This is a genomic window from Ruegeria sp. YTSC325, from assembly GCF_059609525.1.
In genome coordinates this window covers 170,151-225,069 of the sequence record NZ_JBXWLY010000002.1, presented here as the reverse complement: position 1 = coordinate 225,069, position 54,919 = coordinate 170,151, and the positions used below count along the sequence as shown (strand labels likewise).

The window sequence follows — 54,919 nt, the reverse complement described above, 5'->3', positions numbered from 1 at the left end:
CCTACGGTCATTGCAGCATCCCCCTGTTTTGCTGCCGAAACTTATACGGAAGGACTGCACCAACTGCGAGACCGAATCCGCCAATTCCTCGGCGAACCAATGCCAAACTACGCGTTTCCTATGGGAAACGTCGCAATCGAGACTTTCGGGAATTGATGTACGGTATAGATAGGTTTCATGGACACGCGATATCGCCTTCACTACGCCCCTGACAACGCCTCGCTGGTGATCCGGCTGGTGCTGGAGGAGATGCGCCTGCCCTACGATACCGTATTGGTTGACCGCGCCCGAAATCAGCAAGCCAGCAGCGCATATCTTGCGCTTAATCCCAACGGGTTGATCCCTGTTCTTGAAACGCCCCAAGGGCCGGTTTTTGAAACCGCCGCCATTCTGCTTTGGTTAACTGACACACACCAGCAGATGGCTCCCGCCGCCGACAATCCGGACCGCGCCGCGTTTCTGAAATGGCTATTCTTCGCTTCGAACACCTTGCATGCCGACATGCGGATTCTGTTCTACGCGGACAAGTACATTGATGCAGTTCAGGCCGGAACACTGAGCGACGGCATCCGCCCTCGCCTGCGCCATCACCTGAAACTGCTTGAATCCGTGGCCGCAGGCGCGCCCGACTGGTTTCGGGCAGACGCACCATCTGCTTTGACCTATTACATTGCGTGTATGATGAGATGGATGGCGCTTTATCCTACGGGCTCGGATCACAGTTGGTACCAACTGGCAGATACACCGCACCTGCAACACATCCTGATGAACTTGGAAACCCGCCCTGCAACGCGCGCCGCAATCGCGGCCGAGGGGTTGGGGGTCACACCCTTTACCTCACCCACATACGCTAACCCTCCGGAAGGCTCTGCTATCTGATATGTTCCTGTCAGTCTTCGATATGTTCAAAGTGGGCATCGGCCCGTCTTCATCGCACACAATGGGACCGATGGTCGCCGCTGCGCGGTTTCTAGACCAGATGCGGGCGTCGCCCTTCGAATTTACGGGGCTGCGTGGGTCTTTGCATGGTTCGTTGGCGTTCACTGGCGTCGGACACGCAACTGACCGGGCAACCATTCTGGGCCTCGCTGGATTTGTGCCCGATACCTACGACCACGACATGGCCGAGGCTGCGCTGGCCGAGATCCATGAGACGCATAGTGTTTCCCCCGAGGGGCTGCCCACGCTTGAGTTCAATCCTAAGACTGACTTGATCTTTGACTATGAACATCACCTTTCGGGCCATGCAAACGGCATGATCCTGATGGCCACCGATGCACAAGGCGACGTCATCCTGCGCCAGGTCTTCTACTCGATCGGTGGCGGCTTTGTTCTGACCGAAGAAGAACTGGCCGAGGGCAAAGCGACAGACGAAGGTGCTCCTGTGCCCTTCCCGTTCAAGTCGGCGGTCGAGATGCTGGACATGGCCAAGGCCAGCGGCAAAAGCATCGCCGAAATGAAGCGCGCCAACGAAATCTCGCGCGGCTGTGCAGACAGTTTTGCCAAAGGCACTGCGCGGCTGTGGCAAGTGATGAATGACTGCATCGAGCGCGGCCTGACCACCGACGGCATTTTGCCCGGCGGTCTTCATGTGCGTCGCCGGGCCAAGGGTATCCACGATGCGCTGCAGGCCGAACGCGGCATGAACCTGAACGCGCCTCATACAATCAACGATTGGATGAGCGTTTACGCCATGGCCGTGAACGAGGAAAACGCCGCCGGAGGTCAGGTGGTCACCGCCCCAACCAACGGCGCTGCCGGTGTTCTACCTGCCGTATTGCGGTATTACCTGGACCACGTGCCGGGCGCCTCGGAAAGCCGTATCGAAGACTTTCTTCTGACTGCTGCGGCCATCGGAGGGCTGGTTAAGTTCAACGCTTCGATTTCTGGGGCTGAAGCCGGATGCCAGGCCGAGGTGGGCAGTGCGTCCGCCATGGCCGCTGCAGGGTTGTGCGCGGTTATGGGCGGAACGCCCGAACAGGTAGAAAACGCCGCCGAGATCGCACTGGAGCACCATTTGGGAATGACCTGTGACCCGGTTGCAGGATTGGTGCAGGTGCCGTGCATCGAACGCAATGGGCTTGGGGCGATCAAGGCCGTCTCGGCAGCTTCACTGGCGCTGCGCGGGGATGGTCATCACTTTGTGCCCTTGGATGCGGTGATCGAGACCATGCGCCAAACCGGCCATGACATGCACGAGAAATACAAAGAGACCTCGTTGGGCGGTCTTGCTGTGAACGTACCGAACTGCTGACGCTTCGGCTTTCATCGGCCGTTTAAACGGCTTAGCGTAATCGATATGACAGTCGATCGCCCCGTTCTTGGCATCATGCTGATGCTTGGCTTTTGCATCCTCGCCCCCGCAGGCGACGCGATGGCCAAACTGCTGGGAGAGACAACGCCGGTCGCGATGCTGGTCTTCGTCCGGTTTGCCGTTCAGGCGTTGGTGCTGGCACCTCTGGTTGCGTTGACTGGACGTGCTTGGAAGATGCAAGGCCGCGCGCTGCGGCTGACGGTTGTGCGGACAATTCTGCACATCATCGGCATCAGCGCGATGTTTACGTCTCTGCAATACCTGCCTTTGGCGGACGCGGTCGCCATTGTCTTTGTTATGCCTTTCATCATGCTTTTGCTGGGTAAATACGTGCTGGGAGAGGAAGTGGGCCTGCGCCGCCTGATCGCGTGTATCGTAGGGTTCATTGGTACTTTGCTTGTCATCCAGCCAAGCTTTGCGCAAGTCGGCGCAGCGGCATTGCTACCGCTTGTGGTTGCTGTTGTTTTCGCCTTGTTCATGCTGGTCACCCGGCAAATCGCCAAACAGACCGATCCGATTTCCCTACAAGCGGTGTCTGGCGTAATGGCCTCGGTGATCATGTTACCGTTTCTTCTGATCGGAACCGCCGCGGGTGCATGGGAACTGTCTTTGATCGTACCGACCGGCAACACGTATGTGTTGCTTTGGGCCATTGGACTGCTGGGTACGGTGGCACATCTGTTCATGACTTGGTCACTGCGCTATGCGCCCTCGGCCACACTTGCCCCAATGCAATATCTTGAGATACCGGTGGCCACCCTGTTCGGCTGGTTTATCTTCCGTGACCTGCCCAACGGCATCGCCGCCGTTGGCATCTCCATAACGATCGCTTCGGGGCTTTACGTCATTCTAAGAGAGCGGGCCAGCGCCCGGTCTGCCCCGACAGAAACGCCTGCATGACCTGATCCAAAGCGTCGCGCGGCAACATCACAAGCATACCCGGCCCGTCCATCTGCAACTCCACATCAGACACCGCACGATTGGACGTCCCAATCTGCCCATTCGGAGCAAACTGCAAACCATCTATGGGCCATTCCAACCCCTGACTCCGCCCCGTTACATGCCGAAATGGAAACAATGAAACCACATCGCCCGATCCTAAATTGAGCGAGATCTGAGGCGGCGCATGAAATACGACTTCATGCGATCCAATCAAGATACAAGGCCGATCTTGCCTAACAGACAGAGTGTTAAGCACTGCTAACTGATGATCCAGTCGCCCTCCCAGAAAGCCGACGCCCAGCGCCAATGGCGTATCTATGCTGCGCAGGGCCTTATCGAAATCCGTGCTATCCTGTTCACAAATCCGAAACAGTCGATCTGGTGGAATCTGAGCCTCTGCAACGGCCTCAAGCGAATCAAAATCCCCAACTACGGCATCGGGAACCAGTCCAAATCGCATCAAATGATTTGCCCCACCATCAGCAGCGACGACGCATTTGGCGCGAATCAGCGTCTGATTCAGATCCTCCGGCCCGATTTGTCCACCGCCGACCAACAAAACTGGCTCGTTTGTACGCACAATCGGTATATTTTTTCCTAGATTGATCATTTTTCCCGGATTTGGACACATTGAGACCACAAAATGATAGGTTCATGGGCATAGTTCTGGGTCAACAGCTATACCTTCTGACGGGTGGGTTGGCTCTCGTAGTTTGTAAAGGACGTGCGTCTGATGGTACAGAATAACAAGGTATTGACCGTTTCCTACGGCACCTTCTCATGCACATTGGAAGGCTTCGACGACTCTTTCGAGACGATGAAGGCGATTGCAGAGTACTTCCGCGATCTGGCTGCGGAAGATCGCTATTTCGGATCGGAGCCCCCTCAGCCGGATGCGGAAATGCTGGCGCGTATTGCGCAGCGTGATGCCGCGCGGCGGATCGAAGCCAGCCATGACGATCACGGGCTGGTATTACGCTCGACAGATCAGCCCGCGCCCGCACCCATCGCTTCTGCCCCGCTCCCAACGCCCACGGCACAGGCGCAAGAACCAACTTTGCCCGAAACTGACCCGTTATCAAATGCAGAACCACTCGCAGCGGACAGTATTGCTGCCAAGCTTCAGCGCATTCGGGCCGTGGTTTCTCATACCGACGAAAACACAGTCATCTACGCCGAGGACGAAGAAACGTCGCTGATGAATGCCGATGCCGGCCCCAGCGACGCCGTCGCGGCCGCGTTTGCGGCTGGAATCCTAAGCTCTTCGGATTTCGAAGAAGAGGTTCAAGACACCCCGAATCTTGAGACTGAAACCCCTGATTTTCAAGGTGCCGATTTCGAGGAAACCCTGGAGGAACCCAAACAGGAAGAGCCCACCGCTTTCCAACAAGAACCGGCCTTCGAAGACCATGCAGAACCAGATCAGAAACCTGCGATCGATGAACCCGCGAGGGTGAACGAACCGCCCGTAGCGCAGGAACCGCTGGAGGCACAAGAAGAGACCGAACTAGCCGCCGGATTCGAACAAACTGATCTTCAGGACGAACCGTCCTCTCAAGACAATGCGCCTGAGGAAGACGAAGAAATCGTGAACATCCTCAGCGATTACGCCATGGAGGACGAGGCCGCGACCGAGGATGAAGACGAAGAGGTACTTCCCGAAGGTTTCCTGACGGCAAACGACGAAGAAGACCTGCTGAGCGAGATTTCGAACGTTGAAGAGTTCCTGGCACGGCGCGCTGCAGACTCTGGCGCAGACGTATCCGGCATGGACCAGGACGTGTCGCGGTTGATGGACAAAGCCGACGTCCAAATGGACGACCCCGCAGCCAGCGACCAGCGCGAGACCTATTCGCATTTGCGCGCTGCCGTCGCGGCCACTGAGGCCGAACGCAGTGGCAAAGCACCTAAAAGAACTCTGGCGGACTCCGATGAGGACGAGTACCGGGATATGACCTCGTCCATCAGCCCCCGCCGCCCTGAGGTTGAAGCGACAACCACGCGTCCGCAGCCCGAGGCACTGGCCCCACTGAAACTGGTCGCTGAACAGCGCGTTGATACACAAGCATCTTCTGACGACCCTGTAACCCCACGCCGCGTCCGAGCGCAGGAACAAGACAACGCGACCGAAGAAGGCGGATTTGCTCTTTATGCTCAGGAACAGGGTGCCCAATCCCTGCCGGACCTTCTAGAGGCCGCAGCGTCCTACTTGTCCTTTGTCGAAGGTCAGGAACAATTCTCGCGTCCGCAGCTTATGAACAAAATCCGCTCATTGAAGCAGGATGAGTTCAATCGAGAAGAGAGCCTACGCTCGTTTGGGCAGCTTTTGCGCGACGGCAAAATCGAAAAAGCCGGGGGTGGTCGGTTCGCGGCCTCTACTCAGATCGGGTTCCGACCCGATGATGACGAGCGCGCTGCGGGCTGACGGCCAGTAAACACAAAGATGGAAGAGGTCCGAGTTTTCTCGGGCCTCTTTTTTATGCCTTTTCCAATCCTCGGCGGATTAATGCGGGAATGACGAAACGTCAGCTATGCTGCAGCGCAGAAAAATGATAGTATCGAAACTGTAGAAACTAGTCCTATAGACACTGTTCAAGCAGAGGCTAAGCCATGTATGAACTACCAATTCGACGACTAAGAATTTACGATACGCCGAAAGTTACAAGCCATTTCAACAGCCTGGACACCGATGCACTCGCATCGCGATTTGGTGCTCCGGTTAGCCGCACCTTCCTGGACGCTTACCTAAGCCGGATCTTTGATGACGGTGCTTTGGTGTACGGTGCGTTTCCCGATTCCTGTTTGCGCGGCGTTGGGGAATTGCGAACAGTACCAGACCGCCAAAATCAGGTGGCTGAGCTAGCCTTTACCGTAGAAACCGCCTGGCAGGACCGAGGCATCGGCGACGCGCTTTTATCCCGGATCATTGCCGCCGCCCGAAATCGCGGGTTTCGAGAAGTTCACATGATGTGTTTGGCGACCAACCAAAGAATGCGCCGCTTGGCGTCTAAACACAAAGCCGATCTGAAACTGGTCACGGGTCAGGTCGAGGCGACCCTGACCCCCCCATGGCCCACGCCTTTCAGCCTGGTCGAAGAAATCTCGGGCGAATACCACGCCCTCGCTCGGGCCATCCTGACCTGGCCGAGAATTGAGGTCAGGGGCGGCCGTTAGAACCGCCCTATTCAGACGGATTATCCGGATCCTCTTTTCCGACGCCCTTAAATACGAATTTGAATGGCAACGCCCAAAGAATACCGAGCACCACGTAGATCAGGAATTCCAGCCAAATCGGTGGGCGGTCCAACCAGTTGACCACAGTCACAACTGCGACGATGTACAGTGGCAGCCCAACCAGCAAAAGCACCAGCGACCACCGCCGCCGGGCTTTATAGCTAAGGCCGGTTTTCTCGTTATCGCTCATCAGTCGGCAAACGGGTCGGTCACCAGAATGGTGTCATCCCGCTCCGGGCTGGTGGACAAAAGGGCAACCGGGCATTCGATCAGTTCTTCGACCCGACGCACATATTTGATCGCGTTTGCTGGCAGGTCGGCCCAGCTGCGCGCGCCTTCGGTGGATTCGCTCCAACCCGGCATTTCTTCGTAAATCGGTGTGCAGCGTGCCTGCTGATCCGCGGCGGTGGGTAGATAGTCCAGACGTTCGCCATCCAAATCGTAACCGACGCAGATTTTCAGTGTCTCGAACCCGTCGAGAACATCCAGCTTGGTCAGCGAGATACCGTTCACACCGCTGGTCGCGCAGGTCTGGCGGACCAGACAGGCGTCAAACCAGCCGCACCGGCGCTTACGCCCGGTGGTGGTGCCGAACTCATGTCCACGCTCACCCAGACGCTGCCCATCTGCATCGTCCAACTCGGTCGGGAACGGACCCTCGCCCACGCGGGTTGTATAGGCTTTAACGATGCCCAGAACAAAGTCGATCGAACCCGGGCCGATACCAACACCCGTGGCGGCCTGCCCTGCAATCACGTTGGAAGAGGTCACAAACGGATAGGTGCCAAAGTCGATATCCAGCAGGGCTCCCTGCGCACCTTCGAACAGAATGCGCTTACCGGCTTTGCGCTTTTCATTCAGCACTTTCCAGACCGGAGCCGCAAAGGGCAGAATTTCCGCCGCGATCTCTTTCAACTGCGCAATCAGCGCGTCACGGTCCACAGGTTCGATACCCAGTCCTTTGCGCAACGGATCATGATGCTGTAGCGCACGATCTACTCGGGCCTCCAGCGTCGCCTCATCGACCAGATCAGCAACACGGACAGAGCGGCGACCCACTTTGTCTTCATAAGCTGGGCCGATACCACGGCCGGTGGTGCCGATCTTGGTACCTTTGCTGGCGGCTTCTTCGCGCGCCCGGTCCAGCTCGCCATGAATCGGCAGGATCAGCGGAGTATTTTCGGCAATCATCAGAGTGTCGGGCGAAATCTCGACACCTTGCGCGCGAATGGTGCCAATTTCCTTGAGCAGATGCCACGGGTCCAGCACCACGCCATTACCGATCACGCTCAGCTTGCCGCCCCGCACAACGCCCGATGGTAGTGCGTGCAGCTTATAGACCTCGCCTTCGATGACCAGAGTATGCCCGGCATTGTGCCCGCCCTGAAAACGCGCGATTACGTCTGCCCGCTCGCTTAGCCAGTCGACGATCTTGCCTTTTCCTTCGTCACCCCACTGGGCGCCGACAACAACCACATTGGCCATACCCGGTCCTTTTGCGCTGAATTATCAAACCTCGCTCGTATAGCGAGGAGAACGCGGCAGGGAAACCGATAATTCGCCGCAGTTTTGAACCGCGCTGCGCGCGCTGCCTCCGGCGGAGGTATTTTTAGCCAGATGAAGAGCGGATCCCCTGCTTCATCTGGCCGCAAATACCTCGGGGGAGTCGCCCGGAACGGGCGGCGGGGGCAGAGCCCCCTACCCGCTTTGCCGTAAATGCACAGGTTGCCCGTGCGGCGTTGTCAGATACGCTTCTTCCCATGCTGACTGCAGGTTCGATATCTCATCAAATGCCGCTGTGCCCTGATCGGCAAGCAAGTTCTCAAGCGTCTCCAGCCACGCGTTGAAATAGTCATCGCCCCCGTCAAGCTCTCGTTCAAGACCGTGTTGTTTGAGGGTGCGTGAGAACATACTTGCCCAATCGGGCCAGTCGAGTCGCCCGGCCTCGTTCAGGGCTACGGTCACGGCAAAAACCTGTGCGTGCCAAGGCTCAGAGAAGACAGGTTCAGGGGCGCTGAGGTTTGGGCAATTGGTCATGCCGCCTCCAGATAGCTTTGCCATAGGTCCAGTACGACCTCATCCCTTTGGTTCTCCGGGTCCGCCCACAATTCTGACGCCGAGAAAACCACCGCATAGAGAGGTTCCGGCGCTTCGCCCAAACCATGCGCGCTGGAATCCGGCAGAACATGGGTGCCATGCAGACGCAGAATGCGCCCTGTTGCGCCAGAGGCGTAAATCGGTAGGCGCGTGTGCCCGCCATCGACCTTGCGATTGGCCGCAGGATGGGCGGTGCGCACCTGTTGCCCGATCTCGAACGCGACCGGCACGTCCGACGGGCGATCTGCCGGACCGCCCTTAGCAAGCGCGGTAGCCACCGCCTCAGCCTTCAGCATCCGTGCGGCCAGAGGGTGCGGATCGTTTGAGCCCGCCTCTGACAAATCCTCGCGAGTCAGAACGGCCTTTTCCACCAACAGATCGGCAAGGCCGGAAATCCACTTTTCGTAGTAGGAGAACCGAGCATAATCCTTGGGCGACAATCTCTCGCGCGCGTGCCGAGAAGTATCGATGTTCCATTGACCCAGAAACCCGGCGGCCAGCGTCACCGCCAGCGCGCGGCCGTGCCAATCCTCGGCAAAGACCGGGGCATCGTTAGGCTCGGGGTTGATCGGACCATCTCCAAAGCGGCCCCCCATGTCGTGCACGCGGGTCATGCGGACACCTTGGGTAAGCCGGTGCCGATCATGCTGTCACGGGTCACGAGCGCGGCAAGGGCATCCTCGTCCAGCCGTTCGGTGCCGTCGGGGCGCATCGGCAGGACCAGATAGCGAATCTCGGCCGTTGAATCCCAAACCCGCACGGCTGTCTCAGCCGACAGGGTAACGCCAAACTCGGCCAACACCTTACGCGGTTCGCGCACAGCGCGGGCACGGTAAGCGTCAGACTTGTACCAGCCCGGAGGGATTCCCAGCAGCGGCCAAGGGTAGCAACTGCAAAGCGTGCAAACGACCATGTTGTGCTGTTTGGGCGTGTTTTCGACCACCACGATATGCTCGCCCTGACGGCCATAGAACCCAAGATCGGCGACAACGGGCGTGGCGTCTTCAATCAAAGCACGTTTGAAATCCGGGTCCAGCCAAGCCTTTGCAACAACCCGTGCCCCGTTCTGAGGGCCAATCTTACTCTGGTAGGTATCAATGATCTCATCCAGCGCCTCCGGATCAATCAACCCTTTGCGGGTCAGAATCGTCTCCAGCGCCTTGACGCGCAGAGCGGGTTCGGGTGGCAAAAGGGCGTGCGGGTGGTCGTGATCGTCATGAAGCATGGCGGCAGGGTGCGCCAGCTTTCGCCGATCTGTCCAGTCCCTTTGCTGTGATAGGACACATCATGGGGTGTGATGCAAAGTCCTGACTTGCCCCCGGAACCAAACTTGCATAAGTACCACGCGATACACGCCACGCTGTACAGGACCACCATGGAAAACGTCGTTCTCATCATCCATCTTCTTCTGGCTCTGGGCCTGATCGCCGTTGTTCTGATGCAGCGGTCCGAAGGCGGTGGCCTGGGTATGGGTGGCGGCGGTGGCGGCGCCATGACCGGCCGCGCAGCAGCAACCGCGTTGGGCAAGGTCACATGGATTCTGGCAGCGTGTTTTATCGTCACCTCGATCACGCTGACCATTCTCGCCGCGCAAAAATCCTCGGGCAGCTCGGTCATCGACCGTCTGGGCGTTCCGGCGCCTGCCCCGGTCGAGGAAAGCACACCGGCGGTTCCGTCGGCAGATGATCTGCTGCCTCCGGCGCAGGGCGACAACGCGCCGCTGATCCCGCAAGCGAACTGATCCACAAAACCTAGAAATCTGAAAGAGAACTGCAACAGCATCTTGCGGTTCTCTTGCGCTTTGGGCGCGAATCCTTTATGTGTGAAGTCCCGTGATGCAGCGGTTTTTCGTAAACCGTCGGGCAGCTGATTTTGACGTCTCACGGGAGCTAGCCGAACAACATGGCGCGTTTTATTTTCATCACCGGTGGTGTGGTTTCGTCCTTGGGCAAGGGGCTGGCTTCGGCGGCTTTGGGCGCTTTGTTGCAGGCGCGAGGCTATTCGGTTCGCCTGCGCAAGCTGGACCCCTATCTGAACGTTGACCCCGGCACGATGTCGCCCTTTGAACATGGCGAAGTGTTCGTCACCGATGACGGGGCCGAGACCGATCTGGACCTTGGCCACTATGAACGTTTCACAGGTGTTGCTGCTCGCAAGACCGACTCGGTCAGCTCGGGTCGGATTTATTCGAATGTGCTCGAGAAAGAACGCCGCGGAGACTACCTAGGCAAGACCATTCAGGTGATCCCGCACGTCACCAATGAGATCAAGGATTTCATTGCCATTGGCGAGGATGAGGTCGATTTCATGCTTTGTGAAATCGGCGGCACCGTGGGCGATATCGAGGGTCTGCCCTTCTTTGAGGCCATCCGTCAGTTCAGTCAGGACAAGCCGCGCGGTCAGTGCATGTTTATGCACCTGACGCTGCTGCCCTACATCAAGGCCTCGGGCGAGTTGAAAACCAAACCGACCCAGCACTCGGTCAAGGAACTGCGTTCGATCGGTCTGGCCCCCGACATTCTAGTTTGCCGCTCGGAAGGCCCGATTCCGAAGAAAGAACGTGAAAAGCTGGCGCTTTTCTGCAACGTGCGCTCCGACAGCGTGATTGCAGCGCAGGATCTGTCGACCATTTATGATGCGCCGCTGGCCTATCACCGCGAAGGTCTGGATCAGGCGGTTCTTGATGCATTCCAGATCAGCCCGGCCCCCAAGCCCGATCTGGCCAAATGGGAGGATGTCAGCGACCGCATCCACAACGCCGAGGGCGAGGTCAAGGTCGCCATCGTCGGCAAATACACTCAGTTGGAAGACGCCTATAAGTCGATCGCCGAGGCGCTGACCCACGGCGGCATGGCCAACCGCGTCAAGGTCAAGGTCGAATGGGTCGATGCCGAGGTCTTCGATACTGAAGACGCCGCCCCGCATCTTGAGGGCTTCCACGCCATCCTCGTGCCCGGTGGTTTTGGCGAACGTGGAACCGAGGGCAAGATCAAAGCGGCGCAATATGCCCGCGAGCATAAAGTCCCCTATCTGGGTATCTGTCTGGGAATGCAGATGGCCGTGATCGAAGCCGCCCGCAACGCTGCGGGCATCACCGAAGCCGGGTCCGAGGAATTCGACCATGAGGCCGGGAAAAAGCGTTTTGAGCCAGTTGTCTATCACCTGAAAGAATGGGTGCAGGGCAACCACAAGGTCGAACGCAAAGTGGGTGACGACAAGGGCGGCACCATGCGTCTGGGCGCTTATGATGCGGTTCTGGCCGAGGGGTCAAAGGTAGCAGAAGTCTACGGCGGCACAAATATCGAGGAGCGCCACCGTCACCGCTATGAGGTCGACATCAAATATCGCGAACAACTTGAAAAAGCGGGCTTGAACTTCTCGGGCATGTCGCCCGATGGCCGTCTGCCCGAGATTGTCGAGTGGTCCGATCACCCGTGGTTCATCGGCGTTCAGTATCACCCCGAGCTCAAGTCGAAGCCGTTTGATCCGCACCCTTTGTTTCGCGATTTCGTCCGCGCGGCCAAGGACACTTCTCGCTTGGTTTAAGTCACCTTAACGTGACGGGTGTTTCGGATTTTTCTGTTCGAAACACCTGTTTACAGGGTTAACTGTCCGTGGAACACGAGACAGGAGACCGGCCATGACCGATCAGATCAAACAAGCGGAACGTTTCGCTGCCCTGCACCAAAAAGGCACACCGGTGATCCTTTACAATATCTGGGACGCTGGTAGCGCCGGTGCCGTGCGCGATGCCGGTGCCAAGGCAATTGCGACAGGCAGTGCACCGGTCGCAATGGCTCAAGGGTTCGGCGATGGTCAGAATATCCCGATGGACTTTGCGCTGGACAATGTCAGTCGCATCGTCTCAGCTGTCGATTTGCCTGTGACCTTGGACTTCGAAGGTGCCTATGCCGAAAGCCCTGTAGCAATTGCGGCCAACGTCCAGCGTGCATTGGAGACTGGGATTGTCGGCTTTAACTTCGAAGATCAAATTGTTGGAACCAATGATCTTTATGACATTGAAACCCAGGCCGCGCGGGTGGCTGCGATGCGTGAAGGAAGCGACGTGGCAGGCGTTCCGGCTTTCATCAACGCCCGCACAGATTTGTTTTTGAAGGCCAAGCCAGAAGAGCATGACAATGCGATGTTGGATGAAGCCATGGCACGGGCCAGTGCCTTCGCAGATGCAGGGGCAAGCGGGTTCTTCGCACCGGGTCTTAAGGACGAAGGATTGATCGCTCGGCTTTGCGAATCGACCGAACTGCCGGTGAACATTATCGCATTGCCCGGAACGCCTGATACGGCGACTCTGTCCTCGCTTGGTGTGGCACGTATCAGCTATGGCCCCGTGCCCTATCGCCAAATGCTGGGATGGTTGCAGGAACAAGCAAGCGCGGCATTACAGCAAGGCGGCTGAAAACCGAGCTTTGTTGGCGCTTTTTCGCGTATTGTGATCGTCAATGGTGGTCTGATGATCACGGATGGCTATGACAGGTAGTCCGTGCTTGGCGGGCTACCAAATATGGAATAACCTCGCGATATGTTGAAAAAGTTTTTTCAGGCGTTCCGACCGCCACAACACGACAATTTGCCTGACCCTGATGCAGAGCTTGCGCTAGGGGCGCTGATGGTGCGCGTGGCGCAGGCGGATAGGGACTATAAGCTGGAAGAAATCAGCCTGATCGACCGCATTCTGGCGCGGTTATATCAGCACAACGCGATCGAGGCCGCCAAGGTTCGCGCAACCTGCGAGAAACTGCACGCCGCCGCTCCTGAGACGGACACATTCGGCAAGCTGATCCGTGAGACCACCGATCTGCATGAACGTCTCGCCGCCTTAGACGCACTATGGGAAGTCGTTTTGGCCGATGGCAGCTCGGACGAAGGCGAAATGAAAATCGTCGAAGAGGCCCGGATTGCGATGGGTCTAAGCTATAATGACAGCCAAGCCGCCCGTGGCCGCGTGCAAAGACGCTTGGAAGAGACCTGACGGCGCTTTATATCTGGCGCATGTTTAGTGATTTTCTGTCCCGCCTGACAAACCCGCAGCCCGATCCGCTGCCCGATCATGATGCGCGCCTGGCGCTTACGGCCCTTTTGGTGCGGATCGCACGTTCTGACAATGACTATGCCGATAGCGAGATGTCCCGCATCGACCGGATATCCATGGAACGCTATGGCCTGTCCCCTTTCGAGGCCGCCGGTTTGCGCGCCCGTGCCGAAGATCTTGAAGCCGAGGCACCGGACACTGTGCGTTTTACACGTGCCATTAAAGAAGCCGTTGCCTATGATGACCGGCTCGCGGTCGTTCAGGCCCTGTGGTCGGTTGCTTTGGCGGATGGACACCGGACGGGTGAAGAAGATTCACTCTTACGGCTCGTGGTAAGTCTTTTGGGCGTCAGTGACGTAGACTCGGCACTGGCCCGACAGAAGGCCGCTAAGTCGTGATCGCTGCGCTGGGCATGTATGACTTGCCCAGCCTGCGGCCGGCCAACGATCGCTACTGGTCGTTGATTCGCTCAGCTTTGGGTTACGGCCCGGTTGAACTTACGCGCGATGCGGAACCCTGGGATATCTGGCTAAACCCTGACTTGTTGTTCGCGCAGGCCTGCGGTATGCCTTTTCGCACGCGGCTATATGGTCACGTTCAGTTGGTTGGTACGCCCGATTATGGTCTGTCTGGCTGTCCACCGGGTCATTATCGATCGGTATTTGTGGCACGCGCACGGGATTCACGCGGGCTTGCTGACCTTTCCCGAGGTACCTTTGCCTATAACGAGACGACGTCTCAGTCTGGTTGGGCAGGCCCCTTGGTTCATCTTGAAAAAATGGGATTGTGTCCTCTGTCCGGTCTGGAAACCGGATCTCACGCCATGTCGGCCCGCGCTGTGGCTGAAGGCGAAGCCGATTTTGCGGCACTGGATGCGCTCACGTGGTTGATGCTGAAAGAACACACAAAACTGGGAACGGAACTGCGCGATGTCGACGCGACAGAACCAACCCCTGCCTTGCCCTATGTCACCTCGGGCACACAGGACGCGACCGCTGTCGCCAAAGCTGTCCGACACGCAATCAACGCTCTGCCGCCCCGCGACCGCAATGCTCTGCATCTGCTGGACCTGATCACCATACCTGCGCAAGACTATCTTGCTATTCCAAACCCCTCTCCGAACATGGTCAAGCAGCTTATTCCCTGACCGATTTGACCAGAACGTCTGGTCAATTTGACGGCTTCGCCCCCCAATCGTGTCATTTGCGCATTGCATTGAGCTGAAATTTAAGCCCTAGTACCGCACCAACACCAACAACACTCAGGTCGCCCGTGACAGATTCCACTCCGGTCATCGAGATCAAAAACCTACACAAGAGTTTCGGCAATCTTGAGGTGCTGAAAGGGGTGGATATTACGGCAAGACGGGGCGACGTCGTATCGCTTATCGGTTCGTCCGGGTCCGGGAAGTCCACTTTGCTGCGCTGCTGCAACCTGTTGGAAGACAGTCAGCAGGGTGAGATTCTGTTCAAGGGCGAACCCGTGCGCTGGACAGGTAGCGACCATCACCGCCGACCCGCAGACCCTAAGCAGGTTCTGCGTATCCGCACGAACCTGTCGATGGTTTTCCAGCAGTTCAACCTGTGGTCTCACATGACCATTCTGCAAAACGTGATGGAAGCCCCTGTTACCGTTTTGGGGCGTGACAAGGCCGAGGTTGAGGACAGCGCCCGCAAGTATCTGGAAAAAGTGGGCATCGGCGACAAGTGCGACGTTTACCCGGCCCAGCTTTCTGGCGGCCAACAACAGCGCGCTGCTATCGCGCGCGGGCTATGCATGGAGCCTGAAGCCCTGTTGTTTGACGAACCGACATCGGCGCTGGACCCCGAGTTGGAGCAAGAAGTAATTAAGGTGATCAAGGATCTGGCCGCCGAGGGGCGTACTATGATCATTGTGACCCACGACATGAAGATGGCGGCTGATATCTCAAGCCATGTCGTCTTTCTGCATCAGGGCCTCATCGAAGAAGAAGGTCTGCCGGAGGACATCTTCACCACCCCTGAATCCAAGAGGCTTCAGGGCTTTCTATCCGCCACACAGGCGGCCTAATAAACGGACAGGACCAAACTGGGGAGTAACCAATGAAAAAACTGATTCTGACCACAGCAGCCCTGGCGCTCGGCGCTGGTATGGCAATGGCGGACACCGTCCGTCTTGGCACGGAAGGCGCCTATGCTCCGTGGAACTTCGTCAACGATGCAGGCGAAATCGACGGGTTTGAGCGTGAGCTGGGCGACGAGCTGTGCAAACGCGCCAACCTGGAATGTGAATGGGTCAAGAACGATTGGGATTCGATCATTCCGAACCTGGTGTCGGGCAACTACGATGCCATCATCGCCGGTATGTCGATCACCGACGAACGTGACGAAGTCATCGATTTCACCCAAAACTACACGCCGCCGGATCCGTCTGCTTATGTTGCGATGTCCGATGGCGTTGATCTTGCCGGTGGTGTGATCGCTGCGCAGACCGGCACCATTCAGGCGGGCTATGTCGCCGATTCCGGCGCGACTCTGGTCGAATTCGCCAGCCCCGAAGAAACAATCGCAGCCGTTCAGAACGGTGAGGCGGATGCAGTCCTGGCGGATAAATCCTTCCTGGCGCCCTTCACCGAAGACGGCTCGGGCATGGTATTCGTTGGTGACGAAGTGCCGCTGGGTGGCGGTGTCGGTATGGGCATCCGCGAATCCGACGGTGAGCTGAAAGAAAAGTTCAACACGGCGATCCAATCCATGAAGGATGACGGCAGCCTGAACGCGCTTATCACCAAATGGGAAGTGTCTTCGACCTTCTAATCCAAACCTCAGCGGAGCGCCCGATCACAGGGCGCGCCGCATCTGAGCCCTTGCAAGTCAAAGAGGCCCGCCATTTTCTCGTTCTGCACTGATCCCGAAACACTCGGCACGGTCCGTTGGTTCTCCTGTTACCTGACCAACGGTGTCCATTGGCTGTTCTACCTGTCCTTCTTCAAGGTTCTGCTGCTGCTGGCAATCACCGCGCCTGTGGCATTGGGGTTTGGCTTTCTTGGGGCGATGGCGGCCCGATCTCATTTTTTGCCGCTGGCATGGCTTGGCAAAGGCTACATCGCCGTCGTGCGCGGTGTCCCTGACATTGCCTTTTTCATGTTCTTCGTAATCGCTTTGGATCAGGCGTTCGAATGGACGCGACACAAAGTTCTGTGCCCCGAATGGACGGACCCGGTTAGGCAAGGCAATGATTTTATCGTCTGTCAGGCTGCGAAATTGCCGCTGGGCACATCCCCTGAATGGGTCCACGAAACCTATGGGTTCTTTCTGGCCGTTATTACCTTTTCGATCGTTTTTGGTGCCTTTGCAGCGAACGTCTTGTTTGGCGGTATGCGCGCGGTTCCCCATGCACAACTAGAGACGGCCGCTGCTTATGGCATGACAAATCGCCAGACCTTTTGGCGCGTTCTGGTTCCTCAGATGTGGGTTTATGCCCTGCCCGGCTTATCCAACCTTTGGATGGTGTTGATAAAGGCCACGCCGCTTCTGTTCCTGCTGGGCATCGAAGATATCGTGTACTGGGCACGTGAGCTGGGCGCGATCAAGAACCCGAAATTCACCCAATACCCCCATGGTGACTGGCGTATGTGGTACTTCCTTGCTCTGCTGGTGTTCTACCTTGGAATGACCCGTGTGTCCGAGATTGGCCTGGAACGCCTGATGCGCAGACTGTCGCACGGTCAGGCCACCTCAGGCGGAGAGTTGCTGCGTAAGGAGACGACGGCATGAGTTGTCTTCAGACTATTCAGGATTACGGCCTGCGTTCGATCGGGATTGGTGAGCGGTTGCTGCCACGCGATGGTTTCACGCTATGCGAACATTTCACCCTGATCGGCTCGGGCATGATCTGGAATATCTATTTCGGCATCATGGCGCTGATCACCGGGTTCTTTCTGGCCACTGCACTGGCCATGGGAAAAGCGTCGACAAAGAAATGGCTGCGCAAACCTTCGGAATGGTTCATCTTCCTGTTCCGAGGCTCGCCCCTGTTTATCCAGTTTTTCTTTGCCTATTTCTTCTTCCTCTCGCTCAAACAGAATTTTCCCTTCCTTGACGCCCTGACATCCGCTTGGTTGGGCGCGCTGATCGTGCTGTTCTTCAACACGGCAGCCTATTCGGGCGAGATCTTCTATGGCGCGCTGCGTTCGATCCCCAAGGGCGATATTGAGGCCGCAGACGCCTATGGCATGACCGGCTGGCCACGGTTCCGCCGCATCATCTGGCCCACCATGCTGCGGCTGGCCTGGCCTGCCTACACCAACGAGGCGATTTTTCTGTTTCACGCAACTACGCTGGTCTTCTTCTCGGCCTTCCCGGTCTGGCAGCAGCGCGGGGACGCTCTGTATTACGCGGGATATTTCGCGGACAAGACTTTCAATCCGTTTGTCCCCTACCCGATTCTGGCCTTTTATTTCATCTTGCTGACTCTGGCCGTGATCTGGGGATTTGGAATGGTCAACAAGCGTCTGAACCGGCATCTGCCGGTTGCCAAACGCAGTAAAATGAAACTGAGGCTGAATCTGGTGCGCTGACCCCGGCGCACCTTTTCGCAACACAACACGCGCACGGCTCTGCCCTGTGCGTTTCTTTTTTCGCGTTTTTCGAGGAAATGGTACCGCCTCCCTGGCTTGAACAGGGGACCTCTGGATCCACAATCCAGCGCTCTAACCAACTGAGCTAAGGCGGCACTCGTGAGGGGCGATTTACCGAACGCGCCGGGGGAATGCAAGAGGATTAAAGCCGAATTTTCCAGCTTTGTTCGACAAGATCGACCCCAAAGGAATGCACTGGTTTGCTGTCCGTCAAATGCCACCCTTCAGCTTTGTAAAGCGCGCAAGCCGCCCTATGGCTTTCATGGGTCCATAGTGACATCTTCGTGAAACCAACAGCACGCGCGTGGTTCATACAGGTGCGCAACAAGCGTTTGCCAAGCCCCTTCCCCCTCGCCTTTGGCACCAGGAAAAAAAGCCGCAGTTTCGCTGTGTCCTCATCTAGCCGGACACAAAAAATACTCCCAAGGCGATCACCTGCCTGCTCGGCCACCCAACCGCATTCGCATTTGGGATCATGACTGGCCACGAACTCGTCAAGTATCTTGCGCACCAACCGGGCAAAGCTTTTGTCGAACCCTTCATCGCGCTCGTATAGGATTGCGTGCTGCTCTACCAACCAAGGCACATCTGACGCGCGAAAGAGTCTGATTGCTACATCGTTCATACTGTATCTGAGCGCATCTCTGTCTTGATTCTCAAGTCTTTGCGCGCTAGCACAGACCCTCATCCCCGGAGGCGCAAATGAGCATCAACACCGAACGTGACATTCAGGCAAATCTGCAGATCGGCCCAACCGATCGAGGTATGGTACGCCTGTTCATTGAGGCGGATGGCGTCGAGATTCCGATGGACTTTGAACCGGACGAAGCCGAAGAAATTGCGGAAGAAATCCGTGCTGCTGCTCAGGCTGCTCTGGCTGTTAAAGGCTGAAGTATCAAAGCCTTGGATCGCGCAACGCGTGTAGTCTCCGGGCCGCATCTGTGGCGAATTTCTGGATCATCTTTTTGCGACGTGCTGGTGCCAGCTTATCCTCGGGTGCCATTCGAATTATTTCAGCATCGTAGGCATCGGCGATAATTAGCCCCGTCTCAGGCGGCAACAGCTCGGTCGGAAAATCTGTATCCACGGCCCAGAAAAACCGATCACACCACTCCAAATAGCCCTGCCACTTGGAATCCGATTGGTAATCGGCTCGGCTGGATTTGCATTCCACTACCCACAATTCACCCTTGGGGCCCAACCCCATAACGTCCACACGCAACCCGCGCGCCGGCACGAATTCCTCAACAGAAACAAAACCGTGCGCGCTAAGATGACGCGCCACGCCGCGTGCTAGCTTCTGGCCGGGTTGTAGATCCAATGTCATTGGAAAAATGTGAACAATTCATGAACAAATTGCAAGGGAGAGATTACGGTTGACGTGATACCATATGGTATTGAATAAATATGAAACCAAATGGTATCGAATATGAGGAAACGGATGCCTGACCAAATCCAAAACGCGTTTCGCGCGCTTGCGGACCCCACGCGCCGGGACATCGTTCAGATGCTTGCATCGCAGGATATGACAATCGCGCAACTGACAGATTGCTTCGACATGACCCGAGCGGCCGTCAAGAAACACCTGACCGTGTTGTCGGACGGGGGCTTCATCCAGGTCGAAGCTCGGGGGAGAGAACGCATCAACCGTCTTGAACCCCAGGGAATGACCCCTGTGCTGGATTGGTTGAGCTTCTTTGATCAGTTCTGGGACGAGCGCCTGCGTAACTTGAAAGAAGCCATTGAAAGGAAAGAGACATGACCAAAGCAGTTTTGCAAAAGACCATCTTCCTGCGCGCCGAACCGGACACTGTCTGGGCCTATCTGACCGAACCGGAACATCTTGCCGAATGGTTTCACAAGCCCGAACGCCCACTGGCCGCAGGACAAAGGCTTGAGATGTTCGGGACCACAAGCGGCGATCTGTTGATCTGGGGAGAGGTGCGTGAGGCGCGCAAGCCACAATATCTTGAATATACCTTCACGGTGAAACCGATGGCGGACGCTGTCAGCGTAGTCAAATGGACGTTAGAACCCATAGACGGCGGCACGCGATTGTCTTTGGAGCACGAAGGCCTGCCACAAGGCGCAGAGGCTTTCGGCCTGATCCTGGCCCTGGATAACGGGTGGGACGAGCATTTCGGCAAGATGCGCAAGGCCCTGCACGAGACTGTTGACGCTTAACCCCTTGTGCCAGCCCGTAAGACGCCCTAACTAAGCGCTTGGCGGGTTCTGCCCTTCTTGTGACTGGTAGCATTCTGGTGGCCTTAAGCAATTCCGAGGGGGCTGGCTCTGTTCAGGTCCTGGCCTGATTACCTGGCGCCCACCTGTACATACAGGTCCTCGGGAATCACACCGCACGGTTGACTGGTGGTCCCGCCGCAATTTTCCTTTAATTTCAGCGCCCTGCGCTGGAATCCTGCTTGACCGGAACCGGTTTGAACAGATTTACGACCGGCGAGCCGCGCCGTGGGCCACCCGGCTTTTCGGCCATGCTCATGATCTTGTAAGCAAACTGGACGCCTGCAAAGACAATCCCGTTCATGAACCAGATCATGACCAACGCCACCAGCCCAACGTCCGAACCCCAGATCAGCCCGCGCAGATTGGCCACGTTCACCGCCAACAGCACGCCGACAAACACGGCTGAGATTACGAAGCCCCAGATAACCTGAGTGATATAAAGACGGATGAGCTTGGGCATTGCGGCACTCCTTGTTCTGCAAGAAGCTTAGTCTGCCAGAGCACCTAGTAAAGGCGTCAGAACGCCTCGGGCTGGGCCTCGCGCGCCATGTGGTCCAGCACAGCGTTGACGAATTTCGGCTCTTTTCCTTCTGGGAAGAAGGCGCGGGCCACGTCGACGAATTCGGTGATGACCACCTTGGGCGGCGTGTCGCTTTGGGTTAGTTCGGCGCCTGCGGCGCGGAACGCAGCGCGCAAGGTCGGGTCGATGCGCCCGATGGGCCATTTGGCCACCAAAGCGCGGTCTGTCATCTGATCGATCGGGGCCTGATAGTTCACGGCATCTTCGACCAGTTTGCGGAACAGGCGGATATCGCCGTCCAGCATTTCTTCGCCCTCATAGACGGCACCGAACCGGTGATCCAGAAACTCGTTCACGACTGCTTCGGTCGTCTGGCCTGACTGCTCCATCTGGAACAGCGCCTGAACGGCGTAAAGCCGAGCGGCGGATTTCATCAGGCGTTTCTGGTTTGCCGGTTTAGGCGCGTCTGTCTGGGTCATGCTGTCGTGGGTCCGTTGCTGTCGCCCGCCACTAGGATGGACTCGGACGGTGGCTTGAAGCCCACGCCCTTTTTGGAAGAGCCCCACTTACGGCTGAGCGCGATCAGATGCAAGGCCGCAGCGGCTGCCCCACCCCCTTTATTCATCTTTTCTGGGTTGGCGCGCACCTCGGCCTGTTCGTCGTTCTCGACGGTCAGGATGCCGTTACCAATCAGCAGGCCCTGCAGGCCCATCAACTGAATGGCGCGACTGGAATCGTTGCACACCGTTTCATAATGCGTGGTCTCGCCGCGAATAACGCAGCCCAGCGCGACATAGCCATCATAGTTGCACTGCCGGTCAGCCATGGCGATGGCGGTGGGTATCTCCAACGCGCCGGGAACCTCGACCACATCACAAGTGCCGCCCGCAGCCTCGATCTCGTCCTTGGCACCGGCAACCATATTGTCGGCAATGGCACGATAGAACGGTGCCACCACCAGCAGCAGTTTCACCGGCTTGTCGAATGTCGGAGTCGGCAGGACGCCGTGTTTGTCTTGTTCAGCCACGATCAGTCTTCCTTGAGGATGGAACGGGTGCCGACGATGGACAGGCCAAACGCGTCGAGCCCCAGATATACGGTTTCGGGCGAGTCGGTCAGCAGCACCAGCTCGTGAATTCCCAATTTGGACAGGATCTGAGACCCCAGTCCTGTTTGTTTGATGGTCCGAGGGCCTTCATCCTCGACCGCATAAAGCGAGTTGCGCGGTTGGCGGAACAGACAGACGACGCCGCGCCCCTCTTCGGCGATCTTCTCCATCGCACGCGGCAGTTCGCGCGAAGATTTAGGCCCGAGGCCCAAGATATCCGGCGCTTCGTGCAAAGCATGGGTGCGGGTCAGAACGGGTTCGGGCGTGGTGATGTCGCCTTTGATCATGACCACATGTTCGATGCCATGAAGCTGGTCAGTGAACAGCCGCATCTCCCATTCGCCACCATATTCCGAATTGACGGTTTCACGAGACGTCTCGACCACCAGATTGTCATTGCGGGATCGATAGGTGATCAGGTCGCTGATCGTACCGATTTTCATGTCATGGGTTTGGGCGAATTCCACCAGATCGGGCAGACGCGCCATTGTGCCGTCGGGCTTCATGATCTCGCAGATCACGCCTGAAGGGTTCAGCCCGGCCAAGCGCGAGATATCAACCGCAGCTTCGGTATGGCCCGCGCGCACCAGCACCCCGCCCCGCTTAGCACGTAAGGGGAAGACATGGCCCGGGGTGGCAATGGCCGCCATCGTGTTTTGTTCATTGATGGCCGTCGCAACAGTCAGGGCGCGGTCAGCGGCGGAAATCCCGGTCGACACACCTTCGCGTGCCTCGATCGACACGGTGAACGCGGTTTCATGACGCGAGGAATTGTTCACCGCCATCATCGGCAGGCCCAGCGCATCCACCCGTTCCGCGGTCATCGGCAGGCAGATCAGGCCGCGCCCATGGGTGGCCATGAAGTTGATCGCCTCGGCATCCGCAAACTCGGCGGCGATGACCAGATCGCCTTCATTCTCACGGTCTTCGTGGTCGACCAGAATATACATCCGGCCTTTGCGCGCCTCTTCGATGATCTCTTCAATCGTGCTGATCGCGTCGCGCAGTTGCGCTTCGACGGGTCCGGGGGTTTCAAAGCTCATTGGGCAGCCTTTCGCAGAGCATGTTTGCACGGGTGGATAGACCACCCCGCGCGCAAAGGCCAGTCTGCAAACGTCCCGAACCGGTCAGAACGCGGCGTTTAACTCAGGACATTTCGGCCAGGCGGGCAACGTAGCGGGCCAGGGTGTCGATCTCGAGGTTGACTTTGTCTCCAATCGCAACATCGCCCCATGTCGTCACCTCTTTGGTATGAGGAATGAAGTTGATACCAAAGTCACTGCCGTCCACATCGTTGACGGTCAGAGACGTCCCGTTCAGCGCAACCGAACCCTTGGGTGCGATAAAGCGCGCAAGGTCCTTGGGCGCGCGCAAGGTCACACGGGTACTGTCACCTTCATCCTCGATAGCAACGACCTCGGCGACTCCGTCCACGTGCCCAGACACGATATGACCGCCCAACTCATCCCCGACTTTAAGGGCGCGTTCCAGATTGACATGTTTGCCGACCGACCAGTTGGACAGGTTCGTCTTGGATACCGTCTCGGCACTGATCTGAACATCATACCAGTCGTCCCCCAAGGCGATGACGGTCAGGCACACCCCATCGCTTGCGATTGAGGCACCTATATCGATGCCGGATGTCTTATAGGCGGTCTTGATCCGCGCCCGCAGGTCGCCCTGTTGGTCAAGTTCGGCAATGGTGCCAACATCGGTGACGATACCTGTGAACATTTCCTTTACCCTTCGGTTCCTAATATTCCATCCAGTCTACTTGCCGAGGTAAGCGTATCGGCGGTTCCGGGCAAGGCCCGCCTTGCCGGACGCAGCACAAAAAGGCATAAATTTCGCACCAACGAGCAAGAGCAGCACCAATGCCACCACTCACAAAAGGCTCTGAGCGCCGTGTTTTCCTGTTTCTACAGGGACCGCACGGACCGTTTTTCAATGCACTCGCACGCGTGCTGCGCAAAACAGGTGCCGAGGTTCGGCGTGTGGGCTTCAATGCCGGTGACCGCGCGTTCTGGTTCGACCGTGCAAGCTATATTCCCTTTACCGACCGTCCTGAGCAATGGCCTGAAAGTTTCCGCGGGCTGACTGAGACGCTTGGTGTGACCGACCTCGTCTTATACGGCGACGCACGCCCAATACATGCCCAAGCAATCAAGATTGCCAGCGAACGGAACATAACCGTGCATGTGTTCGAAGAAGGTTATCTGCGTCCGTGGTGGGTCACTTATGAACGCATGGGATCGAACGGGAACTCTCGCCTGATGTCGCTTACGATCCCGCAGATGGAACAAGCCCTCGAACGCTCGGACACTCAGGATCCCCCGCCGCCTTCGCATTGGGGCGACATGCGGCAGCACATCTTTTATGGTGCGCTATATCATTGGTTTTTGTTGTTCCTCAATCAGAGGTATCGCAACTTCCAGCGGCACAGAGAGCTGCCAGTTTCCAAGGAATTTACGCTGTATTTCAAACGGCTTATGCTGATGCCCTTTCACCGCTTGCAACGACGCTGGGCGACGTTTCGCGCTCGCAGAAGCGGTATGCCATATCATCTTGTGCTGCTGCAATTGGGGCATGACAGCTCGGTTCAATCGCATTCCGACTATTCCAACATGTCAGAATTTCTGGAACAGGCCATCAAGGGCTTTGCTGATGGGGCACCGCGTCACCACCAGCTTGTCATCAAAGAACATCCGCTTGAAAACCACCGAGAACCCCTGAACCGCAGAACCCGTCAAATCGCCAACGCCCATGGTGTCGGCGACCGTGTCCACTATGTGCCGGGTGGAAAGCTTGCGCGGCTGTTGAACGAGGCGAATTCCGCTGTCACCATCAACTCGACCGCCGGACAGCAAGTTTTGTGGCGCGGAATTCCGCTGCGCAGTTTAGGGCGGTCCGTCTACAACAAGCCCGAGTTCATCTCGGGACAGACATTTGCCCAGTTTTTTGGCAACCCCACCCCTCCTGACACGGCCGCGTATCAGGCTTATCGCCAGTTCCTGCTTAAAACCTGTCAGGTGCCCGGAGGGTTTTACTCCAGACGTGGTCGGCGGCAGTTGCTGCGGCGTGTAACAGATATGTTGCTTGCCCAATGCGACCCCTATGAGACACTGCTGTCGGGTAACGCGGCGCAGACGCCACAGTTGAAGATCGTTGAAGGAAACAAACAGCTTGATGCTGGAAGTCAACTCAATGACAAGCTAACTTGAGACAAACAAAAGAAGACTGAGGATATTCGGCAGTGCAGTGCTTTCCGCTCCAATGGGCACGGGGATTTTTCCTTGTTGCCGTTTTTGGCTTTTTGGCCGGGTGTCAGCTTCCCAAATCTGGGCCAAGCAAGAATGAAATTTTGGCTGGCTCAGTTCAGAATGGTGGCAATGCGTTCATAGTCGAAGTGGATGATCGTATTACCGAGGTCACGTCCGCTGTTCCCCAATTCGGGTTTTCGCAGTCTTTCCTCAGCGCGCCAAACCTGGCCGCCGATACAGTGCGCCCCGGTGACTCTCTGAGCCTGTCGGTCTGGGAGAACGTCGATGACGGGCTGCTTTCTTCAGATATCGGCGGCGCGACGACGCTGGATCAAATTCAAGTGGACAGTGAAGGGTTTATCTTTGTTCCTTATGCCGGTCGTGTCAGGGCCTCTGGGAATACCCCCGAACAGCTGCGCCAACTGATCACAAGCAAACTGCAAGACCAAACACCAGATCCACAGGTCGAGGTCCGGCGGACAGCCGGAAACGGTTCAACCGTTACGCTGAACGGCGAGATTGGCTCGCCAGGTATATACCCTATCGAAAGCCCGACCCGCACTCTGGCTGGCATGCTGTCCCAAGCCGGAGGCGTTTCAGTCGGGTCTGACATCGCGCTTGTTACCGTTATTCGGGGCAATCAACGGGGAACGGTCTGGTACAATGACCTGTTCACCAATCCAAAGCTGGATATCGCACTACGCGCCGGTGACCGCATATTGGTCGAGGCCGACAGTCGGTCTTACGTCGCCCTAGGGGCTACCGGACAGTCACGTGTTGCGTTCGACAGTCAAGATTTGACTGCACTCGAAGCTTTGGCCCAAGTCGGAGGGCTACAGTCCCTGTCCTCGGACCCTACCGGCATCTTCGTGCTGCGAAACGAACGACAGGACATTGCCCGTTCGGTCATGGGACGCTCGGACTTACAGGGCGAACAGCGGGTGATTTACCTGCTTAACCTTACTGCACCAAACGGCCTGTTCGTAGCCCGTGATTTCGTCATCCGCGACGACGACACGATCTACGTCACCGAAGCGCCCTATGCGCAATGGAGCAAGTCGATATCGCTGATCGCGGGCGGGCTTACACCGCTGGCCAACGTCACGACCCTGACAGGCGGGTGATGTCGGCTGCGGCGATGGCCGAGGAACAGCGTACCCGCCTGCGTGTCTACAATGGCGGTTTCCTGACCAATCGCCGTATTCGTCGCATTCTTAAGCTTGCGGGCTACGACATTCGGCTGGGTCTACCCAAAGACGGAGACACCGTTGCCATATGGGGCAACAGTCCAACCGCCCACCGCGGCTTGAATATCGCAGAAAAACACAAATCCCCTGTCTTGCGTGTCGAAGATGCTTTTCTGCGATCTTTGCATCCTGGTCGGGATGGCGAACCGCCGCTAGGCCTATTGCTGGACCGGTCCGGTCTACACTTCGATCCTACGCGCCCATCCGATCTTGAGACTTTGCTGGCGACGCACCCTTTGGATGATACGGCCCTGCTGAACCGGGCGCGCGGTGCGATTGCGCGAATGAAGGAACTGCATCTCAGCAAGTATTCGGGGTTTGAAGTCACTAAGTCTCTGCCGGCGCCGGGGTATGTGTTGGTTGTCGATCAGGCCCAAGACGATGCATCGGTTACTGCCAGCAAAGGCGACGCGGCCCGGTTCCGCGAAATGTTGGTCATGGCGCAAGAAGAGCACCCAGGCGCGCGCGTGTTGATCAAAACCCACCCCGAAACCATTAGTGGCCATCGCAGTGGGTATTTCTCTGACCTGGACCAATCAGGTCGTGTCGCTTTGTTTGAAAACCCGATCAGCCCGTGGGACTTGCTTGAAGGTGCAGTGGGCGTCTACACCCTGTCTTCGCAATTCGGGTTCGAGGCCATTTTGGCAGGCCACAAGCCCCGCGTCTTTGGTCAACCCTTCTATGCGGGCTGGGGCCTAACGCAGGACGAAGAATACCTGCCCCGCCGTCAGCGCAGCCTGACGCCAGCCCAGCTTTTTGCGGCCGCCATGATCCTTTATCCTACTTGGTATGACCCCTACAGGGATCAGCTTTGCGAATTGGAAATGGTTCTGGATACGTTAGAGGCGCAGACCCGCGCATGGCGTCAGGATCACGCGGGCTGGACGGCCTCGGGGATGCGTTTGTGGAAACGTGGTCATCTTCAAAGGATGTTCGGGCGCGAGACCAAAATTCGCTTTACCAAAAGCCCTCCTCCGTCTTCCGAAAAACCACATATGGTTTGGGCCAGCCGAGCCGAAGGGCAAGAGAGTGTTGTTAGGATCGAGGATGGTTTCCTGCGGTCCCGTGGTTTGGGCGCTGCCTTGGTTCCGCCCGTCTCGCTGGTCGCCGATGATCTGGGTATATATTACGACCCGACGCGAGCTAGTCTGCTTGAACAGCTTATCGCCCAACGGGAAACTCTGCGCCCGGATCAGGAGCTGCGCGCAGACAGGCTAGTTGAGAAAGTCACCTCGGGGCAGATCAGCAAATACAATATCGGCGGCCAAGTACCGGACTTGCCCAAGGGGCATCGCATTCTAGTACCCGGACAGGTAGAGGACGACGCCTCGATCCTGTTAGGGACCGGAACAATTCGTACCAACCTTGAACTGTTACAGTTGGTACGGGACAAGAACCCGGACGCTGTTTTGATCTATAAGCCCCACCCGGATGTCGAGGCCAGTTTACGTGACGGCGCGATAGATGCAGACGGCCTCGCTGATGTCACCATACGCGATACGGATCCGGCCCAGCTATTGCCGCAGGTCAATGAAGTCTGGACAATGACGTCTTTACTGGGGTTTGAGGCGCTGATCCGCAACCTGCCTGTGACCACTGTCGGTGCCCCCTTCTATGCGGGTTGGGGGTTGACGCAGGACCTCGGCACCGTCCCCGCCCGGCGTGGCGCACATCCCACGGTGTTGGGTTTGGTCCATGCCGCGTTGATCGACTACCCGCGGTATCTGGACCCGATCACAGGCACCCCCTGCCCGGTCGAGGTTGCGCTGCAGCGCCTGACCGATCGTGAAGGAATCAAAGGGCCGCCGATGTTACGATTGCTATCTAAGCTGCAGGGCGCCTTTGCGACACATGCTCATCTATGGCGACGCTAGCGCAGTAACCGCCGCCAGCGATGCATGACGTCGGGGCCAACAGCGCGTATTTCCATCAATTCAAACCGGGGGGCTGCGTCCAGCGTCTCCAGCCCCAATGCTCCGATCCCTGGCAAACCTTCTGCACCGATGGTCAGACCCGCGTTAAATCCGACCAGTTCGTCAACCAGATCCTGCGCCAACAAAGATGCCGCCAACGCCGAGCCGCCTTCGCAGAAAACACGTGTCAGCCCCGCCTGCCCCAGTTGTTGCAACATATCCGCAGCATCAATCTGGTGATCTTGCAATGCGCAAGGGATCAATGTGGCCCCTAGCCCCTCCCATGCCCGGGCCCGCTCGGCATCGGGGGCATGGCCGTGGCACAGCCAAACCGGGACTTGCTTAGCGGATCGGGCGAGTTGGCTCATCAATGGGATATCAAGATGGCGCGAGACAACGATACGGACAGGTTGCTGCGCCACACCAAGATCACGGACGGTCAGTGCAGGGTCATCGGCCCGCGCAGTACCTGCGCCAACCATAACCGCGTCGTGACGCGCGCGCATCGCGTGGACTTCTCGCCGCGCCTGCGGACCGGTGATCCACTGGCTATGACCACTGGCCGTCGCGATCCGGCCATCGAAACTGTTCGCCAATTTAAGGGTTATGAATGGTCGCCCCTGCTCCATCCGCAAGAAAAACCCTGCGTGGTCACGTTCGGCGTGCGCGGCCAAAACACCTGTCGTGACTTCGATTCCGGCTTCGCGTAATTTGGCGAAGCCCTGCCCTGCAACACGCGGATCACTGTCCTCGACCGGTGAAACCACGCGCGCAATCCCCGCTGAGATCAGCGCATCCGTGCAAGGAGGGGTTTTCCCATGATGTGCGCAAGGCTCCAGCGAGACATAGGCCGTCGCGCCTTTGGCCGTTTCACCAGCCTGTGCCAACGCAACGGTTTCCGCATGCGGTCGTCCGCCGGGTTGGGTCCAACCTCGCCCAATAATCCGACCATCGCGCACGATAACACATCCCACCGAGGGGTTTGGCCAACACGTGCCTTGACCGCGTTGCCCCAAAGACAGGGCCAACGCCATGTATCGTTTATCTGTGTCGTTCACTCGTCAGACGAAGGATGCGGCGGGCGCAGTTCGTGGACAAACTCCTCGAAATCATCGGCCGCCTGGAAATTCTTGTACACGCTTGCAAAGCGCACATAAGCAACCGTGTCAATGCGCGCCAACGCTTCCATGACGATCTCGCCAATTTTGTTCGACGGGATATCGGTCTCACCCATGCTTTCCAGGCGGCGCACAATCCCCGAGATCATCTGATCAATACGTTCAGGGTCGATTGGGCGTTTCTGCATTGAGATACGGATAGACCGTTCCAGTTTGTCGCGGTCAAAGTCTTCCCGTTTGCCATTGGTTTTGATCACAACCAGATCGCGCAGCTGCACCCGTTCATAGGTCGTGAAACGTCCGCCACACGCAGGACAGAACCGGCGCCTGCGGATCGCGACGTGATCCTCTGCGGGGCGTGAATCTTTCACCTGAGTGTCAGTATTTCCACAAAACGGGCAGCGCATCCGCCGTCTCCTCGTCCCTAATTCCGCCTCTAATTGTAAGCGCTGTGGCTTACTTATCCACAACTATAGGGCAGCCGCTAGGATTTGGGTAGTCGGAATTTTTCACCGCAAGATAAAGGGGTCACGCGAAATGCGCAGCGACCTTTCGGTGGTGGGGCGCTGAACGATGTTCAAACAAATAGATCCCTTGCCATGTGCCCAGAGCCGGACGGCCACTTGCCACTGGGATCGTCAATGATACCGGCAGTAAGGCAGCCTTTATGTGTGCTGGCATGTCATCTGGGCCTTCATAAGTGTGCCGTAAATAGGACATCGATGGATGATCCGAGGGCGGAACCAGCCTCTCAAAGAAAGCACTCAGGTCAGTTTGCACCTCGGGATCTGCGTTCTCTTGTATCACCAGAGAACAGGACGTATGGCGCACAAACAACGTCAGCAGCCCGTCGCGTTCGACCGAGTTTAGCCAGTTACCTACATCCGGGGTGAATTCATATAACCCCGGTCCGCGTGTCGAAATAATAAACTCGGTCTGCAACAGGTGCTCATTCTCGCTTAGTCGTCAAAGATTTGCCGACGATAGCACAGTGCGTTCGCACTCTGAACCGATCTGCTTTGACCAGCAACAAAGCCGACGTTGATTGACTTGACGTTCAAATCAACACCAGGCGGAGGACTGACGGAAAACTGCACAGCGGTCCGGCGTCCAGTTGCTTCGCTGGGTCCATAACCGCGCACTACGTAGATCGGCTGTTTCCAACCTGCGCCCAAAGTCCTGCGGGCATAATCGGCAGCGGCACACCAATACCCATCAACATCGTTGCGCCCACGCGGGATCACTTCGTAGACGTTGGCATTGACCGAGACCGTCTGAAACCCAAATCGCGCAAAGCCAGCGGCCGAAAGCGGTGTAGTCAGAACAACTGCGGCAAGCGCAGCGTAAGTCATAACCTGTTTCATAATCATACTCTTTCCTGTTACGAGGTAAGACTGGAAATAGTATAACCCGTCCAACGGCAAAGCGGGTTCACGATCAATTCAGCCCACGTCCTGTTTTGCGTGATCAGCCGTTAGCCATCCGTGATATCGGATCAGCAACCCCAAAACAGGCATCCGAGCGGACACATCAAACCGAAAGCGCCCTTCGTCATCCTGCCACTCAAACGTATTAGACCTGGGTAATATGAGCTTTGGGCACGGGATTCCCCACAAGCGTAACCGGTGAAGACGAATGGACAACTGCCCATCGAAAAGCACGGGTTTCAGCCACAAGGTCAATAGGCCCATCCGCTCGAGTACGTAGCCTGACCTGTAGCCGATCCGCGACCTGGTCGTTTGGCCGTTGAAATTCCTGACCCATATCCATGCCCTGTCCCGTTTTGTTACCGATAAAGAGACAGGAACATTGCAGCCACCAGTGGGGAAGCTTCCAAGCCGCAAAGCCATACGCACTAACAGGCCGCGGCCACGCTCAATATCACAGAAACCCGAATAGCTTCCCTGACTGCCGTGCAGGTGCCGCAAGGCGTCGGGCAAAACTGACTGCGCCGGCAACGCCTGCCAAAACGGATCAGGTTGCATCTAGTACCCTTTGGGAAGAAAGCGCGACATTAGATCTTTGTCCGGAACCAAGCAGGTATCAGCCCGACCAAACACGGCATATCTGTTGCGCGCCAAAACGTGATACATCGGGTCCTTAACCACCCCAGGCAGATATTTGCACAGGGACACGACGGGCCACATCCCCGGCAGAGCCTGCATGGCTGCAGCAAATGCATCCAACCGTTGATAAACTTGACCGTTCAACACGACGAGGTTCGTTTCAAAATCCTGTGTCGGTAATTTAAGATCTGAATAGAGATTTCGCCCCAACTCGGATTGCGCAGTTACAAACTTGAACCTTTGCGCCCTATCCCGTTTCAGCATGAAACGAAAAAAGCCCGTGCACAGCACGCATTCGCCATCAAACACAATAAAATCTTGGCTCTTAACCAATTCGTCCAATGCAATGTCGTGCATCTTAAAATCGCCTTTGCCGTAATTTCCCCCAAAGTGACACCGCAAACACGACGCCACAATGCGACACAGGCAACAGCAGGAATGGGCGTGCCGGGGAGCCACAGTATGCCTGCTCGAATTATCGTCTGGGCTCTGGCCCCATCCCCAAAAAGGCGCTGACCCGGCAACGTGACAGAAATACGGGTTTGCCGCCCAAAGCGCATGTGACTTTTTGCCAACGTTTTACGGATTTATGTCACGGCGGATGCGTCCCACACCTCTCAGCAAGGGTGCAAACAAACAGATATCGCGATAAGATACAGCATGGACGTCGATATCTCACGTATTCAGCTTTTGACGCGCATGCTTGATCACAAGACACAGAATCCTGCTGTCACAGATCGAGTATTGGAAAAATGTAACATACAGCGCGATGACATCACGGTTTCTGCGGGCACTTGTAGCGCCCACACAGAAGCCCTCTTTGCCAGATATGCCTGCGATATTCTTGAGGACCCGACTTTTGCCGCAGCGGCCGGGCTAGAATACCGATCTTCCTCAAGCCTTACCGCATACATCAGCAAATACTCGCGAGATTTGAAACAAGTTCTAGAAAATACCTCGCGTTTTCACGGGATCATTGATCCGGCTCTGATGTTCAGTTTGCGCGTCGCAGGGAATTTCGCGTCGATCGAGGCTGAATGGAAAGATGCCAGCTTTGCTCGATACCACAGACGCACAGAGTTTTTAGTATTTGCAGGTCTGGCACGGATGCGAAACCTGACTCAGATTGATTTCTTCCCAATGGAAATACGTTTTCAACATGAAACAGGAGGCAATCGGACCGCGTACCAAAAGCTTGCGGGTTTTCCAGTCATCTTTGGGGCGGAACGAATTGAAATCGTGCTGGCACTATCATCGCTTGATCTACCTGTCCCAACTTATGACCCCAAGCTGCGCGCGCATTTGTTGGAATACGGAGACCGAGTCATCGCAGAACACCGACAGCCCAAGCAAAAACTACGTGCTCGGGTTGAAGGCTTGATCACCCGCTCTCTGCCCGGAGCGATCATTCAGGCGGATGACGCTGCCGCCAACCTTGGCCTCAGCGCGCGCACCTTTGCACGTCGTCTTAAAGACGAAGGAACCAGTTATCGCGAGATTGTCGATGACCTTCGTTGTGATCTGGCGCAAACATTTATCACCAACGGCATGCCCTTGTCAGAGATCGCATTTTCACTTGGATACGCTGATCAACCAGCGTTCTCGACAGCATTCAAACGCTGGACAGGTCAGGCACCCAGCACATTCCGCAGCAGACTGGATTTTACTTCCGGGGCCTGAGACCGGGGGTCATCGGCACCGTCGCCTCTCCCCGGCCCGTCCCATGAGTGGACAAAACGGAAATAGGCGACCAAGCCAGATGACACTTGTGACTTTCTGCCAATTTGAATTTTGGACCGGCCACTTTCACCACCCGCGCAAAAAATAAGCGCCTCAGATGAGGCGCCTATTTGTCTATTGATCCAAGAATGACCGCAACTTGCGCGACCGGCTTGGGTGTTTCAGCTTCCTTAGCGCCTTCGCCTCAATCTGGCGAATACGTTCGCGGGTCACGCTGAACTGCTGGCCAACCTCCTCCAACGTGTGGTCGGTGTTCATGCCGATGCCAAACCGCATCCGCAGAACCCGTTCCTCGCGCGGGGTGAGCGAGGCCAGAACCCGTGTGGTCGTTTCCTTGAGGTTTTCTTGAATGGCGCTGTCCAGCGGCAGCACGGCATTCTTGTCCTCGATGAAATCGCCCAGCTGGCTGTCTTCCTCGTCGCCAATTGGCGTTTCCAAAGAGATCGGTTCTTTGGCGATTTTCATCACCTTGCGAACCTTCTCCAGCGGCATTTGCAGCTTTTCGGCCAGTTCTTCCGGTGTCGGCTCGCGGCCGATTTCGTGCAGCATCTGGCGGCCGGTCCGCACCAGCTTGTTGATCGTTTCGATCATATGGACCGGAATACGGATCGTGCGCGCCTGATCCGCGATGCTTCGCGTGATCGCCTGACGAATCCACCATGTCGCATAGGTCGAGAATTTGTAGCCGCGGCGGTATTCAAATTTGTCCACCGCTTTCATCAGGCCGATGTTGCCTTCCTGAATAAGATCAAGGAATTGCAGGCCACGGTTCGTGTATTTTTTGGCGATCGAGATCACCAGACGCAGGTTGGCTTCGACCATTTCCTTCTTGGCCTGCCGCGCCTCTTTCTCGCCCTTCTGAACCTGCTGCACGATGCGGCGGAATTCGGGGATGTCCAAGCCGACATACTGACCGACCTGAGCCATATCATTGCGCAGTTCCTCGACCTTTGCGGTCGAGCGTTCGATGAACATCTGCCAGCCCCGGCCCGGCTTTTCAGCCATATCCGACAACCAGTTCGGGTCCAGCTCGCGCCCGCGATAGGCGTCAATGAATTCCCGACGGTTGATGCGTGCCTGATCCGCCAGCTTCACCATTGAGCTGTCCAGCGACATCACGCGGCGGTTGATACCGTAAAGCTGGTCGATCAGCGCTTCGATCCGGTTGTTATGCAGGTGCAGTCCATTCACCAGTTCAACAATCTCGGCGCGCAGCTTCTGATAGGTTGCTTCATCCTGCTCGCTGAAGGTGCCGTCTTCGTTCAGTGTGGCCGAAATCCGGCTGTCCTGCATTTCCGACAGCATCGAGAAGTCGGTCGAGATGCGTTCCAGGGTGGTCAGAACCTGATCCTTCAGCGCGGCTTCCATCGCGGCGAGAGACATATTGGCCTGATCATCGTCGTCATCATCGTCGTCGTTGTTCAACGGGTTGCCGTCAGCATCCAGCTCGGGGCCTTTGTCCTCTTTCTCAGGCTTGGCGGCCTGCACGTTGGAGGTATCGACTACCGGTTCCTCGACATCGCCGTCTTCGTCCATCTGGTTTCCAAAGGTGGCCTCCAGATCAATGACGTCGCGCAGCAGAATGTCTTCGGACAGCAATTCGTCATGCCAGATGGTGATCGCCTGGAACGTCAGCGGGCTTTCGCACAGCCCGGCAATCATGGTGTTCCGACCAGCCTCGATCCGCTTGGCGATGGCAATCTCGCCCTCGCGGCTCAGCAGTTCGACGCTGCCCATCTCGCGCAGGTACATGCGCACAGGGTCGTCGGTGCGATCCAGCTTTTCGGTCCCCGCACCGGCCAGCGCAACCTCGCGGTTGCTTTCTGTCGTGGTCAGTTCGGTCGAGCCTTTGTTTTCTTCTTCTTCGGCTTCTTCATCTTCGATGATGTTGATGCCCATCTCGGACAGCATCGACATCACGTCTTCGATCTGTTCCGAGCTGACCTGATCCGGCGGCAGAACCTGATTAAGCTGGTCGTAGGTGATGTACCCTTTCTCGCGGGCCTCAGCGATCATCTTCTTGACCTGGGCCTGGCTCATGTCCAGCGAGATTTCCTGTTCCTGCTCGTCGGATTTGCGATCTTCGGTCGTGTCTTTGGCGGCCATTCAATGCTCCTGCAGGGATGGGTGATTCGATTGAACCGAATCATTAGCGCGTAGAAGTGATTCGGCTACCCGTTTACCCGTTTTTCTTTTCCAGTGCCTTACGAAAACACCAGTTTACCGGCGTTTCCGCTCAAAATTGATCCCGGACATGATTGCCTCAAACGCGTCTTTCTCGTCACGATTGATTCGCGCGCCATTGTCGGCCACGTCGAAAATCGCCCTGTCTTCATTCTGGCTACGGCTTGTGCGGTTACGCTCTTCGGCCGCCTGAGCCAGCCGATATGTCAACGCCTCATCTGCCAGATCCGACAGCTCCTCCTCCGCTTCGGCAATCTCTGCGTCCAACCCCCTGAGAGCTTTGATCTTTGCGAGTTCCTCGGCCAGCGTCATTTCGGCCTTTTCGACATCGCCCGGTTTATGCACGCAAGGGATCACTGCGACATGGCGAAGGGCCAGCAGGTTTTCAAGGGCTTCGGGCCCCAAAGTTTCGGCTATGTGGTCTTTCAGGTTCTCGGGGTCGTCAATCGCATGGCGCAGAATGGCGTGACGCAGGGCGGCGTGGTCAGGGTCACGGCACTCCATCTCTTCCAACTGAATTTCGAACTGCACAACCACTTGCGGGTTCAACGCCGCAATTGCCAAAATCGCTGCCTCGCGCAGTTGGATTTCCGCACCTTCGGACGACGCCAAGAATGACGCTCGCGCGCCTGGTGTCGCCGTCGGCTTAGGTTGCCATTTACCGCGCGGCTGCCACGATCGGTTCTGAGGCTGACGCTGCGGGCGGAACAGTTGCCAGCGCAGATCCTTAATCTCTTGCCCATAATGCGAGCGGATCGAAGGGTCACGGATCAGCTTGATCTTGTCGCGCAGCGCCTTGTCCAGCGCCGCTTTGCGCTCGGGACTGTCGAAGACTTTGCCGTCGGTCTCGCGCTGCCACAGCAGTTTGACCATGGGGATCGCGCCTTCCAACACCGTTTGCACGGCCCCCGGCCCCTCGGCGCGTAACAGGTCATCGGGGTCTTTGCCCTCGGGCATCAACGCAAACCGTAAGGATTTCCCGGCCTCAAGCAGTGGCAAGGCCAAGTCAACCGCGCGCATCGCGGCGCGCAAGCCCGCCGTGTCGCCGTCCAACGCGATGATCGGCTCATTGGAAATCCGCCAAAGCAGTTGCAACTGGTGCTCGGTAATCGCGGTACCCAAGGGCGCCACCGAAGCGCCAAACCCTGCCTCGGCCAGTGCGATTACGTCCATATAGCCTTCGGCCACGATCAGCGGTTGCCCCTTCCCTGCCGCTTGCCGCGCGGGGCCGTGGTTATAGAGGCTGCGGCCCTTATCGAACAACTCGGTCTCGGGTGAGTTCAGGTATTTCGCATTGTCATTCGGGTCCATCGCCCGGCCGCCAAACGCAATGCAGCGACCGCGCGGGTCACGGATCGGGTACATGATCCGGTTGCGGAACGTGTCATAGGGCTTTTTACCCTTGTTCGACGGCTTGGCTAGACCCGCCCCAAGGATCAGATCTTCCGCCACATTCTTACCAGTTAAATGATCCCACAGGGCCTGCCACCCATCGGGGGCAAATCCGATCTCCCACCGGTCCAGCGCCTGCGCGTCCAATCCTCGACGGGTCAGGTAATCGCGTGCGGCACTCCCTGCCCCAGTTTTGAGTTGCAGGCGGAAAAACTGCACCGCCTGCTCCATCACCTCGACCAGTTGCGCGCGACGGTCCTGCTTTTCCTGCGCCTTGGGATCGCGCTGCGGCATCGGCATCCCTGCTTCGCGCGCCAGAATCTCGACCGCTTCGATAAACGAGACATTCTCGGTCTCTTTCACGAAACTGATCGCGTCGCCTTTGGCGTGGCAGCCGAAGCAATAATAGAACCCCTTTTGGTCATCCACATGGAACGAGGCGGTCTTTTCATGGTGAAATGGGCACGGTGCCCACATGTCACCTTTGCCCTGATTGGACTTGCGCGGGTCCCACATGACCTTGCGGCCGACGACCTGAGACAGGCTGAGGCGCGTGCGCAATTCGTCAAGAAATCCGGAGGGCAAAGACATGGGGACAAACCTGCCAGAAATGAAAACGCAGGCCAAGGGGATGGCCTGCGCTTATCCACAGCGAAATGCAATGGATGTGGATTACTGCTGCAGGCACAGCTCCAGCCAAGCAGCGCCGAGGTCTTTTTTCCTCACATCGCGCATCTTTTGTTCATAGACCCACGGAGTGATCAGGGGAATCGCCGCGTTGTAGTTCTCGGGCCATGTCGGCCCTGACTCTGCCACCGCCTGTGCCACGTCCCGTTCCTTTACCCGGTCCAGCCTTGCCTGCTGGACGGCAGCCACGACGTCTGACTGGAATTTGCAGCTCTGTTCCTTGGTTTCTTGAGCGGCCAGAGGAGTAGCCAGAACAATGGCCGCTATGGCGATACGCAACATGAGGGTCTCCGGGATTCGTTTCTGTCGCAGCAGCTTATCCGCCGCAAAGCCAACCGGCCATTGCCGTTTTGAACCTCGCGCCTTCGTGTTGCGCAGGGGCGACCAATTTCCGTCCCTGCATTTTCCTCAAAGTCCTTTGGCCCGATAGCTTTTCGAGACCCGGTCGATCGCCACGATATAAGCGGCTGTGCGCAGGTCTTCGACATCATCGCGGCTATGCCAAACCTCACGCATGGACTGATACGCAATCCGCATCGTGTCATCGAGGCCCGAGCGCACCAGCTCAAGCTCATCCGCACCTTTCAAGTACTTGGCTTTGAAATCCGGTGACATCGACCACGCATCGCCCAGATACCGATCCAGACGCTCCAACTCGCTGACGATCAACTCATGCCGGGCTTCTTCCTGACGGCGCTGCATCCGGCCAAAGCGGATATGGCTCAGGTTTTTGACCCACTCGAAATACGACACCGTCACACCGCCGGCATTGGCATACATGTCAGGAATGATCACCGTACCCTTTTTGCGCAATATTTCATCCGCACCCGCCGTCACAGGACCGTTCGCAGCCTCGATGATCAGCGGGGCCTTTATGCGTTCGGCATTTGACAGATTGATCACGCCTTCCAGCGCCGCCGGGATGAGGATATCGCAGTCCTCTTCCAACACCACCGCCCCCTCGGCGGAATGGGTCGCGTCCGGGTAATCCTTGACGCCACCATGTTTGACGATCCACTGCCGAACGGACTCAACGTCGATCCCTTCCGGATTATACAGCGCGCCATCCCATTCGATGATGCCGGTGACAATCGCGCCATCCTCTTCGCTGAGGAATTTTGCGGCATGATAGCCCACATTGCCCAAGCCCTGGACGATCACGCGTTTGCCGTCCAACTTTCCAGTAAGCCCAGCTTTCTGAATGTCCTCAGGATGACGAAAGAATTCTCGCAGCGCGTATTGAACACCACGACCGGTTGCCTCGACCCGCCCGGCGATACCACCCGCGTTCAACGGCTTGCCGGTAACACAGGCCCGCGCATTGATGTCCGTTGTGTTCATCCGGGCATATTGGTCGGCCATCCACGCCATCTCACGCTCGCCGGTCCCCATGTCGGGGGCTGGGACGTTCTGGGACGGGTTGATCAGATCCCGCTTGGCCAGTTCGTAGGCAAACCGGCGCGTGATTTGCTCCAGCTCATGATCCTCATACTGTCGCGGGTCGATACACAGCCCGCCTTTCGAGCCGCCAAAAGGTGTTTCAACCAGCGCACATTTGTAGGTCATCAGCGCTGCCAGCGCCTCAACTTCATCCTGATTGACGGCCAAAGCGTAGCGGATGCCACCTTTAACGGGCTCCATGTGTTCGGAATGAACAGACCGGTAGCCGGTGAACGTATGAATATCACCGCGCAGGCGAACACCGAACCGCACCGTGTAAGTGGCGTTGCAAACCCTGATCTTCTCTTCCAGCCCCGGAGGCAGATCCATCAGGGACGCCGCCCTGTTGAACATCAGGTCAACACTTTCGCGAAAGCTGGGTTCTTTTGTGGCCGTCATCTATACCTCCGTGCCAACGAACGACTTGCGTTCTGTCGTTTTGTCGCACCCATTGGATAAACGATCAATATTTTAGCAAAAATAAATTTCGAAAAACTGAGTCGCTGAATGCGATCACGCGCGCGTGCATTGTCGACAAGAAGACAACAGAACCCGAGCGCCGATCATATTATTCCCGGTTTGACAAGAAATGTGCCTGATCCAAGGCGGTTTCGCCCAATTCCCGCCACGTTTGAGCGTTAATTTCTCAACGTTAACTTTTCCTTAGCAGTAGTGGATGACTGTTCAGTGAGGACGGCAATATGATTAACCGCGGTTTCAAAAGCGGCATTACTAAACGCTTTAAAAAACTACCAACGCCCGAGGCCTTCCAGCGCGAAGAAGACGGGTCGTTCACCATTTTCGTACTGCTTGGCGTGCTGGTGATTTTTGCGACCACAGGTATTGGGGTCGACGTCATGAATTTTGAACGCGACCGTGCGACGTTGCAGTCGACCTTGGACCGCGCTGTTCTTGCCGCCGCCGACCTTGACCAAACGCTCCCGCCGCGACAGGTGGTCGAGTCATACTTGGACAAAGCCGGCCTCAGTGACAAACTGAAATCGGTCAACGTGCAGGAAGGATTTGGATCCCGGACCGTGTCTGCAACTGCAGAAACGATCGTGAACACCAATTTCATGCGCTTTTCGGGTCACAAGACCTTGACTGCACAAGCGGCAAGTACAGCGGAGGAATCGATTGGATCAGTCGAAATCTCGCTCGTACTCGACATGTCCGGATCGATGAACCGCGCGTCTGCGGAAGCGGGAAGAACGAAAATCGAGGTCTTGCGCTCTGCCGCCAAAGAGTTCGTGACCCTGATGCTGGACAAGCCCGGCGAAAGCCAAATTTCGATGTCCATCATTCCTTACGCAACTCAGGTCAGCGCGGGTGACGACATACTGAAGCATTTCAGCAATGTATCGTCCGAGCATGATTTTTCTCACTGTATCAACTTTACTTCGGCCCAGTTTGGTAGTTCGGCATTGGATCCCACGATTTCCTATGACCGAACCGCTCCGTTCGACCCCTTCCAATACACCAACAACGCAGAGCAGTTCCCCCGCTTCCCTGTTTGTCCTGTCCGCGCAGGCAGTGACATTACCGCTGTGACCGACGATATCGATGTCCTGCACAACCGCATCGATGCGCTTACGGCCAACGGCAACACTTCGATCGACGTGGGTATGAAATGGGGTGTCGGCATGCTGGATCCCAAATTCCAGAACGTTGTCGGAGAACTGGCCAGAGAGAACATTGTTCCGGATAAGTTTAAAGATCGACCCGAAGCCTATGACTCAGAGGTGCTAAAGGTCGCTATCGTCATGACCGACGGACAGAACACCACTCAATACATGCTGAAAGACCAATACCGCTCAGGCTTTTCTGACATTTGGTTCAACCCGGAATACGTCCGCGACGATGGGTCAACAGGGGAATATAGCGTTCGGTTCCGGCGCAATCCGGACCGCTACGCGTGGATGCAACAAAGCATCGAAAACGGCGCGCAGTTCGGCGGAGGATTCATTACCGCCGACTATCCTTATGGCAACCCTCCGAACGAGAACTCTTTTAACAATGAGCCGGGAACAGCGACGCGCATGACGTTCCCTCAGCTGTTCAATCAGGCCTCGTTGTACTGGAACGCGACCAACAACTACTTCTGGCAGAGCAATCACGTGTTCAACTGGTTCCAGAACCCTCGAATAAGTGTCGGACCAACAACCAAGAATTCACGCACAACCAGCATTTGCGGCGCTGCAAAGAATAATGGTGTGATCATCTATGGAATTGCGTTCGAAGCACCCAATGCGGGCCTGACGACCATCAAGAACTGTGCAAGTTCGGACAGCCACGTCTACGAAGTGGACGAGTTCGATGACCCCGAAGGCATCTCGTTGCAAGACGCATTTGCGTCAATCGCATCGTCGATCAAGAAGCTGAGGCTGACCCAATGATCCAAAATCTTCGAACATATCTAGGAAAACTCAAGGCATCTGAGGACGGCAACGTCGTTGTGGAATTTGTCCTCATTTTCCCGGTTTTCATGTTCTTTATCCTCAGCGCAATGGAATACGCGGTGGTTACGGTCCAGCAATCAATGCTGGAACGCGCGGTGGACATAACAGTTCGCGAGATTCGACTGGGAACCGGAACAAACCCGGACCACGATACAATCAAGGACTCGATCTGTGAGAATACGCTGCTAGTCCGTAACTGCTCGCGAAATTTGCGACTGGAAATGATCCAGCAGAGCGCGTTCGCCGGTGTCAATCTGCCCGAAACCGTAGACTGCACCGACAACACTGAAGAAGTACGCCCTGTTCGTACCTTCCAAAACGGTCTGTCGAATGAGCTTATGATTCTGCGCGCGTGCGCCAGGGTTGATCCTCTGTTTCCGACTTCGGCCATGGGGCGGGCGCTGGTAGATGACACCGGACAGATCGCACTAACGGCGACCACAGCCTTCGTTCAGGAGCCTTCGTAAGACTATGACTATTATCCATAGACTCAGAAATCTCTTTCGCTCGGTCAAACGGGATGAAAGCGGTATACTAACTGTCGAAGCAATCCTGATTTTCCCAATGCTGGTTTGGACAATCACGGGCGCCTTTGCCTTCTTCGATGGTTTCCGGCAAAGCGCGGCTAACCTAAAGGCTGCTTACACGGTCGGCGACCTCATCTCGCGTGAAACCGGGACTGTGACCGACACCTACGTCGACTCCATGCATGAGCTTTTGGATCGAATGGTCAACAGCCGCAACGATATTCAACTGCGTATTTCGCTGATTGTCTACGATGCCGAAGATGATCGGCACTACGTGAGATGGTCAGCCATCCGCGGCTATTGTGAGGCCTGGACTAACGACAACATCGGTAACATGCGGGATAACCTGCCCCCGATGCCCGATCAGGACACGCTGATCATTGTCGAGACCTCCAATAGGTATCAGCCTATTTTCGGGTCGAACTGGGTGGTCGGATCGTGGGTTTCCGAAGATCACACTTTCCGCAATTTCGTGTTTACTCGCCCACGATTTACGAATGAGATTGCTCAGAACCTTGGTCCTCAGTCCTGTTCGCAAGCTTAACCGACAGCATTTCCGACATAAACTTGGTCTCAGCGGCGGCTGTCATGCCGCCGATGCCCACCCGATGACCGAGGCGCCACCATAGCCCCGGGGCCCAGGCATTTGCATCCTTGGTCCGCGTGCGGATCAAGAAACCGTTTGACGGTTTGAACGCAAACACTCCGCGATCTACGGCTTCGATATCCTGAACCCGGGCGATCACACGCCCTGCCCCGGTTCGAACCACTGTATCGGTCAATTCGATGCTGTCGCTCGTGGCATACCACATTCGATGCGCCAGCCAGAATGCTGCAGCGCCAACGACCAGCAAAAACACAAGCCACGCAGGCTCGGGCGGCGTTGCCATGGCCACATACAGAACCATCGCTCCTACAACCGTCAACATTCCGACACCCAGCCACCGCCGTGGTGTCGAAGCCTTGACCCGAGCCAGTACTTCTTCCTGCATCTTCTCTCCCCGTTCGATGTGGTCAGGGTTTAGCGCCTTTCCCCGCTGAAAGACAGAGGGGCGCGACCTGCAATTTTTTGCACATAGGCGGTGCCTTTCCGCAAATTGACGCATGTCATCCAACGGCTAAGTATGGCCCAAGCAAGCAGGAGGCCCTCATGTCCCTTAGACCCACTTTGGAAACCCGGAATGCTGTCCCGACAATGGAAGGCGCAGGGGTCAAGCTGCATCGTGCATTCGGATTTCAGGATCCGTCCGAGCTGGACCCGTTCCTGCTGTTTGACGATTTCCGAAACGAACGCCCGCAAGACTATATGGCGGGGTTCCCTTGGCACCCTCATCGAGGCATCGAGACGATAACTTATGTGCTGTCCGGCACGGTCGAACATGCAGATTCGCTAGGCAATACTGGCACGTTGGGTGCCGGAGACGTTCAATGGATGACGGCCGGGTCCGGCATCTTGCATCAAGAGATGCCAAAAGGAAACGCGACCGGTCAAATGCACGGGTTCCAGCTTTGGGGTAACCTGCCGTCCAGTCAAAAGATGACAGCACCGCGATATCAGGATGTTCAAGGCAGGGACATTCCGGAAATAACCGATGACGACGGCACAACTGTCCGAGTCATCGTCGGCGAGTTCTGGGGCAAGACCGGCCCAGTCGACGGCATCGCTGCAGATCCGCAATATCTGGATATCTCGATCCCGGCCGGCGTGAAAAAGACATTCCGCATTGACACGTATCGCCGTGCCTTTGCCTATGTTTTTCAGGGCCAGGCCGCCTTCGCAGACGCCTCGCAACCGACGGGGGTACTGCTAGAGAAAGAGGTTGCAGGGCAAGAGGTCAACATTCGTGACATGTCGGGGGATCGAACTCTGGTTCGGTTCGGAACGGGCGATGAGGTCACGGTTCAGGCCGGTCCCGGTGGCGTCAGGTTCCTGTTGATCTCGGGCGCGCCGATTGATGAACCCGTCGCGTGGCACGGCCCTATTGTGATGAACACCCGCGCTGAACTGGAACAGGCGTTTCGAGAATTGCGGAACGGCACTTTTATCCGCCCAACGCATTGATCAAGTTGTCACTGATCTCTGAACCATGTCCCAGTAGATCTGCTCGACAGCGTCCAGCGACAAACGCCCCCCTGCGCGATACCAAGTCATCACGCCATTCAACATGGCGATAACCGCAAGTGTGGCGATTTTGGTATCGGCAACAGTAAACAGCCCTTGCTGTTGTCCGGATTTCAAAATGGCCTCTAACGAGTCTTCATATTTGCGCCGCAGCGCTTCAATTTCCGTGAAATTTTCGGAGCTTAGGTTGCGCAGTTCCATATAGGCGATAAAAACTTCGTCCGGGCGCTCCATGTGAAATCGAATGTGAAAGCCCACGAACTGCCGCAAGGCTTCGACTGGCGAGTCCGCAGGTGTCAATTTGGCGTATGTAGAAAGCAGCTCCTGCATGTGATCGTTCATCAGGCGATACAGCAAGCTCTGCTTGTCCGGCGTGTAGTTGTAAAGCGCGCCAGCCTGCACCCCGACCTCGGCAGCGATCTGGCGCATGGAAACCGCCGCGTAGCCGTGGCGCGCGAACAACGATAGGGCCGCCTTGCGAATACGGGGGCCAGTGATATCGGAATGAGAACCTTGTGTCCGTGCCATATTGCAAATGTATCTGAACGTCCGTTCAGATAGAACCCCGCTTGAATGCACTATTCAAAAGGTGCATCACAGGCAGAACCGCCATCGAAAGGGTTCGGCATGAAACCCCTGCCATTGCTGATTGTTTTGAGTCTTTGCGCCAACTGCGTGGACTTTCCTGAACTTGAAGGCAGCGAGCCTGAAAGCCTGAAATCCACACGGTATCCAAAACTGATCCCTCTGCAAGAGAATCTTGGCCCCCCGATCGACCCAGTGAGCGAGGCCGCTGAGGTCGAAGAAGACCTGTCTGCCCGACGAGAAGCGCTGCAGAAAAAGGCGGACAAGCTACAAAGCGAAGAAATTAACTAACCGTCTGCATTTCCCGGTTCAGGCCGGCCTGCAACGCATTGCGCCCGTGCGCCGAACCCGGTAAGGCACCCGGGAATGGGCAAGGCCCAAAAGGCGATAAATTCGAGCGAAAGGAACCCACGGGATGACACAGGCGCTGCGGCTTGGAATTGCGGGCTTGGGAACGGTCGGCGTGGGTGTCGTCAAGATCGTCCGGCAACATGCGGATTTGCTGCAAGCGCGCACTGGTCGCCCAATCGAAATCATCGCCGTGTCAGCGCGCGACGCGTCCAAGGATCGCGGCGTGAACCTGTCGGGCTATGCTTGGGAAACCGACCCTGTAGCCTTGGCACAACGGGACGATATCGACGTCTATGTCGAGCTTATGGGCGGTGAAAACGGTCCCGCCAAAGCCTCGGTCGAGGCGGCGCTGGCCAGTGGCAAAGATGTCGTAACCGCAAACAAGGCCCTGCTGGCGATCCACGGGCAAGAGCTGGCTGAAAAGGCCGAGGCCGCAGGCCGCGTGATCCGGTTCGAGGCCGCCGTTGCAGGCGGTATCCCGGTGATCAAGTCCCTGACTGAAGGGCTTGCAGGCAATGAAATCACCCGCGTTATGGGCGTGATGAACGGCACCTGCAACTATATCCTGACCCGGATGCAATCGCAGAAACTGGGCTATAACGCCCTGTTCGAAGAATGCGCTGAGTTGGGGTATCTCGAAGCCGATCCCAATCTGGATGTCGGCGGCATTGACGCGGCACATAAACTGGCGCTGCTATCGTCAATTGCCTTCGGCACCAAACCCAACTTCGACGGAATCGAGATTGAGGGCATTCAGCAAATCAGCCTCGATGACATCCACCAGGCCGACGACATGGGCTATCGCATCAAGCTGCTTGGCGTCGCCCAGAAAACCGCGCGTGGGCTGGTCCAGCGGATGCAGCCCTGCCTTGTGCCCAGTGGCTCGGCCTTGGGACAATTGGAAGGCGGGACCAACATGGTGGTGATCGAGGGCGACGCAGTTGATCAAGTCGTTCTGCGCGGCCCCGGCGCGGGCGAAGGCCCCACGGCTAGTGCCGTGATGGGCGATGTCTGCGATCTGGCGCGCGGGTTGCAAATCCCGACCTTTGGCCAGCCCGCGACCTCGTTGCAGGATGCGGCACCGGCGATCACCGGCCTGCCTGCCCCTTATTACCTGCGTCTTGCGCTGTTCGATAAACCCGGCGCGCTGGCGAAAGTGGCTGCCATTCTGGGCGATGCCGGTGTGTCGATCGACCGAATGCGCCAATATGGCCACTCGGACAGCACAGCCCCGGTCCTGATCGTCACGCATAAAACAACACGGGCCACTTTAGACGTGGCATTGGACGGGTTCCGCGACACCGATGTGGTCTCGGGCGAACCGGTCGCGCTGCGCATAGAAGAGGTTTGACCCTTGCGGCCTGCCTAGGCCGCAGGCTATGCCCAAGAAAACGCCTATACTGACCTGAGGATAGTGAAAATGAGTGCTGCCAAGATTGATTTCAACGACCGACTGCTGTCGCTGGGCCTGGCGCGGGTTGCGGAACAGGCTGCTCTGGCCTCTGCCTCGCTGGTTGGACGCGGTGACGAGAAGGCGGCCGATCAGGCGGCGGTCAATGCTATGCGCGAACAGTTGAACCTGTTGGATATCGCAGGCGTCGTGGTCATCGGTGAAGGCGAGCGGGACGAAGCGCCGATGCTTTATATCGGCGAAGAGGTCGGTACCGGGAATGGCCCCGGCGTGGACATTGCGCTGGACCCGCTGGAAGGCACCACCCTGACCGCCAAGGACATGCCCAACGCCCTGACCGTGATCGCCATGGGTCCGCGCGGCTCGATGCTGCATGCGCCCGACGTTTACATGGACAAGCTGGCCGTTGGTCCGGGCTATCCCGAAGGCGTCGTCAATCTGGACATGAGCCCGCGCGAACGGGTCGAGGCTCTGGCCAAGGCCAAGGGCTGCGCGCCTGCCGACATTACAGTTTGCATTCTGGAACGCCCCCGGCACGAGGCGATGATCGCCGAAGTACGCGAGACCGGCGCCTCGATCCGCCTGATTACCGATGGGGATGTGGCCGGTGTGATGCATTGCGCCGAAAGTGAAGAGACCGGAATCGACATGTATATGGGCCAAGGCGGCGCACCTGAAGGTGTGCTGGCGGCGGCCGCGTTGAAATGTATGGGTGGTCAGATCTTTGGCCGCCTGCTGTTCCGCAACGATGACGAACGCGGCCGCGCGGCCAAGGCGGGCATCACCGATCTGGACCGTATCTACGAACGCGATGAGATGGTGACAGCCGACGTGATCTTCGCCGCAACCGGCGTGACCGGTGGGTCGCTGTTGCCGCGCATCAAGCGCGAGCCGGGTTGGCTGGAAACCACCACCCTGCTGATGCGGTCTAAGACCGGATCGGTTCGGCGCATGTCCTACCGCACCCCGCTGTGGTCTCACGACAACTAGCGGCTTGCGCCGCGGCCTCCGGCGGTCGTATTTTGAACGAGAAGAAGGGCCGGGTCCGAAAGGTATCCGGCCTTGGCATATCAGGGGCGGGTCATGAGCTTTCTTGGGGTTGAACAGTCTTTGTCCGGGCGGCGGTGGGTCGGCCCCTCGGCGGATGTGGAACGCGCGACCGAGATGCTGGTGCAACAGGCAGGCCTGCCGCGCGCGGTCTGTCAGGTACTGGCGCGCCGTGGCGTTCCCGCGATGGAGGCCCCCGGTTTCCTGGACCCCAAGCTTAAAGAGCTGCTGCCCGATCCGCGAGACATGAAGGATATGGAGGTCGCAGCAACCCGGTTTCTGACGGCGGTGCGCGCCAAACAGAGGATTGCTGTTTTTGCGGACTATGATGTGGACGGCGGAAGCTCAGCTGCGTTGCTGTTGGTCTGGTTGCGTCAGATGGGGTTGCAGGCGACGCTGTACGTGCCCGACCGAATTGACGAGGGCTATGGCCCCAATGTGCCCGCAATGCAGGAGTTGGCGGCGCAGCACGATCTGATTATCTGTGTCGATTGCGGCACGCTGAGCCATGAACCGATCGCGGCAGCCAAGGATGCGGATGTGATCGTTTTGGATCACCATTTGGGGGGTGAGACCCTGCCCGAATGCGTGGCCGTGGTGAACCCGAACCGGCAGGATGAAAGCGGCGATCTGGGCTATCTGTGTGCGGCTGGCGTGGTGTTCTTGATGCTGGTCGAGGCCGGGCGGCAACTGCGTGAGGCCGGGGTCAAGGGACCGGACCTGATCTCTCTGCTGGATTTGGTGGCGCTGGCGACCGTGGCAGATGTCGCCCCTCTGATCGGGGCGAACCGCGCACTGGTACGTCAGGGGTTGAAGGTGATGGCCCAGCGGCAGCGGCCCGGTCTGGTGGCCCTGTCCGACGTGGCGCGGATGGATTCGGCCCCGAACAGCTATCATTTGGGGTTCCTGCTGGGCCCCCGAGTGAATGCCGGGGGGCGGATCGGTCAGGCCGATCTGGGCGCGCGATTGCTCAGCACCGATTCCATGCACGAGGCCGAGGCCCTGTCGCAACGGCTGGATGAGTTGAACACCGAGCGCCGCGATATCGAAAACGCCGTGCGCGCGGCCGCCATCGAACAGGCCGAGGAGCGCGGGCTGGACGCGCCTTTGGTCTGGGCCGCCGGTGAGGGCTGGCATCCCGGCGTCGTGGGCATCGTTGCCTCGCGTTTGAAGGAGGCTGCGAACCGCCCCGCCATCGTCATCGGTTTTGATGGAGATGAGGGCAAAGGCTCGGGCCGATCTGTGAGCGGTGTTGATCTGGGTGCCTCGATTCAACGGCTGGCGGCTGAGGGGCTGCTGGTCAAAGGTGGCGGGCACAAGATGGCCGCCGGGCTGACAGTGATGCGCGATCAGCTGGAACCGGCCATGGCCCGGCTTTCAGAACTGCTGGCCAAACAAGGCGCGGGCGAAGGCGGCCCGGCGGATCTGAAACTCGACGGCACATTGATGCCGGGTGCGGCCACAGTGGACCTGATCGAACAGATCGAAAAAGCAGGACCGTTCGGGGCCAGCGCCCCTGCCCCACGCTATGCCCTGCCCGATCTACAGGTGCGTTTTGCCAAACGCGTGGGCGAATCTCATTTGAAACTGTCCCTGTCCGATGGCGTGGGCGGTGGTCTGGACGCCATAGCCTTCGGTGCGTTCGATGGACCAATGGGCGAAAAGCTGTCCAATCACGGCGGCGCGCGGTTCCATTTCGCCGGCCGACTCGAGGTCAATACATGGGGCGGACGGCAATCCGTGCAGCTTCGGCTGGAAGATGCCGCCGATGCAAATTGAGCCCGTCCCCGGCCCCAGCAAAAAACTTGTCCCTCCCTGCATTTTTCGGCTTGCGGGGGTGGTAGGTAAACCGTAAAAGGCCCTCCACAAGCCAGCGTGGCCCGTTCGTCTATCGGTTAGGACGCCAGGTTTTCAACCTGGAAAGAGGGGTTCGATTCCCCTACGGGCTACCACTTGTGCTTGTTTTGCCTAAATGGCCCGTTCGTCTATCGGTTAGGACGCCAGGTTTTCAACCTGGAAAGAGGGGTTCGATTCCCCTACGGGCTACCATTTCCTTACACTCCGAATTTCTCGCGGCACAGGTCTTCGATCTGCCCCCACGTGGATTTGAATTCTGGCGTGTTTTCCGCTGCATAGTGGAAGTTTTTCATCAACCCTGTCAGCTGCGTGAAGACCTGCCGCACCTCGGCCTTATCTTTGAAATCGGCGGTGGATTGGGTCACGCCATAGACAAGCTTGAATGTCATCTTCTGCCGCTCCAGCGGGACGGTCGCGTCCACCTGATCGAATGCGTCCTGCTGCAGATAGACCATATCCACGAACAGCCCCTTTTGCTGGGTGACGAAGTCTTCGATCGTGACGCCCTCTTCGCCCGTCACCTGCATCATCTGGTCGACCTGTTCGCCCTTTTCGATAAGCGCCAGCAGATCGCGGACCTTGCCGGTCCAACCGGCTTCGGCGTTCTTGTCATACCAGTCCGATAGCTGATCCAGATAGCGCGACCAGCTGAGCATAGGGTCTACCGCCGGGTAGAATCGCTTGTAGGCACGCTCGGATGACAGGCCGAGGAAACACTTGACCGTGGACAAGGTCGACTGCGTGACTGGCTCGTCAAAATTGCCCCCGGCGGGGGACACGGTGCCAATCAGCGTCAGGCTGCCCAACGCGCCATCATTGGTCTTCATCGCACCCGCGCGCTCGTATAATCCCTTGATCGAGCTTTCTAGATAGGCGGGGAAGCCCTCTTCACCCGGAATTTCCTCAAGCTTGCCCGAGGTCTCGCGCATGGCCTGCGCCCATCGGCTGGTGCTGTCGGCAATCAGCAGCACGTCATAGCCCATCTGGCGGTAATATTCGCCCAGCGTGATGCCGGTGAAGATCGACGCCTCGCGCGCTGCAACCGGCATGGACGAGGTGTTGCAGATGATGATCGTCCGGTCCATCAGGCTGCCGCCCGAGGTCGGGTCAGTCATTTTGGGGAATTCTGCAATAGTTTCCACCACCTCGCCCGCGCGCTCGCCACAGGCTACAACGATCACGATATCGACCTTGGAGTTCCGCGCGATCAGGTTCTGCAGCACCGTTTTGCCCGCGCCAAACGGGCCGGGAATACAGGCCGTCCCACCGCGCGCGATGGGAAAAAACGTGTCGATCAGGCGTTGCGAGGTCAGTACCGGCTCGGTCGGGTAAAGACGTTCCGATAAGGCGCGTTTCAGGATGCTTTCTGGCAGCGCGCGTCGGACGGGCCATTTTTGCGACAGGGTCAGCGTGTGTTCGCCGCCCTGTTCATCCTCAAGCCGGGCCACGATGTCGTGAATGGTGGCAGCCCCTTTCTGAACCCAGACGACCTTGTAGTCGCCCACCCAGTTGAAGGGCAGCATGATCTTATGCTCGAACCGCCCCTCGGGCACCGTGCCGATGCTGTCGCCCGCCGTCACCGTGTCGCCCACCTTTACCGAAGGTGTGAACGACCATTTCGCCAGCGTATCCAGCGGGGCCACATCCGCGCCCCGTGGCAGGAAAGTACCAAACTCAGCGGCGACCTTGGGCAGGGGCGACTGCAACCCGTCAAACACCTGACCCAGCAGACCTGGCCCCAGTTCAACCGACAACAACTGGCCCGATTGCTCTACCGGATCGCCCACGGCCACGCCGTCGGTGCTTTCATAGACTTGCACATCCGCCGTGTCACCGCGCACGCGCAGCACTTCGGCTTTCAAACGCTCCTGACGGCCACCGGGGCCGGGGCGCGTGGGCAGGATGAAGACCACCTCGTTCTTGACCAATTGCCCCGGCGCGCCCGAGGCATCTGCGTTGGCCTGAATTTGCACCAGCCCCTCTTGCACCGAGACGACGCGGGCAGTGGCGGTTTGGGTGACGGGGGTTGGGGCGGTCATGCGTAGGCTCCCTCAAAGTCGATATCGGCGACGTCGGCCATTGCCTGTTGTGCCAGTTTTTCAAATCGCGTTGCCGCATCCTGCGCATTGCTTTGCGCCCAGCGGTCGAAAATATTCCAGATCAGAACGTAAATCGCTACGGCCTCGAAATCGAACAGATGGCGCGCGGCGTGGCGTTTCAGCTGCTTATGGCTAACCGAAAGCAGAAGCCTCTCCAGACCCAGCGGGTCCTCGGCCTCCAGCAGTTGCTGCGCTTCCTTGAGCCACGGCATCGAGCTCTCAAGCTTAAAGGTCGGATCACTCCAGTTTGCCGGGATGTGGCGGGCCCAGCGGCCCATGCCGAAGGTTCCGGCGGGCGAGCTGCCACCCTGTTTGCGAAGGCGCAATGCGGCTACGGCGGTGCGCAAATCCATCCGCTCCAGAAACAGCTTCTGCAGCGTCGGCTGCGGGATATCGCCCAGCGCGGCCTTGCACCGCTCGATGGCCTGCACGTCTGTCACGTCCATATCGTAATCGCCCCAGTTCAGGGCGTGCTCCAACACCCGCAGCACCTGCGCATCCTCAGGCGTCAACGCGCGCAGCCGCCGGTTTAGCCGTAAGCGCGAGATTGGGGGCTGTTTGGCGATAAACAACCGCTCTGAGCCGGGAAGGCTGCTGATTAGCGCGATATAGGCGTCGGGGTCCGACATGTTAGCGGATCACCCCTTCCAGCACGGCACGGAACCGGGGCTGCAGATGCTCCATCAACAACGAGGCCACGGCCTTGTCAGTCAGGTCCAGCACCACGCCCTGATCCTCGGCGCGCACCCGGATACCGTCCTGCGTGCTGTCTGCAGCGTGCAATTCCACCTGTTCGCGCAGCATGTCGGCGGTCAGGCCCAGCACATATTTCGTCAGCGTGCCCGACTGGATATCGTCAGCGTTTTGTTTGATATCCTCTTGCGTGGCCACTTTAGCAGGCAGGATCACCTGCACCTTACCGTCCAGCTTGGCCCCCTCCGTCGCGCGCCCGACGACTTCGAGGATCATCTGTTTCAGCATCTCGGGGTCGGCCATTTCCTTGGTGACAAGGCGTTCGACATCTTCGCGGAACCGATCGGTCAGACCCGCCTTCATGGTCAACACCGCATCACGCATGGCGGTGTTCAGCGCCTCTTCCCCGGCGGCGCGGTAATTGTCGGATTCGGTACGGGCCTTTTTCTGATACTCATCCGCTTCGCGCTTGGCATCGGCGAGTATCTTGGCCGCCTCGGCCTTGGCATCGTTGCGCAGCTTTTCCGCATCCGCCTGCCCCGCCGCCACACCATCGCTGCGCAGCTTGTCGATCAGCGCATCGACCCCGTGCGAGATCATCCCGTCCTGTGCCATCAGCTGATCCCCGCGCTAATGACCAACGCAAAGACAAAGGCGAAGACGCCAAAGCCTTCGATGATCGCCGCCGGAGCCAGCGACAGGCCGAAGATTTCCGGTTTCTCCTTGGTGGCATTGATCGCCGCCGCACAGGCCCGGCCCTGCCAGATGCCGCAATACATCAGCGCAATCCCCGACAGGATGCCGATGCCGAACAGCCCGCCCGCGTTTTCCGGTGTCACATCGCGGTTCAGCGTAAACATGATCACAATGCCATAAATCACCATGGTCGACGGAAAAGCCGAAACGCCGATGAACCGGCCATAGCCGCCCTCGGTCTCGGTCATCGCGCCGATACTGGCCTGCCCCGCAATGGCACAACCAATGGCGCTGGACGCCGCACCCAAAGCCATGGGCGCGTAGATTCCCAGCCAACCCAACGTCAATACAAGCTCATTCATTCCTGAACCTCCTTGCGGGCGAACGGGCGAAAGACGATGCCTTCATCCGGCAGACCCCATTTAAAGAATTCGATGTAATTCAGACGTAACCCGTGGACGACGCCACTCATCATCGCGAGGGCGAAATTGAGGAGATGCCCGGCGATCAGGATCAGCAGGCCGAACAGGATGCCCGGCCCTTTCAGCGCCTGCATCACCGAAACCGCCAGATCGTTGAACGTGATCGCCAGCGAGGCCGAGGCCAGACCAAGCGCGAACAGGCGCATATAGCTGAGCACATCGCCAAAGGCTCCCATCGCACCCGCCAGCCCCTGCAGCCCTTCGATCAGACGCCACAGCCAGTCGGTAGGTGTGGTGATCTGTCGCTCGCTGGTGAACAGCAGAATGGTCAGAAAACCGGCAACCATCAGGAAGGTTCCGGGCAGGGTCGCGCCGCCGTTCATGTAGGCCAACCACAGAACAAACCCGCCGATCAGCACCCCGATCCAGCCCAGATTGGCAATCGCCCTGCGCCGTCCCCACGCCGCGCGCGCGGCCAGTGCGTTGGCCAGCACCAGATGGAACACCCCCACCACGATCGAGATCATCATCATCGCGTTGAAGTTGTTCAGATCCAATATCTTGAGCCGCGCCCAGATCGACCCCTCCGCAGGGGACGCACCAAAATAGCTGCCGACCATGACCCCATAAATCACCGTCGCACCCGCGATGATCACACCATAGAGCCGCCACGACCGCTGCGCCGGGGTCTTGTCCATCTTTTTCCAGAAGGCCAGCAGACCCAGCAGGATCACCGCGCCATAACCCGCATCCGCCACGATCATTGCAAAGAAGATCGCAAATGAGGCCGCAACAATGATGCTTGGATCCCAATCCTTGTAGCCCGGTATCTGGTAAAACAGCGCCAGATCGACAGCCGCGCTGCGGTTTTCGGGCTGCTCCAGTAACGTCGGAGGGGCATCATCCGGCCCCGGTTCCTCGATCAGAACAGCGGAGTCTCGCACTTGCGCCATCTCCAGCACCGCATCCACACGATCTTCGGGCACCCAGCCCTGCAGGGCGAACATCGTGCCCTCGTCGCGGACCTTCTGCGTGGCGTGGGCCAGTTCCGCCGCGCTTTCCGCCGCCGACAGGTTGCGGCGCATCAGCGTCAGGTAGCGGGTTTGGGCGATGCGTTCGGCCTCCAGCGCCTCGATCGCAATCTCGGCCTCTTCCAGCTGCGCCTCAAGCTCATGGATCGGCAGCGACCCGGTATGAGTGCGCGGCACCGGCAGAATATCATCACCCGGATCCTCGGGCGCGATCAGCACGGCATAGATATAGCGGTGATCCTGTTCCAGAATGGCCCAGGGCAGTTTGACCTCGGACAACGCCTCGCGGTGTTTCACCGGCAGTTGGTAGAACCACAGCCGATTGCCCGCCAGCACATCATTGGGTGGAAAATCCAGATCACCCCACGGACGCACCTGCGCAATCCGATGCGCCAGAAAATCCCGCCGATCTGTTGCTTCTCGGGTGCGCTGCATCAGGTCAAGC

General features: G+C 57.6%; 61 protein-coding genes and 3 tRNA genes (2 of these 64 only partly in view). 32 read left to right on the top strand and 32 right to left on the bottom strand.

The features are described 5' to 3' along the window. On the bottom strand, positions 1–11 hold the 5' end (the start) of the coding sequence (gene rpiA / locus AC2FF7_RS03925) for a ribose-5-phosphate isomerase RpiA (RefSeq protein WP_496905220.1). The gene continues 775 nt to the left of window position 1, outside the view; 11 of the gene's 786 nt are visible here — the first part of the coding sequence; its start codon is at positions 9–11; its stop codon lies beyond the left edge, outside the window. A gap of 166 nt (positions 12–177) precedes the next feature. Here rpiA and AC2FF7_RS03920 point away from each other — a divergent pair, with 166 nt between their 5' ends. Genes AC2FF7_RS03920 through AC2FF7_RS03910 form a run of 3 tightly spaced genes read left to right on the top strand, consistent with a single transcriptional unit; the run spans position 178 to position 3,214 of the window. Next, positions 178–879 (top strand): glutathione S-transferase family protein, encoded by a 702-nt coding sequence (locus AC2FF7_RS03920; RefSeq protein WP_496905219.1) that lies wholly within the window; start codon positions 178–180, stop codon positions 877–879. A 1-nt stretch (position 880) separates the two neighbouring features. After that, complete coding sequence (locus AC2FF7_RS03915) at positions 881–2,254, top strand: L-serine ammonia-lyase (RefSeq protein ID WP_480867272.1); 1,374 nt, start codon at positions 881–883, stop codon at positions 2,252–2,254. A gap of 45 nt (positions 2,255–2,299) precedes the next feature. Beyond that, complete coding sequence (locus tag AC2FF7_RS03910) at positions 2,300–3,214, top strand: DMT family transporter (RefSeq protein WP_496905218.1); 915 nt, start codon at positions 2,300–2,302, stop codon at positions 3,212–3,214. On the opposite strand, the gene AC2FF7_RS03905 is transcribed toward AC2FF7_RS03910, so the two are convergent. Next, positions 3,159–3,866, bottom strand: a complete 708-nt coding sequence (locus AC2FF7_RS03905) for a thiamine diphosphokinase (protein WP_480867269.1) — start codon at positions 3,864–3,866, stop codon at positions 3,159–3,161. The two genes, AC2FF7_RS03910 and AC2FF7_RS03905, sit on opposite strands and share 56 nt — an antisense overlap. A 123-nt stretch (positions 3,867–3,989) precedes the next feature. On the opposite strand from AC2FF7_RS03905, the gene AC2FF7_RS03900 reads away from it, so the two are divergent. Both AC2FF7_RS03900 and AC2FF7_RS03895 read left to right on the top strand, forming a co-directional pair. Then, positions 3,990–5,681: a hypothetical protein gene (locus AC2FF7_RS03900; protein WP_496905217.1), complete on the top strand. Its 1,692-nt coding sequence runs from the start codon at positions 3,990–3,992 to the stop codon at positions 5,679–5,681. A 185-nt stretch (positions 5,682–5,866) separates the two neighbouring features. Beyond that, positions 5,867–6,430 (top strand): GNAT family N-acetyltransferase, encoded by a 564-nt coding sequence (locus tag AC2FF7_RS03895; RefSeq protein ID WP_170750590.1) that lies wholly within the window; start codon positions 5,867–5,869, stop codon positions 6,428–6,430. A 7-nt stretch (positions 6,431–6,437) separates the two neighbouring features. On the opposite strand, the gene AC2FF7_RS03890 is transcribed toward AC2FF7_RS03895, so the two are convergent. The 5 genes from AC2FF7_RS03890 to nthA all read right to left on the bottom strand — a co-directional run bounded on the left by AC2FF7_RS03890 (position 6,438) and on the right by nthA (position 9,812). Continuing rightward, complete coding sequence (locus tag AC2FF7_RS03890) at positions 6,438–6,680, bottom strand: DUF2842 domain-containing protein (RefSeq protein WP_170352767.1); 243 nt, start codon at positions 6,678–6,680, stop codon at positions 6,438–6,440. Further along, the gene (locus AC2FF7_RS03885; RefSeq protein WP_496905216.1) at positions 6,680–7,975 is read right to left on the bottom strand and encodes an adenylosuccinate synthase; all 1,296 of its coding nucleotides are present in this window, start codon (positions 7,973–7,975) and stop codon (positions 6,680–6,682) included. The genes AC2FF7_RS03890 and AC2FF7_RS03885 overlap by 1 nt, the downstream gene beginning before the upstream one ends. A 213-nt stretch (positions 7,976–8,188) precedes the next feature. Further along, positions 8,189–8,527 (bottom strand): nitrile hydratase accessory protein, encoded by a 339-nt coding sequence (locus tag AC2FF7_RS03880; RefSeq protein WP_496848483.1) that lies wholly within the window; start codon positions 8,525–8,527, stop codon positions 8,189–8,191. Then, positions 8,524–9,201 carry a nitrile hydratase subunit beta gene (nthB, locus tag AC2FF7_RS03875; RefSeq protein WP_480867261.1) on the bottom strand — a complete coding sequence of 226 codons (678 nt, stop codon included), beginning with the start codon at positions 9,199–9,201 and terminating at the stop codon, positions 8,524–8,526. The genes AC2FF7_RS03880 and nthB overlap by 4 nt, the downstream gene beginning before the upstream one ends. After that, positions 9,198–9,812, bottom strand: coding sequence for a nitrile hydratase subunit alpha (gene nthA, locus AC2FF7_RS03870; protein WP_496905215.1), 615 nt, complete (start codon positions 9,810–9,812; stop codon positions 9,198–9,200). The genes nthB and nthA overlap by 4 nt, the downstream gene beginning before the upstream one ends. Before the next feature lie 150 nt (positions 9,813–9,962). Here nthA and secG point away from each other — a divergent pair, with 150 nt between their 5' ends. From secG to AC2FF7_RS03820, 10 genes are all read left to right on the top strand, one after another. Then, entirely contained in the window at positions 9,963–10,328 is a 366-nt protein-coding gene (gene secG / locus AC2FF7_RS03865) for a preprotein translocase subunit SecG (RefSeq protein ID WP_170353144.1), read from the top strand. A 161-nt stretch (positions 10,329–10,489) separates the two neighbouring features. Beyond that, positions 10,490–12,133: a CTP synthase gene (pyrG, locus tag AC2FF7_RS03860; protein ID WP_480867258.1), complete on the top strand. Its 1,644-nt coding sequence runs from the start codon at positions 10,490–10,492 to the stop codon at positions 12,131–12,133. A gap of 94 nt (positions 12,134–12,227) precedes the next feature. Next, positions 12,228–13,004, top strand: coding sequence for an isocitrate lyase/PEP mutase family protein (locus AC2FF7_RS03855; RefSeq protein WP_480867256.1), 777 nt, complete (start codon positions 12,228–12,230; stop codon positions 13,002–13,004). Positions 13,005–13,127: 123 nt separating this feature from the next. Beyond that, positions 13,128–13,577 carry a tellurite resistance TerB family protein gene (locus tag AC2FF7_RS03850; protein ID WP_170352760.1) on the top strand — a complete coding sequence of 150 codons (450 nt, stop codon included), beginning with the start codon at positions 13,128–13,130 and terminating at the stop codon, positions 13,575–13,577. A gap of 20 nt (positions 13,578–13,597) precedes the next feature. Further along, positions 13,598–14,035: a tellurite resistance TerB family protein gene (locus tag AC2FF7_RS03845; RefSeq protein ID WP_170352759.1), complete on the top strand. Its 438-nt coding sequence runs from the start codon at positions 13,598–13,600 to the stop codon at positions 14,033–14,035. Then, a complete protein-coding gene (locus AC2FF7_RS03840; protein WP_480845172.1) occupies positions 14,032–14,784 on the top strand; it encodes a phosphate/phosphite/phosphonate ABC transporter substrate-binding protein in 753 nt (250 codons plus the stop codon). The genes AC2FF7_RS03845 and AC2FF7_RS03840 overlap by 4 nt, the downstream gene beginning before the upstream one ends. 125 nt (positions 14,785–14,909) lie before the next feature. Further along, positions 14,910–15,686, top strand: a complete 777-nt coding sequence (locus tag AC2FF7_RS03835) for an ABC transporter ATP-binding protein (protein ID WP_170750574.1) — start codon at positions 14,910–14,912, stop codon at positions 15,684–15,686. A gap of 32 nt (positions 15,687–15,718) precedes the next feature. Beyond that, positions 15,719–16,432 (top strand): transporter substrate-binding domain-containing protein, encoded by a 714-nt coding sequence (locus tag AC2FF7_RS03830; RefSeq protein WP_170352757.1) that lies wholly within the window; start codon positions 15,719–15,721, stop codon positions 16,430–16,432. Positions 16,433–16,504: 72 nt separating this feature from the next. Further along, complete coding sequence (locus tag AC2FF7_RS03825; protein WP_170751365.1) at positions 16,505–17,392, top strand: ABC transporter permease; 888 nt, start codon at positions 16,505–16,507, stop codon at positions 17,390–17,392. Beyond that, the gene (locus AC2FF7_RS03820; RefSeq protein WP_353393264.1) at positions 17,389–18,195 is read left to right on the top strand and encodes an ABC transporter permease; all 807 of its coding nucleotides are present in this window, start codon (positions 17,389–17,391) and stop codon (positions 18,193–18,195) included. Before AC2FF7_RS03825 ends, AC2FF7_RS03820 begins: the two co-directional genes overlap by 4 nt. Positions 18,196–18,273: 78 nt before the next feature. Here AC2FF7_RS03820 and AC2FF7_RS03815 read toward each other — a convergent pair. Next, positions 18,274–18,350, bottom strand: a tRNA-His gene (locus tag AC2FF7_RS03815). Between the two features lie 47 nt (positions 18,351–18,397). After that, positions 18,398–18,880 (bottom strand): GNAT family N-acetyltransferase, encoded by a 483-nt coding sequence (locus tag AC2FF7_RS03810; protein ID WP_170750570.1) that lies wholly within the window; start codon positions 18,878–18,880, stop codon positions 18,398–18,400. A 77-nt stretch (positions 18,881–18,957) separates the two neighbouring features. Between AC2FF7_RS03810 and AC2FF7_RS03805 the strand changes: the two genes are divergently transcribed. Continuing rightward, entirely contained in the window at positions 18,958–19,146 is a 189-nt protein-coding gene (locus AC2FF7_RS03805; protein ID WP_170352754.1) for a DUF6324 family protein, read from the top strand. A gap of 4 nt (positions 19,147–19,150) precedes the next feature. On the opposite strand, the gene AC2FF7_RS03800 is transcribed toward AC2FF7_RS03805, so the two are convergent. Next, positions 19,151–19,582 (bottom strand): MmcB family DNA repair protein, encoded by a 432-nt coding sequence (locus AC2FF7_RS03800; protein ID WP_480496355.1) that lies wholly within the window; start codon positions 19,580–19,582, stop codon positions 19,151–19,153. 114 nt (positions 19,583–19,696) lie between these two features. Here AC2FF7_RS03800 and AC2FF7_RS03795 point away from each other — a divergent pair, with 114 nt between their 5' ends. After that, entirely contained in the window at positions 19,697–20,017 is a 321-nt protein-coding gene (locus AC2FF7_RS03795) for an ArsR/SmtB family transcription factor (protein WP_480867253.1), read from the top strand. Then, positions 20,014–20,439 carry an SRPBCC family protein gene (locus AC2FF7_RS03790; protein ID WP_496905214.1) on the top strand — a complete coding sequence of 142 codons (426 nt, stop codon included), beginning with the start codon at positions 20,014–20,016 and terminating at the stop codon, positions 20,437–20,439. Before AC2FF7_RS03795 ends, AC2FF7_RS03790 begins: the two co-directional genes overlap by 4 nt. Positions 20,440–20,653: 214 nt before the next feature. On the opposite strand, the gene AC2FF7_RS03785 is transcribed toward AC2FF7_RS03790, so the two are convergent. From AC2FF7_RS03785 to AC2FF7_RS03765, 5 genes are all read right to left on the bottom strand, one after another. Beyond that, entirely contained in the window at positions 20,654–20,959 is a 306-nt protein-coding gene (locus tag AC2FF7_RS03785; RefSeq protein WP_496905213.1) for a hypothetical protein, read from the bottom strand. Positions 20,960–21,015: 56 nt separating this feature from the next. Further along, entirely contained in the window at positions 21,016–21,498 is a 483-nt protein-coding gene (gene nusB, locus AC2FF7_RS03780; protein WP_480496363.1) for a transcription antitermination factor NusB, read from the bottom strand. Continuing rightward, entirely contained in the window at positions 21,495–22,046 is a 552-nt protein-coding gene (locus AC2FF7_RS03775) for a 6,7-dimethyl-8-ribityllumazine synthase (RefSeq protein ID WP_170750556.1), read from the bottom strand. Before AC2FF7_RS03775 ends, nusB begins: the two co-directional genes overlap by 4 nt. Before the next feature lie 2 nt (positions 22,047–22,048). Next, positions 22,049–23,170 carry a 3,4-dihydroxy-2-butanone-4-phosphate synthase gene (ribB, locus tag AC2FF7_RS03770; RefSeq protein ID WP_496905212.1) on the bottom strand — a complete coding sequence of 374 codons (1,122 nt, stop codon included), beginning with the start codon at positions 23,168–23,170 and terminating at the stop codon, positions 22,049–22,051. Between the two features lie 103 nt (positions 23,171–23,273). Then, positions 23,274–23,861, bottom strand: coding sequence for a riboflavin synthase (locus AC2FF7_RS03765; RefSeq protein ID WP_170352746.1), 588 nt, complete (start codon positions 23,859–23,861; stop codon positions 23,274–23,276). Between the two features lie 140 nt (positions 23,862–24,001). Between AC2FF7_RS03765 and AC2FF7_RS03760 the strand changes: the two genes are divergently transcribed. Genes AC2FF7_RS03760 through AC2FF7_RS03750 form a run of 3 tightly spaced genes read left to right on the top strand, consistent with a single transcriptional unit; the run spans position 24,002 to position 28,508 of the window. After that, positions 24,002–25,348, top strand: a complete 1,347-nt coding sequence (locus AC2FF7_RS03760; RefSeq protein WP_496905211.1) for a capsule polysaccharide biogenesis protein — start codon at positions 24,002–24,004, stop codon at positions 25,346–25,348. 32 nt (positions 25,349–25,380) lie between these two features. Further along, positions 25,381–26,511, top strand: coding sequence for a polysaccharide biosynthesis/export family protein (locus AC2FF7_RS03755; protein ID WP_170352744.1), 1,131 nt, complete (start codon positions 25,381–25,383; stop codon positions 26,509–26,511). Next, on the top strand, positions 26,511–28,508 hold the full coding sequence (locus tag AC2FF7_RS03750) for a capsule polysaccharide biogenesis protein (RefSeq protein WP_496905299.1): 1,998 nt from the start codon (positions 26,511–26,513) through the stop codon (positions 28,506–28,508). Before AC2FF7_RS03755 ends, AC2FF7_RS03750 begins: the two co-directional genes overlap by 1 nt. On the opposite strand, the gene ribD is transcribed toward AC2FF7_RS03750, so the two are convergent. The 6 genes from ribD to AC2FF7_RS03720 form a co-directional block, all read right to left on the bottom strand. Next, positions 28,505–29,605 carry a bifunctional diaminohydroxyphosphoribosylaminopyrimidine deaminase/5-amino-6-(5-phosphoribosylamino)uracil reductase RibD gene (gene ribD, locus AC2FF7_RS03745; protein ID WP_496905210.1) on the bottom strand — a complete coding sequence of 367 codons (1,101 nt, stop codon included), beginning with the start codon at positions 29,603–29,605 and terminating at the stop codon, positions 28,505–28,507. The two genes, AC2FF7_RS03750 and ribD, sit on opposite strands and share 4 nt — an antisense overlap. Next, the gene (gene nrdR, locus AC2FF7_RS03740) at positions 29,602–30,072 is read right to left on the bottom strand and encodes a transcriptional regulator NrdR (RefSeq protein ID WP_496905209.1); all 471 of its coding nucleotides are present in this window, start codon (positions 30,070–30,072) and stop codon (positions 29,602–29,604) included. The genes ribD and nrdR overlap by 4 nt, the downstream gene beginning before the upstream one ends. A 121-nt stretch (positions 30,073–30,193) precedes the next feature. Beyond that, positions 30,194–30,607: a secondary thiamine-phosphate synthase enzyme YjbQ gene (locus AC2FF7_RS03735; protein ID WP_209196646.1), complete on the bottom strand. Its 414-nt coding sequence runs from the start codon at positions 30,605–30,607 to the stop codon at positions 30,194–30,196. A 17-nt stretch (positions 30,608–30,624) separates the two neighbouring features. Continuing rightward, a complete protein-coding gene (locus AC2FF7_RS03730; protein ID WP_170352741.1) occupies positions 30,625–31,029 on the bottom strand; it encodes a hypothetical protein in 405 nt (134 codons plus the stop codon). 78 nt (positions 31,030–31,107) lie between these two features. After that, complete coding sequence (locus AC2FF7_RS03725) at positions 31,108–31,650, bottom strand: DUF4166 domain-containing protein (protein ID WP_480867239.1); 543 nt, start codon at positions 31,648–31,650, stop codon at positions 31,108–31,110. Then, complete coding sequence (locus AC2FF7_RS03720; protein ID WP_480867237.1) at positions 31,651–32,088, bottom strand: thiol-disulfide oxidoreductase DCC family protein; 438 nt, start codon at positions 32,086–32,088, stop codon at positions 31,651–31,653. Positions 32,089–32,391: 303 nt separating this feature from the next. Between AC2FF7_RS03720 and AC2FF7_RS03715 the strand changes: the two genes are divergently transcribed. Beyond that, positions 32,392–33,411: an AraC family transcriptional regulator gene (locus AC2FF7_RS03715; RefSeq protein ID WP_170352738.1), complete on the top strand. Its 1,020-nt coding sequence runs from the start codon at positions 32,392–32,394 to the stop codon at positions 33,409–33,411. Positions 33,412–33,585: 174 nt separating this feature from the next. Here AC2FF7_RS03715 and rpoD read toward each other — a convergent pair whose 3' ends face one another. From rpoD to AC2FF7_RS03695, 4 genes are all read right to left on the bottom strand, one after another. Continuing rightward, positions 33,586–35,577: an RNA polymerase sigma factor RpoD gene (gene rpoD / locus AC2FF7_RS03710; RefSeq protein ID WP_170750542.1), complete on the bottom strand. Its 1,992-nt coding sequence runs from the start codon at positions 35,575–35,577 to the stop codon at positions 33,586–33,588. 114 nt (positions 35,578–35,691) lie between these two features. Beyond that, entirely contained in the window at positions 35,692–37,638 is a 1,947-nt protein-coding gene (dnaG, locus tag AC2FF7_RS03705) for a DNA primase (protein WP_496905208.1), read from the bottom strand. A gap of 81 nt (positions 37,639–37,719) precedes the next feature. Continuing rightward, a complete protein-coding gene (locus AC2FF7_RS03700; RefSeq protein WP_170352735.1) occupies positions 37,720–38,016 on the bottom strand; it encodes a hypothetical protein in 297 nt (98 codons plus the stop codon). A 126-nt stretch (positions 38,017–38,142) separates the two neighbouring features. Beyond that, on the bottom strand, positions 38,143–39,573 hold the full coding sequence (locus AC2FF7_RS03695) for a Glu/Leu/Phe/Val family dehydrogenase (protein WP_170352734.1): 1,431 nt from the start codon (positions 39,571–39,573) through the stop codon (positions 38,143–38,145). Between the two features lie 302 nt (positions 39,574–39,875). Between AC2FF7_RS03695 and AC2FF7_RS03690 the strand changes: the two genes are divergently transcribed. Genes AC2FF7_RS03690 through AC2FF7_RS03680 form a run of 3 tightly spaced genes read left to right on the top strand, consistent with a single transcriptional unit; the run spans position 39,876 to position 42,704 of the window. After that, the gene (locus AC2FF7_RS03690) at positions 39,876–41,570 is read left to right on the top strand and encodes a pilus assembly protein TadG-related protein (RefSeq protein WP_480867233.1); all 1,695 of its coding nucleotides are present in this window, start codon (positions 39,876–39,878) and stop codon (positions 41,568–41,570) included. Beyond that, positions 41,567–42,100, top strand: coding sequence for a TadE/TadG family type IV pilus assembly protein (locus AC2FF7_RS03685; RefSeq protein WP_170352732.1), 534 nt, complete (start codon positions 41,567–41,569; stop codon positions 42,098–42,100). The genes AC2FF7_RS03690 and AC2FF7_RS03685 overlap by 4 nt, the downstream gene beginning before the upstream one ends. A 4-nt stretch (positions 42,101–42,104) precedes the next feature. Continuing rightward, positions 42,105–42,704: a TadE/TadG family type IV pilus assembly protein gene (locus AC2FF7_RS03680; RefSeq protein WP_170352731.1), complete on the top strand. Its 600-nt coding sequence runs from the start codon at positions 42,105–42,107 to the stop codon at positions 42,702–42,704. On the opposite strand, the gene AC2FF7_RS03675 is transcribed toward AC2FF7_RS03680, so the two are convergent. Beyond that, positions 42,652–43,152 (bottom strand): hypothetical protein, encoded by a 501-nt coding sequence (locus AC2FF7_RS03675; RefSeq protein WP_480867231.1) that lies wholly within the window; start codon positions 43,150–43,152, stop codon positions 42,652–42,654. The genes AC2FF7_RS03680 and AC2FF7_RS03675 overlap by 53 nt on opposite strands. Positions 43,153–43,310: 158 nt before the next feature. On the opposite strand from AC2FF7_RS03675, the gene AC2FF7_RS03670 reads away from it, so the two are divergent. After that, positions 43,311–44,222 (top strand): pirin family protein, encoded by a 912-nt coding sequence (locus tag AC2FF7_RS03670; RefSeq protein ID WP_170750534.1) that lies wholly within the window; start codon positions 43,311–43,313, stop codon positions 44,220–44,222. Here AC2FF7_RS03670 and AC2FF7_RS03665 read toward each other — a convergent pair whose 3' ends face one another. Beyond that, on the bottom strand, positions 44,223–44,810 hold the full coding sequence (locus AC2FF7_RS03665) for a TetR/AcrR family transcriptional regulator (RefSeq protein WP_480867229.1): 588 nt from the start codon (positions 44,808–44,810) through the stop codon (positions 44,223–44,225). A 99-nt stretch (positions 44,811–44,909) separates the two neighbouring features. On the opposite strand from AC2FF7_RS03665, the gene AC2FF7_RS03660 reads away from it, so the two are divergent. From AC2FF7_RS03660 to AC2FF7_RS03635, 6 genes are all read left to right on the top strand, one after another. After that, positions 44,910–45,158, top strand: a complete 249-nt coding sequence (locus tag AC2FF7_RS03660) for a hypothetical protein (protein WP_480867227.1) — start codon at positions 44,910–44,912, stop codon at positions 45,156–45,158. A gap of 124 nt (positions 45,159–45,282) precedes the next feature. Further along, positions 45,283–46,569, top strand: a complete 1,287-nt coding sequence (locus AC2FF7_RS03655; protein ID WP_480867225.1) for a homoserine dehydrogenase — start codon at positions 45,283–45,285, stop codon at positions 46,567–46,569. Positions 46,570–46,638: 69 nt separating this feature from the next. Beyond that, the gene (gene glpX / locus AC2FF7_RS03650) at positions 46,639–47,619 is read left to right on the top strand and encodes a class II fructose-bisphosphatase (RefSeq protein ID WP_170352726.1); all 981 of its coding nucleotides are present in this window, start codon (positions 46,639–46,641) and stop codon (positions 47,617–47,619) included. Between the two features lie 93 nt (positions 47,620–47,712). Further along, positions 47,713–49,455, top strand: a complete 1,743-nt coding sequence (gene recJ / locus AC2FF7_RS03645; protein ID WP_496905207.1) for a single-stranded-DNA-specific exonuclease RecJ — start codon at positions 47,713–47,715, stop codon at positions 49,453–49,455. Positions 49,456–49,553: 98 nt separating this feature from the next. Further along, positions 49,554–49,628: transfer RNA gene (locus AC2FF7_RS03640), tRNA-Glu, on the top strand. Positions 49,629–49,650: 22 nt separating this feature from the next. Beyond that, positions 49,651–49,725 (top strand) — tRNA-Glu (locus tag AC2FF7_RS03635). A 5-nt stretch (positions 49,726–49,730) separates the two neighbouring features. On the opposite strand, the gene AC2FF7_RS03630 is transcribed toward AC2FF7_RS03635, so the two are convergent. The 5 genes in view from AC2FF7_RS03630 to AC2FF7_RS03610 are tightly spaced (at most 1 nt apart) and all read right to left on the bottom strand, a layout consistent with a single transcriptional unit that may run on beyond the window. Next, on the bottom strand, positions 49,731–51,572 hold the full coding sequence (locus AC2FF7_RS03630; RefSeq protein ID WP_480867221.1) for a V-type ATP synthase subunit A: 1,842 nt from the start codon (positions 51,570–51,572) through the stop codon (positions 49,731–49,733). Beyond that, positions 51,569–52,261, bottom strand: coding sequence for a hypothetical protein (locus tag AC2FF7_RS03625; RefSeq protein WP_480867220.1), 693 nt, complete (start codon positions 52,259–52,261; stop codon positions 51,569–51,571). The genes AC2FF7_RS03630 and AC2FF7_RS03625 overlap by 4 nt, the downstream gene beginning before the upstream one ends. 1 nt (position 52,262) lies before the next feature. After that, complete coding sequence (locus AC2FF7_RS03620; RefSeq protein WP_480867218.1) at positions 52,263–52,940, bottom strand: hypothetical protein; 678 nt, start codon at positions 52,938–52,940, stop codon at positions 52,263–52,265. Beyond that, positions 52,940–53,383, bottom strand: coding sequence for an ATP synthase subunit C (locus AC2FF7_RS03615; RefSeq protein ID WP_170352721.1), 444 nt, complete (start codon positions 53,381–53,383; stop codon positions 52,940–52,942). The genes AC2FF7_RS03620 and AC2FF7_RS03615 overlap by 1 nt, the downstream gene beginning before the upstream one ends. Continuing rightward, on the bottom strand, positions 53,380–54,919 hold the 3' portion of the coding sequence (locus AC2FF7_RS03610; protein ID WP_480867216.1) for a V-type ATP synthase subunit I. Its footprint extends 257 nt past the window's final position; the window shows 1,540 of its 1,797 coding nt (coding positions 258–1,797); the start codon falls outside the window, past its right edge; the stop codon is at positions 53,380–53,382. The genes AC2FF7_RS03615 and AC2FF7_RS03610 overlap by 4 nt, the downstream gene beginning before the upstream one ends.

Excerpts from the sequence above, each read along its gene's own strand:
- AC2FF7_RS03920 (WP_496905219.1), top strand. The coding sequence starts at position 178 with ATGGACACGCGATATCGCCTTCACTACGCCCCTGACAACGCCTCGCTG.
- AC2FF7_RS03915 (WP_480867272.1), top strand. The coding sequence starts at position 881 with ATGTTCCTGTCAGTCTTCGATATGTTCAAAGTGGGCATCGGCCCGTCT.
- AC2FF7_RS03910 (WP_496905218.1), top strand. The coding sequence starts at position 2,300 with ATGACAGTCGATCGCCCCGTTCTTGGCATCATGCTGATGCTTGGCTTT.
- AC2FF7_RS03905 (WP_480867269.1), bottom strand. The coding sequence starts at position 3,866 with ATGATCAATCTAGGAAAAAATATACCGATTGTGCGTACAAACGAGCCA.
- AC2FF7_RS03900 (WP_496905217.1), top strand. The coding sequence starts at position 3,990 with ATGGTACAGAATAACAAGGTATTGACCGTTTCCTACGGCACCTTCTCA.
- AC2FF7_RS03895 (WP_170750590.1), top strand. The coding sequence starts at position 5,867 with ATGTATGAACTACCAATTCGACGACTAAGAATTTACGATACGCCGAAA.
- AC2FF7_RS03890 (WP_170352767.1), bottom strand. The coding sequence starts at position 6,680 with ATGAGCGATAACGAGAAAACCGGCCTTAGCTATAAAGCCCGGCGGCGG.
- AC2FF7_RS03885 (WP_496905216.1), bottom strand. The coding sequence starts at position 7,975 with ATGGCCAATGTGGTTGTTGTCGGCGCCCAGTGGGGTGACGAAGGAAAA.
- AC2FF7_RS03880 (WP_496848483.1), bottom strand. The coding sequence starts at position 8,527 with ATGACCAATTGCCCAAACCTCAGCGCCCCTGAACCTGTCTTCTCTGAG.
- nthB (WP_480867261.1), bottom strand. The coding sequence starts at position 9,201 with ATGACCCGCGTGCACGACATGGGGGGCCGCTTTGGAGATGGTCCGATC.
- nthA (WP_496905215.1), bottom strand. The coding sequence starts at position 9,812 with ATGCTTCATGACGATCACGACCACCCGCACGCCCTTTTGCCACCCGAA.
- secG (WP_170353144.1), top strand. The coding sequence starts at position 9,963 with ATGGAAAACGTCGTTCTCATCATCCATCTTCTTCTGGCTCTGGGCCTG.
- pyrG (WP_480867258.1), top strand. The coding sequence starts at position 10,490 with ATGGCGCGTTTTATTTTCATCACCGGTGGTGTGGTTTCGTCCTTGGGC.
- AC2FF7_RS03855 (WP_480867256.1), top strand. The coding sequence starts at position 12,228 with ATGACCGATCAGATCAAACAAGCGGAACGTTTCGCTGCCCTGCACCAA.
- AC2FF7_RS03850 (WP_170352760.1), top strand. The coding sequence starts at position 13,128 with ATGTTGAAAAAGTTTTTTCAGGCGTTCCGACCGCCACAACACGACAAT.
- AC2FF7_RS03845 (WP_170352759.1), top strand. The coding sequence starts at position 13,598 with ATGTTTAGTGATTTTCTGTCCCGCCTGACAAACCCGCAGCCCGATCCG.
- AC2FF7_RS03830 (WP_170352757.1), top strand. The coding sequence starts at position 15,719 with ATGAAAAAACTGATTCTGACCACAGCAGCCCTGGCGCTCGGCGCTGGT.
- AC2FF7_RS03820 (WP_353393264.1), top strand. The coding sequence starts at position 17,389 with ATGAGTTGTCTTCAGACTATTCAGGATTACGGCCTGCGTTCGATCGGG.
- AC2FF7_RS03810 (WP_170750570.1), bottom strand. The coding sequence starts at position 18,880 with ATGAACGATGTAGCAATCAGACTCTTTCGCGCGTCAGATGTGCCTTGG.
- AC2FF7_RS03805 (WP_170352754.1), top strand. The coding sequence starts at position 18,958 with ATGAGCATCAACACCGAACGTGACATTCAGGCAAATCTGCAGATCGGC.
- AC2FF7_RS03800 (WP_480496355.1), bottom strand. The coding sequence starts at position 19,582 with ATGACATTGGATCTACAACCCGGCCAGAAGCTAGCACGCGGCGTGGCG.
- AC2FF7_RS03795 (WP_480867253.1), top strand. The coding sequence starts at position 19,697 with ATGCCTGACCAAATCCAAAACGCGTTTCGCGCGCTTGCGGACCCCACG.
- AC2FF7_RS03790 (WP_496905214.1), top strand. The coding sequence starts at position 20,014 with ATGACCAAAGCAGTTTTGCAAAAGACCATCTTCCTGCGCGCCGAACCG.
- AC2FF7_RS03785 (WP_496905213.1), bottom strand. The coding sequence starts at position 20,959 with ATGCCCAAGCTCATCCGTCTTTATATCACTCAGGTTATCTGGGGCTTC.
- nusB (WP_480496363.1), bottom strand. The coding sequence starts at position 21,498 with ATGACCCAGACAGACGCGCCTAAACCGGCAAACCAGAAACGCCTGATG.
- ribB (WP_496905212.1), bottom strand. The coding sequence starts at position 23,170 with ATGAGCTTTGAAACCCCCGGACCCGTCGAAGCGCAACTGCGCGACGCG.
- AC2FF7_RS03765 (WP_170352746.1), bottom strand. The coding sequence starts at position 23,861 with ATGTTCACAGGTATCGTCACCGATGTTGGCACCATTGCCGAACTTGAC.
- AC2FF7_RS03760 (WP_496905211.1), top strand. The coding sequence starts at position 24,002 with ATGCCACCACTCACAAAAGGCTCTGAGCGCCGTGTTTTCCTGTTTCTA.
- AC2FF7_RS03750 (WP_496905299.1), top strand. The coding sequence starts at position 26,511 with ATGTCGGCTGCGGCGATGGCCGAGGAACAGCGTACCCGCCTGCGTGTC.
- nrdR (WP_496905209.1), bottom strand. The coding sequence starts at position 30,072 with ATGCGCTGCCCGTTTTGTGGAAATACTGACACTCAGGTGAAAGATTCA.
- AC2FF7_RS03730 (WP_170352741.1), bottom strand. The coding sequence starts at position 31,029 with ATGAAACAGGTTATGACTTACGCTGCGCTTGCCGCAGTTGTTCTGACT.
- AC2FF7_RS03725 (WP_480867239.1), bottom strand. The coding sequence starts at position 31,650 with ATGCAACCTGATCCGTTTTGGCAGGCGTTGCCGGCGCAGTCAGTTTTG.
- AC2FF7_RS03720 (WP_480867237.1), bottom strand. The coding sequence starts at position 32,088 with ATGCACGACATTGCATTGGACGAATTGGTTAAGAGCCAAGATTTTATT.
- AC2FF7_RS03715 (WP_170352738.1), top strand. The coding sequence starts at position 32,392 with ATGGACGTCGATATCTCACGTATTCAGCTTTTGACGCGCATGCTTGAT.
- rpoD (WP_170750542.1), bottom strand. The coding sequence starts at position 35,577 with ATGGCCGCCAAAGACACGACCGAAGATCGCAAATCCGACGAGCAGGAA.
- dnaG (WP_496905208.1), bottom strand. The coding sequence starts at position 37,638 with ATGTCTTTGCCCTCCGGATTTCTTGACGAATTGCGCACGCGCCTCAGC.
- AC2FF7_RS03700 (WP_170352735.1), bottom strand. The coding sequence starts at position 38,016 with ATGTTGCGTATCGCCATAGCGGCCATTGTTCTGGCTACTCCTCTGGCC.
- AC2FF7_RS03695 (WP_170352734.1), bottom strand. The coding sequence starts at position 39,573 with ATGACGGCCACAAAAGAACCCAGCTTTCGCGAAAGTGTTGACCTGATG.
- AC2FF7_RS03690 (WP_480867233.1), top strand. The coding sequence starts at position 39,876 with ATGATTAACCGCGGTTTCAAAAGCGGCATTACTAAACGCTTTAAAAAA.
- AC2FF7_RS03685 (WP_170352732.1), top strand. The coding sequence starts at position 41,567 with ATGATCCAAAATCTTCGAACATATCTAGGAAAACTCAAGGCATCTGAG.
- AC2FF7_RS03680 (WP_170352731.1), top strand. The coding sequence starts at position 42,105 with ATGACTATTATCCATAGACTCAGAAATCTCTTTCGCTCGGTCAAACGG.
- AC2FF7_RS03675 (WP_480867231.1), bottom strand. The coding sequence starts at position 43,152 with ATGCAGGAAGAAGTACTGGCTCGGGTCAAGGCTTCGACACCACGGCGG.
- AC2FF7_RS03670 (WP_170750534.1), top strand. The coding sequence starts at position 43,311 with ATGTCCCTTAGACCCACTTTGGAAACCCGGAATGCTGTCCCGACAATG.
- AC2FF7_RS03665 (WP_480867229.1), bottom strand. The coding sequence starts at position 44,810 with ATGGCACGGACACAAGGTTCTCATTCCGATATCACTGGCCCCCGTATT.
- AC2FF7_RS03660 (WP_480867227.1), top strand. The coding sequence starts at position 44,910 with ATGAAACCCCTGCCATTGCTGATTGTTTTGAGTCTTTGCGCCAACTGC.
- AC2FF7_RS03655 (WP_480867225.1), top strand. The coding sequence starts at position 45,283 with ATGACACAGGCGCTGCGGCTTGGAATTGCGGGCTTGGGAACGGTCGGC.
- glpX (WP_170352726.1), top strand. The coding sequence starts at position 46,639 with ATGAGTGCTGCCAAGATTGATTTCAACGACCGACTGCTGTCGCTGGGC.
- recJ (WP_496905207.1), top strand. The coding sequence starts at position 47,713 with ATGAGCTTTCTTGGGGTTGAACAGTCTTTGTCCGGGCGGCGGTGGGTC.
- AC2FF7_RS03630 (WP_480867221.1), bottom strand. The coding sequence starts at position 51,572 with ATGACCGCCCCAACCCCCGTCACCCAAACCGCCACTGCCCGCGTCGTC.
- AC2FF7_RS03625 (WP_480867220.1), bottom strand. The coding sequence starts at position 52,261 with ATGTCGGACCCCGACGCCTATATCGCGCTAATCAGCAGCCTTCCCGGC.
- AC2FF7_RS03620 (WP_480867218.1), bottom strand. The coding sequence starts at position 52,940 with ATGGCACAGGACGGGATGATCTCGCACGGGGTCGATGCGCTGATCGAC.
- AC2FF7_RS03615 (WP_170352721.1), bottom strand. The coding sequence starts at position 53,383 with ATGAATGAGCTTGTATTGACGTTGGGTTGGCTGGGAATCTACGCGCCC.